At 51.2% G+C, this 57,671-nt stretch carries 39 protein-coding genes (2 of these 39 running past the window's edge); 20 read left to right on the top strand and 19 right to left on the bottom strand.

Going from position 1 to position 57,671, the window contains the following annotated elements:
- A protein-coding gene (locus F4Y64_02715; GenBank protein MXX96513.1) for an MMPL family transporter crosses the window boundary here: on the top strand, positions 1-905 show its end. The gene continues 1,594 nt to the left of window position 1, outside the view; the window shows 905 of its 2,499 coding nt (coding positions 1,595-2,499); its start codon lies off the left edge, out of view; its stop codon occupies positions 903-905.
- Between the two features lie 383 nt (positions 906-1,288).
- Here the strand turns inward: F4Y64_02715 and F4Y64_02710 are convergent, their stop codons facing one another.
- Positions 1,289-2,596 carry a 6-bladed beta-propeller gene (locus tag F4Y64_02710; GenBank protein ID MXX96512.1) on the bottom strand — a complete coding sequence of 436 codons (1,308 nt, stop codon included), beginning with the start codon at positions 2,594-2,596 and terminating at the stop codon, positions 1,289-1,291.
- Positions 2,597-2,815: 219 nt separating this feature from the next.
- On the opposite strand from F4Y64_02710, the gene F4Y64_02705 reads away from it, so the two are divergent.
- The 8 genes from F4Y64_02705 (at position 2,816) to F4Y64_02670 (ending at position 20,119) form a co-directional block, all read left to right on the top strand.
- A complete protein-coding gene (locus tag F4Y64_02705) occupies positions 2,816-5,671 on the top strand; it encodes a TonB-dependent receptor (GenBank protein ID MXX96511.1) in 2,856 nt (951 codons plus the stop codon).
- A 21-nt stretch (positions 5,672-5,692) separates the two neighbouring features.
- Positions 5,693-7,936: a T9SS type A sorting domain-containing protein gene (locus F4Y64_02700; GenBank protein ID MXX96510.1), complete on the top strand. Its 2,244-nt coding sequence runs from the start codon at positions 5,693-5,695 to the stop codon at positions 7,934-7,936.
- Entirely contained in the window at positions 7,933-8,931 is a 999-nt protein-coding gene (locus F4Y64_02695) for a PorV/PorQ family protein (GenBank protein ID MXX96509.1), read from the top strand. The genes F4Y64_02700 and F4Y64_02695 overlap by 4 nt, the downstream gene beginning before the upstream one ends.
- 10 nt (positions 8,932-8,941) lie before the next feature.
- The gene (locus tag F4Y64_02690; GenBank protein MXX96508.1) at positions 8,942-10,342 is read left to right on the top strand and encodes a hypothetical protein; all 1,401 of its coding nucleotides are present in this window, start codon (positions 8,942-8,944) and stop codon (positions 10,340-10,342) included.
- A 63-nt stretch (positions 10,343-10,405) separates the two neighbouring features.
- A complete protein-coding gene (locus tag F4Y64_02685) occupies positions 10,406-13,018 on the top strand; it encodes a T9SS type A sorting domain-containing protein (GenBank protein MXX96507.1) in 2,613 nt (870 codons plus the stop codon).
- Between the two features lie 273 nt (positions 13,019-13,291).
- Positions 13,292-15,649: a DUF5123 domain-containing protein gene (locus F4Y64_02680; GenBank protein MXX96506.1), complete on the top strand. Its 2,358-nt coding sequence runs from the start codon at positions 13,292-13,294 to the stop codon at positions 15,647-15,649.
- Positions 15,609-17,402 (top strand): T9SS type A sorting domain-containing protein, encoded by a 1,794-nt coding sequence (locus tag F4Y64_02675; protein MXX96505.1) that lies wholly within the window; start codon positions 15,609-15,611, stop codon positions 17,400-17,402. The genes F4Y64_02680 and F4Y64_02675 overlap by 41 nt, the downstream gene beginning before the upstream one ends.
- Positions 17,399-20,119, top strand: a complete 2,721-nt coding sequence (locus F4Y64_02670) for a hypothetical protein (GenBank protein MXX96504.1) — start codon at positions 17,399-17,401, stop codon at positions 20,117-20,119. The genes F4Y64_02675 and F4Y64_02670 overlap by 4 nt, the downstream gene beginning before the upstream one ends.
- A 76-nt stretch (positions 20,120-20,195) precedes the next feature.
- Here the strand turns inward: F4Y64_02670 and F4Y64_02665 are convergent, their stop codons facing one another.
- The 6 genes from F4Y64_02665 to F4Y64_02640 all read right to left on the bottom strand — a co-directional run bounded on the left by F4Y64_02665 (position 20,196) and on the right by F4Y64_02640 (position 27,079).
- Entirely contained in the window at positions 20,196-20,945 is a 750-nt protein-coding gene (locus F4Y64_02665; protein MXX96503.1) for a FadR family transcriptional regulator, read from the bottom strand.
- A gap of 165 nt (positions 20,946-21,110) precedes the next feature.
- Positions 21,111-22,403 carry a TRAP transporter large permease subunit gene (locus F4Y64_02660; protein MXX96502.1) on the bottom strand — a complete coding sequence of 431 codons (1,293 nt, stop codon included), beginning with the start codon at positions 22,401-22,403 and terminating at the stop codon, positions 21,111-21,113.
- Between the two features lie 14 nt (positions 22,404-22,417).
- Complete coding sequence (locus tag F4Y64_02655; GenBank protein MXX96501.1) at positions 22,418-22,876, bottom strand: TRAP transporter small permease; 459 nt, start codon at positions 22,874-22,876, stop codon at positions 22,418-22,420.
- A 54-nt stretch (positions 22,877-22,930) separates the two neighbouring features.
- Positions 22,931-23,932 carry a TRAP transporter substrate-binding protein gene (locus tag F4Y64_02650; GenBank protein MXX96500.1) on the bottom strand — a complete coding sequence of 334 codons (1,002 nt, stop codon included), beginning with the start codon at positions 23,930-23,932 and terminating at the stop codon, positions 22,931-22,933.
- Positions 23,933-24,034: 102 nt separating this feature from the next.
- A complete protein-coding gene (locus F4Y64_02645) occupies positions 24,035-24,793 on the bottom strand; it encodes a glucose 1-dehydrogenase (GenBank protein ID MXX96499.1) in 759 nt (252 codons plus the stop codon).
- Between the two features lie 87 nt (positions 24,794-24,880).
- On the bottom strand, positions 24,881-27,079 hold the full coding sequence (locus F4Y64_02640; GenBank protein ID MXX96498.1) for an alginate lyase family protein: 2,199 nt from the start codon (positions 27,077-27,079) through the stop codon (positions 24,881-24,883).
- Between the two features lie 440 nt (positions 27,080-27,519).
- Between F4Y64_02640 and F4Y64_02635 the strand changes: the two genes are divergently transcribed.
- Complete coding sequence (locus F4Y64_02635) at positions 27,520-28,779, top strand: tetratricopeptide repeat protein (GenBank protein MXX96497.1); 1,260 nt, start codon at positions 27,520-27,522, stop codon at positions 28,777-28,779.
- Here the strand turns inward: F4Y64_02635 and F4Y64_02630 are convergent.
- The 3 genes from F4Y64_02630 to uvrA form a co-directional block, all read right to left on the bottom strand.
- Positions 28,753-29,775 carry a glycosyltransferase family 4 protein gene (locus tag F4Y64_02630; protein ID MXX96496.1) on the bottom strand — a complete coding sequence of 341 codons (1,023 nt, stop codon included), beginning with the start codon at positions 29,773-29,775 and terminating at the stop codon, positions 28,753-28,755. The genes F4Y64_02635 and F4Y64_02630 overlap by 27 nt on opposite strands.
- Before the next feature lie 68 nt (positions 29,776-29,843).
- Positions 29,844-31,106 carry a glycosyltransferase family 1 protein gene (locus tag F4Y64_02625; GenBank protein MXX96495.1) on the bottom strand — a complete coding sequence of 421 codons (1,263 nt, stop codon included), beginning with the start codon at positions 31,104-31,106 and terminating at the stop codon, positions 29,844-29,846.
- 78 nt (positions 31,107-31,184) lie between these two features.
- On the bottom strand, positions 31,185-34,025 hold the full coding sequence (uvrA, locus tag F4Y64_02620; protein MXX96494.1) for an excinuclease ABC subunit A: 2,841 nt from the start codon (positions 34,023-34,025) through the stop codon (positions 31,185-31,187).
- 112 nt (positions 34,026-34,137) lie between these two features.
- Here uvrA and F4Y64_02615 point away from each other — a divergent pair, with 112 nt between their 5' ends.
- The 4 genes from F4Y64_02615 to F4Y64_02600 all read left to right on the top strand — a co-directional run bounded on the left by F4Y64_02615 (position 34,138) and on the right by F4Y64_02600 (position 40,740).
- Positions 34,138-36,168, top strand: coding sequence for a hypothetical protein (locus F4Y64_02615; protein MXX96493.1), 2,031 nt, complete (start codon positions 34,138-34,140; stop codon positions 36,166-36,168).
- A 3-nt stretch (positions 36,169-36,171) separates the two neighbouring features.
- Entirely contained in the window at positions 36,172-37,503 is a 1,332-nt protein-coding gene (hflX, locus tag F4Y64_02610) for a GTPase HflX (GenBank protein ID MXX96492.1), read from the top strand.
- 363 nt (positions 37,504-37,866) lie between these two features.
- Complete coding sequence (gene gyrB / locus F4Y64_02605) at positions 37,867-39,789, top strand: DNA topoisomerase (ATP-hydrolyzing) subunit B (protein ID MXX96491.1); 1,923 nt, start codon at positions 37,867-37,869, stop codon at positions 39,787-39,789.
- Between the two features lie 6 nt (positions 39,790-39,795).
- The gene (locus F4Y64_02600) at positions 39,796-40,740 is read left to right on the top strand and encodes a glycosyltransferase family 2 protein (protein MXX96490.1); all 945 of its coding nucleotides are present in this window, start codon (positions 39,796-39,798) and stop codon (positions 40,738-40,740) included.
- Between the two features lie 63 nt (positions 40,741-40,803).
- Here F4Y64_02600 and F4Y64_02595 read toward each other — a convergent pair whose 3' ends face one another.
- Complete coding sequence (locus F4Y64_02595) at positions 40,804-41,997, bottom strand: aspartate aminotransferase family protein (protein MXX96489.1); 1,194 nt, start codon at positions 41,995-41,997, stop codon at positions 40,804-40,806.
- 75 nt (positions 41,998-42,072) lie between these two features.
- On the opposite strand from F4Y64_02595, the gene F4Y64_02590 reads away from it, so the two are divergent.
- Positions 42,073-42,780 carry an SDR family NAD(P)-dependent oxidoreductase gene (locus F4Y64_02590; protein ID MXX96488.1) on the top strand — a complete coding sequence of 236 codons (708 nt, stop codon included), beginning with the start codon at positions 42,073-42,075 and terminating at the stop codon, positions 42,778-42,780.
- Between the two features lie 2 nt (positions 42,781-42,782).
- Positions 42,783-43,898, top strand: a complete 1,116-nt coding sequence (locus F4Y64_02585; protein MXX96487.1) for an ABC transporter substrate-binding protein — start codon at positions 42,783-42,785, stop codon at positions 43,896-43,898.
- A 5-nt stretch (positions 43,899-43,903) separates the two neighbouring features.
- Here F4Y64_02585 and F4Y64_02580 read toward each other — a convergent pair whose 3' ends face one another.
- Together F4Y64_02580 and F4Y64_02575 are read right to left on the bottom strand one after the other, a co-directional pair.
- Positions 43,904-45,250, bottom strand: a complete 1,347-nt coding sequence (locus F4Y64_02580; protein MXX96486.1) for a TRAP transporter large permease subunit — start codon at positions 45,248-45,250, stop codon at positions 43,904-43,906.
- Complete coding sequence (locus F4Y64_02575; GenBank protein MXX96485.1) at positions 45,240-45,863, bottom strand: TRAP transporter small permease subunit; 624 nt, start codon at positions 45,861-45,863, stop codon at positions 45,240-45,242. Before F4Y64_02575 ends, F4Y64_02580 begins: the two co-directional genes overlap by 11 nt.
- 156 nt (positions 45,864-46,019) lie before the next feature.
- On the opposite strand from F4Y64_02575, the gene F4Y64_02570 reads away from it, so the two are divergent.
- Positions 46,020-47,069 (top strand): hypothetical protein, encoded by a 1,050-nt coding sequence (locus F4Y64_02570; protein ID MXX96484.1) that lies wholly within the window; start codon positions 46,020-46,022, stop codon positions 47,067-47,069.
- A 140-nt stretch (positions 47,070-47,209) separates the two neighbouring features.
- On the opposite strand, the gene F4Y64_02565 is transcribed toward F4Y64_02570, so the two are convergent.
- A complete protein-coding gene (locus F4Y64_02565; protein MXX96483.1) occupies positions 47,210-47,557 on the bottom strand; it encodes a hypothetical protein in 348 nt (115 codons plus the stop codon).
- Positions 47,558-48,427: 870 nt separating this feature from the next.
- Between F4Y64_02565 and F4Y64_02560 the strand changes: the two genes are divergently transcribed.
- Positions 48,428-49,090, top strand: coding sequence for a hypothetical protein (locus F4Y64_02560; protein MXX96482.1), 663 nt, complete (start codon positions 48,428-48,430; stop codon positions 49,088-49,090).
- A gap of 162 nt (positions 49,091-49,252) precedes the next feature.
- Positions 49,253-50,311 carry a hypothetical protein gene (locus tag F4Y64_02555; protein ID MXX96481.1) on the top strand — a complete coding sequence of 353 codons (1,059 nt, stop codon included), beginning with the start codon at positions 49,253-49,255 and terminating at the stop codon, positions 50,309-50,311.
- A gap of 353 nt (positions 50,312-50,664) precedes the next feature.
- On the opposite strand, the gene F4Y64_02550 is transcribed toward F4Y64_02555, so the two are convergent.
- From F4Y64_02550 to F4Y64_02530, 5 genes are read right to left on the bottom strand one after another with little or no spacing between them, the layout of a single operon-like run.
- Positions 50,665-51,915 carry a hypothetical protein gene (locus F4Y64_02550; GenBank protein ID MXX96480.1) on the bottom strand — a complete coding sequence of 417 codons (1,251 nt, stop codon included), beginning with the start codon at positions 51,913-51,915 and terminating at the stop codon, positions 50,665-50,667.
- A 42-nt stretch (positions 51,916-51,957) separates the two neighbouring features.
- The gene (locus tag F4Y64_02545; GenBank protein MXX96479.1) at positions 51,958-52,698 is read right to left on the bottom strand and encodes a succinate dehydrogenase/fumarate reductase iron-sulfur subunit; all 741 of its coding nucleotides are present in this window, start codon (positions 52,696-52,698) and stop codon (positions 51,958-51,960) included.
- 4 nt (positions 52,699-52,702) lie between these two features.
- Positions 52,703-54,640 carry a fumarate reductase/succinate dehydrogenase flavoprotein subunit gene (locus tag F4Y64_02540; protein MXX96478.1) on the bottom strand — a complete coding sequence of 646 codons (1,938 nt, stop codon included), beginning with the start codon at positions 54,638-54,640 and terminating at the stop codon, positions 52,703-52,705.
- 15 nt (positions 54,641-54,655) lie between these two features.
- Positions 54,656-55,345: a succinate dehydrogenase cytochrome b subunit gene (locus F4Y64_02535; protein MXX96477.1), complete on the bottom strand. Its 690-nt coding sequence runs from the start codon at positions 55,343-55,345 to the stop codon at positions 54,656-54,658.
- A gap of 53 nt (positions 55,346-55,398) precedes the next feature.
- A complete protein-coding gene (locus F4Y64_02530) occupies positions 55,399-56,565 on the bottom strand; it encodes a citrate synthase (GenBank protein MXX96476.1) in 1,167 nt (388 codons plus the stop codon).
- A 273-nt stretch (positions 56,566-56,838) separates the two neighbouring features.
- On the opposite strand from F4Y64_02530, the gene F4Y64_02525 reads away from it, so the two are divergent.
- A protein-coding gene (locus F4Y64_02525) for an Rne/Rng family ribonuclease (protein ID MXX96475.1) crosses the window boundary here: on the top strand, positions 56,839-57,671 show its start. 901 nt of this gene lie beyond the right edge of the window; the window shows 833 of its 1,734 coding nt (coding positions 1-833); the start codon lies at positions 56,839-56,841; its stop codon lies off the right edge, out of view.

Here is a 57,671-nt window from a genome sequence, read left to right as displayed (position 1 = left end):
ATACCGTTCTGCATGTAATTGATACAGACAGTTTTCGAACCACTATCCGGGGCGTGGAAACGCTTCAGGACCGGTTTCCACTGGAGCCGGAGAAACAAACGGCAAGGATCGCACAGATTGCCTACATCCGGGATTCACTGCTAACGGATCCGGTTCTGGCAGGAGATGCCGACCTGGAACGCATTCGAAGGGCTGCGCAGACACGGACACCGCTTGCGGTGGAGGATGTACCGGAGCTGTTGAGTCAGCGCTTCATGTCCAAGACGGGGGAGCTAGGGGGTTATATCACGATCCTGCCGGGAGTGGGGCTCTCAGATGGACGCAAGTCCATGGCTTTTGCTGAAGATGTAGCAAACGTCACGACCGCGGACGGGAAAACGTACCACGCAGGATCTCCATCAATTGTTGCCGCCGATGTTCTGCGTCTGATGCGGCAGGAAAGCCCGTACATGATATTGGCGACGCTGATTATTGTGACGCTATTGATGTGGGTCAATTTTGGTCGGTTTCGGTGGGCGCTTTTGGCAATGTTGCCGCTGGTTGTTGGCGTGATCTGGATGATTTTGTTTATGCAGCTGTTTGGTATGCGCCTCAATTTCTACAATCTGTTCGTGATCCCGGCAATTATTGGGATTGGCAACGATGCGGGAGCTCATTTAGTCCATCGTTATCGAGAGGAAGGGGCGGGGACGCTTTGGCGCATCCTGCGCTCAACGGGGGAGCATGTTACGATGGGAGCAGTGACGACGATGGTGGGATTTGGGGGGCTACTCTTGAGTTTTCATCCGGGTCTGAACACGATCGGATCCCTTGCGATCACGGGGATTGGGTCGACACTGTTAGCTGCACTACTGTTTTTACCGGCGCTGATCCAGGTGCAGGAAGATCATAGACCATCCAGCTAACCTCTGAACCTGCAAGGGTCCTAGATCCGTGCGGTAAACCGCATCGTCAGAGTTATTTTGCCTACCTGAGTACTGACATCTAAATCGCCCACTCAGTGAGATCCAAATACAACCACCGGGAGCTTGAACGCAATCTCTTCTGTAGCTATGTCCATCGCCTCCACACAAGAGCTGAACATCTCAAGCCTCAATCCTCAGATATCGATTAGGACTGACTTAATTTGACGAGAAGTGGGGCATAAGAACCGCTAAAATCCTAAGCAATACGTAGGACAGTCTATCTAACGCAAGAGAACGAAATTTCATGCTGGATTCAATACGGTTAAATTTATAGGCTCAAATTCGGAACACGCGTTATTGCTTTTGTCGGGAGGCAATACATTTCACAGTATATCGTAGGTGTAGACTACCAGAGAAGGATTTTCATCTCCACTCGGAAGATTCACGTAGTAGATGTGGGATTCGTCTATGAAAGAGACGTTGCCGGGGCTTGAAATGACAGTTCCAATTTTAAACCCCGAGCTATGCCAGACTTCAAGATCTACTCGAAGCTCTCTCTCCCCGTTGTCATAATCAGGGGTCATGATTTCTTGGAATATTAGATCCCTTTCCTTGACGGCGTGTATTCCTGCAATTCGTGAGATAGAATAAAAATGACGCAGGCGCTCGGTGAGGACTTCAGGGTTAGGGGGAGAATCACGTTTCTCTAATTGATTCAATAATCCTTCATCTGGAGCAATGTAATATGAGGGTTCGGAATCAAAAACATCAATTAGATCTCCCTTTGAGTCTGTTTTCCATATCCTGTGATCGGATATGTACGAGTAGTAGATATTATCTTCTGTGTCAACAGCAATACCACCGCCTGGAGAAAGGCTGTTTTGGACCTTCGCCGAAATGGGCATTTCGCCTGAACTGGAGATCATTTTGCCATTTTGATCATAGATCACCAGCGCTGGCTTTAAACCATTATACCACGCCTCGCGAAGCATCACAAAGTGGTCTTGGTTATTCAGGATTGCTCTACTAGAACGATCAGCAGCAATACTATAACTGCGGACGAAAGAAAAGTCTGATGAGAATCGGCTAATTCGGCTGATACTGGCGTCAAAAACATGGAAATTCCCCCCACTATCGATGTTGAACGTCTCTATGTCTCTCAACTCGCCTGGACCAGCCCCGTATGCACCAATTGATCCAATAAATACGCCGTCACTATTGAATACGTAAATGGGGGGTCTGGATTCAGCCCAAAAAATATTCCCCCTACTATCAATATGTACGGTATGCGGTAGACTCAGGATAGCCTCATCTGTCATAAAGAGCTCAATCTCACCGACTTCGTTCAGTGTGATCGTGGCTGAATAGGGGGGCACTGAAGCGGAATCGTCGTCATTCGTTGATGTTTCTGTTTGATTATCAGTTCTATCTTTCGCCAGCGTATCTGCTGTATAGGGAGTCACCGAAGCGGAATTGTCATTTGTTGATGTCTCCGTTTGGTAATCGTCGTTATCTCGTATTGATGTGTCTGTTTGATTGCAGCCAGAAATAATCAAAATCACAAGACATCCTATTATCGATGAGTGGATGGAATCTATCAACCATCTGCACGACAACACGATGGGACGTTGCCTCGTGAGTGATAGGGTACCGGAGGCAGCACTTCGACAGGTATTCATGTTTGGACGCATGGTATAGGATTAAGCTGCGAGTAACGAGATGTAGGTGAAATGCGTTTTTGATGAGCGATGTCGTCAAAAAACGTGCCAGATTGTTCTTTTCAGATCGCGAAAGCCGGATTCGGCCGACACAAAGATTGCCGAATCCCGCAGAATTATTGGCAAAAAAGCAGAGGATGTGATAGGATCGGAACTGGTTTGCATATCTGAATATTTTTTCGTAAAATATGTATGACATCTTACATATTCTATGCACTGGCTATGACTCAGTACCTTCAAGGTCTCGCATGCGCGGCCGTTCTCGTTCTCGTGCATCTAATGGCATCCGTTCCCGCGAATGCCCAATCCGGCAAAATTACGGGTGTCGTTACGGATGTGACCGGAGAAGGGATGGTTGGCGTGAATGTGGTGATTACCGGTACAACCAGAGGATCATCCACGGACATAGATGGCCGGTTTTTTATTCTGAATGTAGAGCCGGGCACCTACAACCTGCGTGCATCTTTTATCGGATTCCGAGCCGTGACGCAGTCCGAGGTCATCGTCAACATCAATAAGACGACAACAATTGATTTTATCCTGGAGGAAGCAACAGCCGAAGGAGAGGAACTACTCGTCATTGCTGAGCGTCCGGATGTTGAAGTTGATCAGACAGCCACCTTGGAAATCATCCGTCCAGAAGAGGTGGAGCAGATTGCCGGCATTACTGACCTGTCTGATGTGCTGGGACTTCAGGCAGAGGTGAATGACGGGCATTTCAGAGGGGGACGATCTAACGAAGAACTCTACGTGCTGGCTGGGATGGGGATTGTTAATCCCCTGAATTCATCGCGTTCATTTACACCCATGCTGAGTGCGGTGGAAGAGGTAGAGGTCATTACGAGTGGGTTTGCGGCCGAGTATGGCAATGCGATGAGTGGGGTCATCAACATCTCAACCAAGGAAGGTGGAGACTCTTGGAGTAGTCGTGCTGAGGTTCGTACACGTGCACCTAGCTACAAGCACTTCGGGGGAAGTGTGTTTGACCCGGCAAACAATCCCTATATCCGCCTTATGAATAACCTGGAGTGGTGGGAAGCTCCTGATCCTGAAAATGATGATAAACCGAGGTGGCAGGGCGCGATAGGTCGTGGATTTGGGTCGAGGGTTGATCCTGAGGAAGGAGCGCAGCTTGCATACGATCTGTGGAGGAGGACCCACCGCGATGTTGGATATGAGTACAATAACCGCTGGGATGCACTCATTGATTTTACTCTTGGTGGGCCAATTTCCGAGACCAGCCGCCTGTTCGTAGCAACCCAGATCAACAGGGTATGGCCGATGCTGCCAACGCCGGAAGCTGACAGGCAGATGCAGGTGATGGGGAACCTGGTGATGAAGCCCGGGCCAGGCATGAAATTGAAGCTGAATGCAATGTACGGTAACACCTACCAGCAGGAATTCAGCTATTCTTCGGGCGGTTTCTACAGATGGGTCTATGATCGTGTGATTGGCGCGAACAAAATCCTGGACCGGAGTGCGGGGGTAGGACTTGTCTACTCCCATGTCCTGAGTGATCGCACCTACTATGAGCTTACTGTGAATGGTATGCGAACAAAGCTCACCGAAGGGGTGGATGTTATTGATCCAGAGCGTTTTCGGGATGACATCTCGGACGGTTCCGTCTGGGAACGACTTTACTGGGAGGATGGGTTCCGAACCGGGGTGATGGATGATGACTTTTTCGATGAGGAATCCTGGACCTATTCAGCGGTCGGGTTTCTGACCAGCCAGGTCTCCAATAATCACGAAATCAAAGTGGGGATTCAGGGCAACCTGTACGATATTGATGTCGAGAATCGACTGAATCATTCCTCCCGGTCCAGTGCCGTACAGGAATTCTATCAAGCGAGACCCTACGAAGGGGCCGTGTACATTCAGGACAAGATGGAATTCAAGGGGATGATCACAAATGTAGGATTGCGTCTGGATTTCTATGATCAGAATGTGCAGTACTACACCGATACGTTTTCCCCATTCAGGGATCCGTCAAATCCAGCACTGATCAATGAGAGAGATGCTGCAACCGAGGATACTCCCATCGTAGCACGGTTACAACCCAGACTTGGGTTTTCATTCCCAATTAATGAACGCGCGGTATTCCACCTCAACTACGGCAGCTATCTCAAGCGCCCCGGTCTGGAAAGCCTGATTGGCAGCAGAACGACGCTCTTCAACGAAAACTTGGGGACTGTGGAGCCAAGGCGCCTTGGGAATCCCCTCTTGAAGCCGGAAGAAACCAAAAGCTACGATGTAGGCTTGGTGCTGGGCATCGCAAGCGGGTTCACGCTTGATGTGAGCGGATACTATAAAGACGTGAAAAACTTGATCCAGCGCGTGGTCTACATTGATTCAAACGATAATCTGTATGAGTCGCTCGGGAATCGGGATTACGCAAATATTCGCGGCTTCAGTCTGCGTCTGAATAAGCGTAGAGGGTTTATTTCCGGATCAGCCAGGTATCATTTCTCGGTGGCTACTGGGAAAAATTCAACGCCCACCGGACGCAGCCCCATCATTGATGAGACCAACGAGCAAACCCAAGCCCCGAGCCCGCGAGACATCCTGCTCAATTTTGACCGGCGGCATGCGCTTGTATTGATTGCCGGAGTCAATCTGCCACAGAACTGGGGCCCCAGAATTGCCGGTGGCTATCCACTGGGTCGTCTCAGAATCAACTTTTTGCATGATTCCAGGAGTGGCAGGCCCTATACGCCCAGTGAATTACTGGGGGACAATTTTGCAAAGCTGAACACAGAGCGTACACCCTGGGAGCATAATACAGACCTCAAGGTGACGAAAACCGTCGGTGCAGGCTTTACCGAGCTAGATGTTTTCGTTGAGTTCTTCAACCTCTTCAATGCGCGTGTATTCGACTACAACAGAGTTTTCTTGGATGCCGAAACGTTACGTCGCTACGAGAATGGAGAGGATATTGAGTTCGCCCTGCCGGATAGCAACAACCCCGATCTTGCTGCCACGCAGACGTTCCGTATCTACGACAACGCACCTCGCTCAATTCGATTGGGTGTGGTCTTCAACATGTAACCTTAACACTGCTGCAATCCTATGGACCGCATTCTGATATTTATTCTCGTGGCAACGGCAGCGACACTGTCGGTTGCAGAGGCGCAAGTCTTGCGGGATAAGCGTGTGCATCGTCGAGGTATGCTGCACGAGACCGTCTATAATACTGGCGAGATCGGTCGCAAGTGGTTTTATAGAGACCATGATATTACGCTGGATCCACTCATGGAATGGCCTGGGAATTCTGCCACAACCATTGATGGACTTCAGTACAGTGGCCAGCACAATATTATCGGAGGCGGGATTTCAATTGCAGCTTCGTACAGCGGAACGAACATATTCAACCTTGACGAACGCATGTTTTCGTTTGGTGGATCGTCCGGGCAGCATGTGCCAATCACCGTGGCAGGGGTGTATTCGTTCCCGATCTCCATTGAGCGTATGGAGAATTATCCTTTGTTGGAAGACGGAAGCTTGAATCCGGCTTACGATCCCAATGAAGCAGAGGAAATTATTGTCGCTCAATGGGGGACCAATACCGGAATCACGGTCACACGAACCTCGCGAGCCTGGAGCTACCCAGACTACGATGACCTGATCATATTCGAGTACACGTTCGAAAACACTGGGGATAAGGATGGGGATGGCAGCCCTGATACTGATGAGACGCTCCATGAGGTGCTCATCGGGTTTCATTACGGAGTTGCTCCCTCGATGCTGGGATTTCAACGGTGGTACGGTACGTGGGAGTATGATTTCATGTACAAGAATGATTTACGCGGCTATTTTGATCGACATCGCTGGTTGAGGTACGTGGTGAACATTGGCAATGGCGTGAACGCCGACTTTGCAGAATCCGGTAAACCGGACCCAAAGTACTTTGCAAGTTTTGCCAGCAGTGGTGAGCAGGGGGGAGGACTGATGTCTCCGCAGGCACCTGGGATCCAGATGTTGTACTATGATCGCAGCCACTTGGCGACAAAGGGAAACACGTTTGCGCTTGACCCGAGGGTTGCCAATGAGCGCATGATCGACAGTGACAGCACGCTCAAACAACCGTTCATGAACAAGGTTGAGAGCGGAAATTCCAGGGAGGACAAGATGATCCCCAAGCTTGTCCCGTACACGCGTTGGAGTGGTACTTATACGCCTTATCGTGAAACGGTCTTCCCGCCCCCGCCAAATACCGAAGACCCGGATTCGTTGAGGTGGATTGGACGGGGCGCCTTCAACTTCAGGCAATCTTACAAGGCAGTCGGCCACCACATTGTGTTTGGGCCATACATTCTTCCTGTAGGAGCTAAGATTGAATTTTCGTCGGCGGAAGTAGTTGGATACGGTGCCGCCAGTGGACCAGGGGAATGGGATGAAGGGGGAGGACTCGGAGAGGTGATTGACGAGCAGCTTCCGTGGCATGAGGTTCCTCACTTTGCGGATCAGGTCATGGACCCGTCATCTGGGCGGGTACTTGTAGAGAATTACATTGCGGAATATGGCTACCCGGACTACGTAAACTCAGACGTTCGAACCGTGAAGGATGTGGCGGATATGGCCTACAATGCATATACAGGCAGGCCACCAGTGCTGCCGCTCTGGCCGGAGGATAATCCACGAGACGGGGTCTACCAAGTGCCCGCGCCACCACCGGCCCCGATCGTGATGGTTACCAATAACGACCGGGCTCACTCGGTTCTCCGCTGGGGTCGTGCACAGGAATCCTTTGCGCATCCAAGGTTGACCGGCCCAGTCGTGACCTATCGGGTCCAAAAATCACAGGCAGCGATCGGTCCCTGGCAAACCTTGGCAGAGATCCCGGTCGGCAGTTCGAGTCATCTGACGGAAGCAGACTTGTATGAATTCATTGACGCAGAAACGACCGTTGGCGAGTCGCAGTGGTATGCCGTTACCTCCATAGATGCCCAGGGCAATGAAAGCGGCAAGACCAACCTTATGGAGGTCGTCTCTAGGCTTGGAGCGGCCGAAACGCTGGGCGAAGTACATGCTGTGCCCAATCCCTTCCACCTCAATAGTGGTTTTGCAACGGGAGGAGGCGAGAATTCAGCACAGCAAATTGGTTTCTATGGATTGCCAAGTCAAGCCACTATCGAGATTTATTCTTACAGTGGGCAACTGATTGACACGATTGAGCACGATGCGGCACAGTACTCCACACCTTGGTTTCAGGTAACCCGCAACGATCAGGAGATCGCTTCCGGGGTCTACTTCTTTGTGGTACGCACACCGGAGGGGGAAACATATCGCGGCAAATTTGTGGTGATCAAATGAGAAAAGTATCCAGCATAATTCTAATCGCCTTTTTGCTTGCCGGCGGAGTCCGTGTGTCGCCTGTTTGGGCCCAGAAGGTGGGGACATCCTCCATGCAATTTTTGAGTGTGGCTCCCGATGCCCGTTCTGTCGGGATTGGCACGGCCTATATCGCGATGGCTGAGGGCGCGCGCGCATTGTATTGGAATCCGGCTGGGCTGACACGCACTGTGGGGCACAGCCTGGTGATTGACCGGGTTGACTGGTTTTTGGATGCGGCGCACTACGGAGCCGCCTATGGTATATCGCTTGGATCCTGGGGATATGCAGGGGCACATTTCTACATGGCAGACATGGGGGATTTTCAGGAGACGAGAGTAGATCATCTCGGATTTGTCGATCAAGGAGGGACGCAGGTCTACAACCCGGGTCTGACTGGCACGACCTTTTCGCTGCGAAGCTGGGTGCTTGGTCTCTCCTATGCCAGAGCATTCACGGACAGGTTTTCTGCCGGTTTGACGGTCAAGATGGCACGCGAAAGCCTCTGGCTTTCCGAAGCAGATGCCTTCCTGTTTGACTTTGGAATGACATATGCGACGGGGTTTCGGTCTCTTCGACTGGGAGCATCGGTTATGAATTTTGGCGCACCGGTATCCTTTGGTGAGGATTCCTATCCAGTTCCGTTGCGGTTTCGGATTGGTGGCGCAGTAGATGTAATTGGCAGCACCGGTCTCATTTCATTCCGGGAGGACAGTCGCCTGACTGCCTCTTTTGACCTCATTCAGCCCAATGATTATGACCAGCAGTGGGCGACAGGACTGGAATACGCGTTTTTGCAGCGGATCTTTGTGCGGGGTGGATATCAGCACAACTACGATATTGCATCTTACAGTTTCGGACTCGGCATCCGCCAGCCACTGGGCTCTCTTGGAGTTGGATTCGATTACAGCTACAGCAGCATGAGTGATGCCTTCGGAGCCGTGCACCGGCTTGGATTCTCCCTTTCGATAGACTAACCCTCAATAGATGTTTCGACGACTTCCGCTACTGCTGCTGCTTGTGGCACCAATGTCCTACGGGCAGGGGGTGATGCAACCACTTTCCATTCAGGGGTTGGAGCGCCAGGAGTTGATGACGGCCCGTGCCCGGGGAATGGGCAGTGCGGTCACTGCCCTTTCGGGATCCATAGAATCTGCGATTCTGAATCCGGCGGGGCTCGCGAGTCTTTCACGCCCGGCATTTTCTACAAGTGGTGCCTGGTTTCGGCAGGACTGGGCGGAAACGCAGCACTGGAACCCGAACCGGTACTATGCGGGGATGTCATTGTATTTTGCGGATCCAGAAGACTATCGAAGTGAACCGCTTTCAGAACCGGACTGGACCTACAATCAGAGTTCCTTTCGACTGGCGACCATGGCGGGGGCGGTTCCACTGGAAGTGGGAGATCAAACATTGACGCTAGGGATTGTATTTCATCAGATTGCGCGGTTGAGCGACTATGACCGAAATGACAACGTACTGGACCCCTACATCGGTCAGTTCCGTCCAGATCCTGTTGAGCGGCCTAAGCCGGGGGAGGAGATCCCTGTCCAATGGTCTGCTTTCGAAAGGGAACGCACTGGGCACCTGCAGGCGGTCTCCTCATCAGTTGGGTTCGAGTTGCATGAGAGCTTTCATGTTGGTTTGCGTGTTTCCCGGATCTGGGGGAGCTCAACGGACCGTCAAAATACCCGCAATGTAGGGCTGTTTCTGTTGAGGGAAGATGCGCATGACTACAGTTATGAGACTGCTACAGGATCTCTCGCGTGGGATGGAACCTCTGAGTATAGTGGCTGGAGAGGAGTGTTTGGAATGCAGTGGCAGTACGATATGATTACCGTAGGGGTCACGTACCAGTTTGCGAGCAACTTGCGTCAAAAGTTCACCAACATGGGGCGAGAACAGACGCAGGAAAGCGGAGCACGCAATCACACGCAGGTGGGAGAGCATCAGGTTGAGATCCCGGCCCGCATTGGGACAGGCGTTGTTCTGCGTCCCATCCCTTCGATTGTATTGGCTGCAGACTACTTCTGGCAGAACTTCTCGGATTTGAAAGTTCTCGGCAGTGCAATGGGTTCCGGCCCGGATTGGGGGATGGTTCAGGGCATCGGACTGGGTGCAGAATGGAACCTGCACGGTGCTACATTCCTGCGTGCCGGGTTTCGGCGCGATCCCCAGCCGTTCCGGATCGAAGGGTTTGGCTTGGTTGGGCAGACTGCTACCGGAGATGCATTCAGTATTGGGCTCGGAACGGGCATTTCGATTCTTACACTGGACCTCGCGTATGAATTCCAGAACCTGCACTATCAGGATAGATGGGAATCCAATGTTGATTACAACCGGGTACGTAAACACAGCGTGCTCGTGGGTGTAACCTATGCCTTATAGGGAAGAGAAATCGGCATCTATAGATATGATGCCGAGTGCAGCCAACAGACACGAGGATTGTTCATGATATCGCTTCCCGGCCGGTTTGGTGCTGCTGCCTGGTATCGGTTGCTGTTGCTTGGTCTATTGATCCCGGCGGCGCAAGTCGCCGCTCAACATCCCAAGTACGACACGTATACGGGTTTTGAAACAGATACCACGCCAGTATTGCCCGCTGTGGAGCAGCACCCGTCTCTGTACTTTACTGCCGACTTCATCCCGGAGCTTCGTTCGCGCAAGAATGACGAGAGTTCAAGCTACTATGCCCTTTGGCAGCGTTTCGGGGCGGATGCTCGCAGGTACAGGGAAAGGGATCCATCTACTCTGGATGAAAATGACAGGCCCCTGGCTGCAAAGACCTTGGCCTTTTGGTGGTTGATTGAAGAGGATTCCACCGCGCTTCAAACCGCGATTGAGGCGTTGCTGGTAGCCTATGACGGCGTACCGCAGACCGGAGAAAAGCCATATGATGAGATTTATCGTGCAACCTGGCTGCAGAATTATGCGGCTGCTTACGACTGGGTTTTCGATCAACTGACTTCGGATCAGAACGACGAGATTCGCCGTCGCATCGCAGAAGAGACGCAGTACTTGCGCGACAATATTATGGTTGGTGATCGGCTTGCCCCTCGCCCGCACAACCATCGATCCAAGCCGGCTTGGGCAATCGGTACGGCTGCACTAGTGCTTTCAGACCATGATCAGGCCTCGGACTGGCTCTCGCATGCTCTGGAGGCAGCAAATACCGTGACAAGATATCAGTTTAGCGCAGATGGAATCTACCGCGAAGGCGGACACTACTGGATGTACAATGCCGTGAATTTTATCCCCTTTCTGTGGCACTATCTGAACGTGTCAGGGGTGGATCTATTTGATGCATATCAGCCGGCATTCGAGTGGCCGGTCAGAGTGCGCACGGGGCGTGGACAGATCCCGAATATAGAAGACTCTTATCTCAAACCGGCCCCTACGCATATGGTGGCGGCTGCATACAGAGGCAAACCAACGGAATTGAATCCCAGTGTAGACTTTGCCGCGATCTGTCAGTGGAATTTTGCGAACACCCGCTTGATTGAGCATAATTACACGGGCGCCACCGTAGATGTAACGTGGGAAATTGACGAGTATATATTGTTCGACGACTCTATTGAAGCCGCTGCTCCATCCGTATCCCCAAATCAATTCCTCGAAGGGGGACAGGTCGTTTTTCGCAGGAGCTGGGAACCCGCATCGGATGACCGATACCTGCTTTTCCACGGTGTTGCCGAGGCGGACAACCATAATCATCCAGACCAATTATCTTTTTTCCTGGGAGGGAACGATGCCATTTTGGCCCCGGATGCGGGCTATGGCCCTGCCGGATTCTCTGATGATCGGCGTGGATCCTGGTATCTCACTGCTAAGGCGCATAATATTGTGACGGCTGATGGATATCAGCCTGTGACGGATAACCTGCTTAGGACACCGTATACATATAACGTCACTCCTCTAGCCCGCCACGAGATCGATTCCAAATTCTTTGGGTTTGCAGAAAAGGAAACAGGCTATCTCCGTCCAGATGATGTGCGTTTACGCCGGGCGATTGCTTTTATTGATCAAGACTTTTTTGTTGTCTCGGATCTGCTCTACGGCTCGCAGGAACATACCTACAGGACTTATTTGCATGGGCGTGGGGCGTTCAATCAGGAGGGAAACTTTATATCATGGTCTCCTTTCGCAAACCGCTATGGAGCTGCCGCGAGGCTGGATGCATTTATTCTACCTGAATCGGCTGATCTAAGCGCGGAAATTGGGTACGTTAGCCTTTTCAAAGATGAGCGGCGTGAACGCTACATTGAAGCAGCGCAGGTCGGCCAGGAAGCGGCATTCATTCAGCTACTTCTGCCGGCCTCTCCAGAGGCCCCGGTTCCAGAAGTTGAAGACTTAAGCACAGAGGACTATGTAGCCGCTATGCTCAGTCGATCGGATACGTTGGACTATGTTTTTCTGCAGCAACGATCAGAGCCTCGCGAACTGGATATGTTCACGACAGACGCGACGTTCGCATGGCTGCGAAGCACTGATTCAGGGTGGCAGAATGTAGCTGTTCGAGAAGCGAATTCATTCAAGGGTACTGAGGTAGAGATATATTCGGATTCAAAGGTAACGCTTGCACTGGATGCCAGCGTAAGCGGGATCCTTGATATTGCTATGCCTTCGGTGCATCCATCAGCGCAGATTGAAGTCGTCATGATGGATGCGGCATCGGTCCAGGAGGTACGTGTGAATGAGCAGACAAGCCCATTCACACTTCAGGGAGATCGTCTATTGATTGGTTTAAAAAGAACGAGCGTTGAACCGATCCCCGATCCCATCTTTCCATATCTATTGCAAGCCTATCCAAATCCATTCAGTCACGATATAACTCTGGAGGTACCAGTACGACACCACGGTCCTTTTAGTGTGGAGGTGTACAACCTCTTGGGTCAGCGGATACGAGAGCTTGAAGGAGAAAGCTTAGTTGGCGAGAAAACGGTCCGCATCGTGTGGGATGGGTATACGATGTTTGGTTCGCCCGCTCCCGCTGCCGTATATCTTGTCCGTCTGACGGATGCGAGCGGTGTACTTCAGTTTGGTCGGGTTGTGCGCATCAGGTAACCAGGGTTTGGTAGAGTCCAGATTATAGATCAGGAGCATACGGGGTGCAGTGCGCTTAAGGACGCTATGAGTTACAGATTGAATCCATCGGTCAGAGAATGATCCACTTTGGGCCCGGAGTCCCCTTTGTTATTGAAGGGCGAATGCGTGGTCGTCTCTTTAGTGAGGGAGAATGACACAAAAGTTTGCAATTGCTGAAACTATTTATTAACTTGTATTACATCATACGTGTAATGCATATTGCACACACCTTTAATTAGAACGGATTTACACATGCGTACAATTACTACCTGTTTTGGGCTCATGATTGCCTTGGTATTTTTGGTAGCCAAGCCTGCTTTTTCCCAGACGAAAATTGAAGTAGAAGCTGGCCAGAACACATTACTTGATGCGGTGGCGGCCGCTGCGCCGGGAGACACGCTCGTCTTAACAACGGACGGAGGCCAGTATCTAAACGACGATGAACTTAAACCAGACAGTTCGCTCTCGCTCACGATCATGGCGGCCCCGGGGCTTACGAACCGCCCGGTGCTGATAAATAACGGAGAAGACAGCACGAAGGATATCATTCGTCTCTATGGCGATATGACCCTGATCGGTCTTGAATTTGACGGGCTGGCACACCAGGGACTGACGACCAAGTACGCGATCCGTACCGGTAGCGGCTCCGGCGATGCGGGAGAGAATGTAAAGAAGAACTACGTGCTGAAAATTTTCGACTGCTACTTTCATGATATTGTTCATGGAAGTGACGGGAATGCATTCCGAGCCTATGGTCAGACCATGGCGGATTCAATCATAATCCGAAACACGCTGGTCTTTAATACCGGCAAGGAAGGAATCCGGGCGCGTGATGAAGACAGTGATCGTCCAGGCTTCGGGTTTTTTAATGTGAAGTATTTCGAGGTCTCCAATTCTACTTTCTGGAATATTAAGAACGATGCAATCAGCGTGTACGGTGGAGATCAAGATCCAAATACACCCGGCCCGGAAGTTGTCATTGATCGAGTGACCATGCACAATGTGGGTCATTATTTTCTAAATCTCAAATATGCGGAGAACTCAACGGTGACCAACACCATTATGGTGGATAACTATGACATTGTAAATGGGACTGGAAAGACGCTGGGTGCACCCTGGTTGGAGACCGGGGCTACTTTGGCATATAGTGACACGCTCAATGTCAGTGATGATGGAGCCTGGACAGGAGGAGGGGCACCGACCATTATGAACCTGTATGCTGTGGATCCAATGTTTGCCGATGCAGCAAATGGTGACTTTACGCTCATGGAAGGGAGCCCGTTGATCGGAAAGGGCACGGACGGTTCATCTCCAGGTGATTCCAGATGGGCCCCGAAGACGGCTGCCGTTCACAAGATTTCGGCGGGACAAAACACGCTCGCAGATGCTGTTGATGCAGCAGAAGCAGGTGATATTATCGAACTGGTCGATTCAGGAGGTGAGTATCTCAACGACGACCGTATAGATATTACAATTCCACTTACAATCCGGGCAGCTGCTGGATTGGATGAGAGGCCGGTCATCAAGAACAATGAAGTGGATGAGAGCACGCGGGTTGTCTTTGAAGTCCTCAATTCCCTTCACCTTGACGGTATTGAAATTGATGGACAGGCCGGGACGGATTTCAATGCCAAGTACTTGCTCCGCGTTCGTGGTGCGGTCGATTCTTCAACCGTAGTCAAAGTCACCAACAGTTTCCTCCACGATGTGGTCGCTGGCAGCGACGGGAATTTTTTACGGCAGTATCCTGGGACATTTGCTGATTCGATGATCTTCCGCAATTCGATTTTGAGTGGCAGCGGTAAAGAAGGGATTCGGACCAAGGATGAAGAAACGGACTCAGGGCTCTTTAATGTGAAATATTTCGAGGTATCCAATACAACGATGGCCAATACCAGGGCATCGGCGATCTATATCTACAGCGGCGATACCGATCCAGCTACGCCTGAGCCTGAAGTTATTATCGATCATCTTACCTGTCACAATTGCGGGCACAGCAACGGGCGTGCAATTTACCCAAGAGGTGTTCAAACGGCCCGGATCACCAACAGCATTATTGCAAACAGCTTAGTGGATGAAGAGAGATGGAGTGTCAACCTCACGGGCACATCAAGCATATCGCACAGCAACCTCTTCATGGTTTCGAAGATCCAGTTGGGTGGCAGTTCTACGCAAGAGGCGATTTCTGAAATTGATCCTCAATTTGCTAATCCAGATATGCTGGATTTCACACTCCCTGCGGATTCTCCACTTCTTACAATGGGGACTGATGGAATGGGAATAGGGGACATGCGGTGGATAACGTCAGGCGTGGCCGTAGAAGAAGACACTCCGATCCCAAGCGAAACCGATATCGTACTGGATCAGAATTATCCCAATCCGTTCAATATTGAAACCACGATCCCGTACCACCTAGGTCGTGATGGCCATGTTACGCTGGAGGTATTTGATCTGTTAGGCAGAAGCGTTGCCCGCCTCAAGGACGGATATGATTCTGCAGGTTCCTACTCCGTTTCCCTTTCGATGCAACAACAGGGAGCGGGCACCTATTTCTACAGACTTACTGTAGATGGTGAGAGCACATGGCGTAAACTGGTGGTGGTCAAGTGATCTAGTGTTCCAGATTCTATATCGGAAATACATCGTTAAGTGTGTGTTGTACTTGCTTCTCGCTCCATCTGTGGCTCAAGCGCAGATGGAGCGTTTGGCTAGTACCCCACAGGAACTTTCTGACGCGATTGCGTCTTCGGGGCCGGGAGACACCGTCATCATGGCAAATGGTACCTGGACCGATGTCGTCATTGAATTTCATAATGAAGGTGCGGAGAGAGACACCATCACACTCCGGGCCGAAACCCCCGGGCAGGTAATCCTGACTGGCTCTTCCCGCCTGGAGATTGGCGGATCCTACCTCAAGGTCGATGGCTTGTGGTTTGATCAAGGATCATTGCGCAGTGGGCATATTATTGAATTTAGACGTTCGTCTTCGCGCCTGAGTAGCCACAGTCGGCTTACGAATTGTACTATTACCAACTACAATCCCCCAAGCTATCTGACGGAGTACAAGTGGGTTTCGATCTACGGCTCCCATAATCGTGTTGACCATTGTCATTTTGCTGGCAAAACCCATGATGGTGCGACGGTTGTCGTCTGGTTGCGCGATCCGCCCAATGATGATCCGGTGTGGCACCGGATTGATCAGAACTACTTCGGACACCGCCCGGCGCTGCCCAAGAATGGTGGGGAATCTCTTCGAATTGGTACCAGTAGCCGATCCATGCAGGACGCGAATGTGACCGTGGAGCACAACCTATTTGAGGAATGTGACGGAGAGATCGAGATTATCTCGAACAAGAGTGGTAACAATATTTTTCGCCACAATACGTTTCGCAGATCCTCAGGTACACTTACCCTGCGGCACGGGAATGAAGCCAGTGTCTACGGCAACTACTTCTTAGGGGAAGGAAAGTCGAGGTCGGGTGGAGTTCGAATCATTGGAGAGCGGCACAGGGTGTACAACAACTATTTTCAGGATTTGGAAGGCACGGGTTATCGTGCCGCCGTGTCTATCGTCAACGGTGTCCCGAATTCTCCGTTGAACCGATATTTCCAGGTCAAGGATGCAGTGGTAGCCTTCAATACCTTTGTTAATGTGGAAGAGACGTTCGTCCTGGGAGCAGGCAGGAGTTCAGAGCAGTCCCTTTCCCCGGATGGCCTCCAGATTGTAAATAATCTGGTCGTGACCCCGAATGGACCGATCATAGAATATGAGGACACACCGACCAATGTCTCCTACATGTCCAATGTATTTTACGGAGCCGATCTTGGCATTGAGGAGGTTGACGGCATCCTCGTTGCAGACCCTGAACTGCAGGCTGAACAAGATCTATGGGTTCTTTCCAATACAAGTGTCGCGGTAGGGACAGCGACTTCCGTGGATTTTGTGTCCGATGATATTGATGGGCAACAGCGAGACGGGAAACCTGATATTGGAGCAGACGAAGTTAGCTTGGCTCCAATCCTCTACAGGCCCCTTACCTCAAAGGACGTGGGCCCGTCGTATCTCGGTACCGTCTTGAACACCGAACTTCCAGTGCCAGAAGCACGGCATGCAATGATTCAGGGATACCCGAATCCGTTTCGGTCTATGGTTTCAGTCGATTTTACACTCGAGCAACCTAGCCACGTACAGCTGAGTATCTATGATTTGTTAGGGCGTGAGATTGTTACACTGATGGATGGTCCCCGGAGTCTGGGAGACCATTCTGCCCTGTTTGACGGGTCCGGACTTGCACCCGGGGTTTATTTTGTTGTCATTGAGGTAGACGGAAATCCTATGAAGCAAACCTTGGTAAAGCATTGATCGGGCTAGTCACTCTAATATTGGCAGTCGCCGTGTCCGTGGTACCGGATACTACGCAGGTACGCACAGTGGAGGAGTTCCAGGAAGCGGTGCGCCAGGCCCATCCGGGCGATGTGATCGTAATGGCCAACGGTACGTGGCACGACGCAGATCTGATATTTGATGCAGACGGCGCAGAAGGGGATTCCATAACGGTTCGCGCAGAATCACCAGGAGAGGTAATTCTGACGGGACGCTCTCGGCTTCGGATTGGGGGGAAGTATCTGAAAGTAGAGGGATTATGGTTTCATCGAGGAGCGCTGGAGCGGGGGCATGTAATTGCTTTTCGCACGGACAGGATGGCACATCACAGCAGGGTGACGAATTGTGCGGTGACAGAGTATAACCCTGCAAACTGGTTGTTGCAATACAAATGGGTTTCCCTGTACGGTACACACAACCGGGTGGACCACTGCTATTTTGCCGGGAAGACGCACGATGGTGCTACATTTGTCGTATGGCTCGAAGATCCACCGAACGATATCCCCAATTACCACCGGGTAGATCATAACCATTTTGGTCCGCGACCTGAGTTGGGTAAGAATGGCGGCGAAACTATTCGCATTGGCACGAGCAGCCGTTCCATGCAGGACTCGTACACGGTTGTAGAGCACAATCTGTTCGAGCACACCAATGGGGAGCACGAAATTATTTCAAACAAGACGGGGCATAATACCTATCGTCACAACACATTTCTGGAGGCGCAAGGCGCCCTGACGCTTCGTCATGGCAATCATGCGGTAGTCAGAGAAAACTGGTTCCTGGGCAGAGGAGAACCAGGAACCGGCGGGGTGCGGGTTATAGGAGAGGATCATACGGTTGTCCACAACTATTTTTCTGAGTTAAAAGGCGATTCATCACGCGCAACCCTTTCGGTGATGAATGGCATTCCTAACTCACCCTTGAACCGGTACTTTCAGGTGAAGCGGCCCACGATTGCCCGAAACACCTTTGTTGGAACAGAGGTGAGCATTTTTTTCGGGTTGGGAGCCGACGGAGAAAAAACACTTTTGCCGGAAAATGTGTTATTCAGGGACAATGTCCTCCTCACAGACAGCGAAAAGCCGGTCGTGACCGCACATGTGTCTGTGGAGGACGTTATTTGGGAAGGAAATGTGTTTTACGGCACGCAATTGGGGATCCCAGAACCGGAGGGTATTCAGTGGGAGGATCCAGATCTGGTGAGCGGGGCCCATGGTATGCAGCAGCCCTCCCCTACAGGTTCAGCATCAGGGAAAGGTGCCACGCCGACCTACCCCCCTCTTTCCCCATCTGATGTCGGTCCTTCATGGTGGGGACAGCCCTGGTCGCCCAAGATTCTGGAAGATACGGTCCGCACACCGGCGGATTTTTCCTATGCGGGTTATCAGTGGGGAGAAGATTCGCCGCCAGATCTTGAATCAACCCTGAAGGTGACCGATTACGGTGCAACGGGTGATGATATGAACGATGACACCGAAGCCTTCAAAAGGGCGATCCAGGCAGCGGAAACTCAGCAAGGATGGGTGGTCATTGGAATCCCGGAGGGCCGATTTCACTTGTCACAAGTGCTCTTTCTGGAGCGGGACAGTCTGATTTTGCGGGGCAGTGGGGCAGGCAAGACTGTGATCAGTGTGGAGAGGCCCCTTGGGGCGATGGATGTGTCTACTGACTTTGAGGGATCGTACGATTCGCTCACGGTGCAAGGGAGGATACGGTCACCGTACTCGGGTCGGGGTGGGGTAATTTGGGTTCGGCCAAAACCGAAACAGGAAGCAGGATCGGTTTCCTCGATTCTTCAGGGGCACCGGGGGACACATGTGTTGGAGGTATCAGAGCCGGAGAGTCTGACTTTCCCGGGGGATATGAGAATTTGGTGGATCACAGGCAAGCAACAGCGCTTTCAGGACGTCACGATCACGGCACTGGAAGGGAGTATCGTGCACACCAAAGAACCTCTGCTGGTTAATCTTACGCCAAGACTTGAACCACAGGTGAGCATGGTAGAACACGCGATTGAAGTTGGTATAGAGCATCTCAGCTTCGAGTTTGCTGAAGTGCCGTATGGAGGACATCATCTGGAAGACGGATACAACGCGTTGTATTTCGAGGATGTGCGGCACGGGTGGGTACGAAATATAGAGGTCAGCAATGCGGATGCGGCCATCATTCTGGATTCAGCGTCTCAGGTAACTCTTGACGAGGTTTTGGTTCAAGGGCGGGGAGGTCATTATGGGATTCATGCACGGGATTCCAGATACATTTTGATGAAGAATATTCGTGTACACTCAAATGCAGTGCACACGGTTGGCTGCGAGGGCCGTGGTGGGTTCAATGTTGTGACCTCTGGCCTGATCGGCCGTATCTATGATACGGGTTGTATTTATCCCAGTTTGTTTGAGTCTGTCACAATTCAAGCTGATTCAGCCGGCGGACCCCTTTTGGATCTGGATGTACGGTCATCACCAATACTGTGGAACACCAAAGTAGTCTATCCGCAAGCAGAGGCAATACGCCTACCTGTTTATCTGGGGGAGCTGGAGGGTGGAGTGATCGTAGGGCTGTCAAGCAATGTACCAGTGCGAATGCAGATTGGGGCAGGCGGCTATCAGGAAGGCATAAATTGGTTGGGCGAGGTATCGGTCTCTTCCTTGTATCTGCATCAACTCAGACGACGGCTTTCGAAAAAGGCCCCCTGATACGGGCTCGACATAAGAGAACAATCAGCGGGGGCGGTTGACGAAATTAGGACAACAGCTTGCAGCGAGGCCCGAATCAGGCAGCATTCTCCAGGATTTCGGATGAGGTCTGGGCGGCTAACATCCGGGAGATATGTTTTCCTGATTCGACTAGGTGATATTCCATGTTAACACGTGCAGCTTCCGGGTCTCGCTCCAGAATGGCATCTAAGATACGCCGATGCCATTCAATAGCCGAGTATTTTGCATCTTCCACCGCTTTATGGACCGATGATTTGACTTGTGGCATGAGTGCGTGGATGGGTGCGATCAAAAGTGGTACGACACTATTGCCGGATGCGATTGCGATATGTTGGTGGAATGCAAGATCCAAATTGGCGAGTTCTTCATTTCCTCCGGTCCATGAACTCATTGCGTCAAAGTCCTCCTTGAGTTGCCTCGCATCATCGGGGGTATGATAAAGTGCCGCTTCGGCAGCGATTGGCGGTTCAATCAGTTGCCGGGCCTTAATGAGATCAATATACTTCAGGTCTCCACTGTGCTGCTGGAGATACATTTGCAGTGGAGTACTCACCGTCTCAGCAGAGAGCTCGGAGACGAAGATACCGCGCCCTTTTTCGATACGAATCAGGCCGCGTCCAGAAAGCATGCGCAGTGCCTCCCGTAGCACGGTTCGGCTTACTCCAAATTGAGAACACAGGTCTAATTCGGATGCAAGTCGCATTCCAGGCCGCAGATCGTTTTTGCGGATGGAGTTCTCGATGGCTTCAACCACCGAATGACTGAGTAACTGTGGTTTCCCTACGGGTGTGAATTTTTGGGTCATAACAAATCAGGGTCAAAAAGCACTATTCTACGCTGTTTGAGGAGAAAGAGTGCACGACAAAGCAATTGTGAGGGTGCATTCTCTGGCGAAAAGGGAATGATATCACGAGTCGTCAAGTGACAAGGTGCAAGGACAGGATAGAACTGTTTCATTACCGAGTTCAGATTAAAAGCCAAATAATCGGGGAACAAGCAGCGTTATCTGCGGAACGAAGGTGATCAGGATTAGCGCGACCAGCATCGCAATATACAGTGGAGCGAGAGGCCGAATGATTGCCTGGACACTCACCTTGGAAATACCCGCACCGGCAAAGAGAACCGTCCCCACAGGTGGAGTGCAGAGGCCGATGCAAAGATTCGCCACCATCAGGATCCCGAAGTGGAGTGGGTCAATTCCGAAGCCTACGACCACCGGCAGGAAAATGGGAGTAAAGATCAGAATCGCCGGGGTCATATCCATGAAGGTACCCACCATCAACAACAACACATTGATGAGCAATAGCACGACAATCTTGTTATCACTAATTGCTAAAAGGGATTCGGCGATTCCCTGCGGAATCCCCTCAAAAGAAAGGACCCAGGAGAGTGCTAGAGAAGTGCCAATAAGGAGCATCACTACGGCAGTCGTGGTCACACTGTTGAGCAACACATCATAGAGGTCGCGTAGTTGCACCTCACGATAGAGCAGTACGAGTGCAAGGGCATAGAGGACGGCAATCGCAGCAGCTTCCGTCGCGGTAAAGATTCCTGCGATGATTCCCCCAATTACGACCACGACTAGGGTGAGGCTGGGCAGGGCGTGCACGAAGTGCATGAACACTTCCCGAAGTGCCACGCGTTCGCCCCTGCCATACCCTTTCTTGTGTGCGACGAACGCGGTTACGGCCATTAGGAACCCGCCAATGAGAATTCCAGGCAGGTACCCAGCGATGAAGAGTGCGGCGACCGATACGGTGCCACTGGCAAGCGAATACACGATCAGGACATTGCTTGGAGGGATGAGCAATCCAGTTGTAGCAGAGGACACATTAACAGCAGTGCTGAAACCAGGTGCGTAGCCGCCGTCAACCATCTTGGGATGCATGACAGATCCAATTGCAGCTGCCGCGGCGATCCCGGAACCTGAAATTGAACCAAACAGCATACACGCAATGATATTTACAAGTGCGAGGCCTCCGGGGAAAGCCCCGATCAAAGCACGAGCAAGTGCAATGAGACGGCGTGCAATTCCACCCCGCCCCATCAGATTGCCTGCCAGAATGAAAAAGGGGATGGCCAGTAGCGTAAAACTGTCCAGGCCTGTGGCAATGCGCTGTGCTGTTGTGCTGACCGCAGGCACCAAATCCACTGCTACCACCATGGTCAGCAGGGTCGCCATGCCAAGGCAATAAGCCACTGGCACATCCAGCAGCAGCAGAATCAAGAAGCTCACGACAAGTACAAATACGGCAACACCCATCTATCAGATCCAGTTCAGGAGGTATTTGGAATGCGGTCAGCCGTGAGGGTGGAGTCCTCCTGTTGACCAGGATTTTCTCGAAGAGCAATGACACTGTAGTAGGTCATCAAAAGTCCACTGAGCGGAAGTACCAGGTACACGTATCCAATCGGGACTTGGAAGGCTGCAGAAAGCTGATTCAGGTCCAAAGTCACATATACGAGCCAGCTTCCCCCGAAAACCAGTGCGACCATGGAAAAGAGGATAATGACAAGGTGGGCAAAGACATGAACCGATTGTTGCCGGGAAGCTTTCAGTCTTCGTACAAGCACGTCAATACCCAAATGTGCGCGCACACGCAGGGCATACGCAGCACCGAGCAAGCTAATCCAGATGAGCAGGTAAGTGGCGAGTTCTTCTGTATAGGAACTGGGGTTGTTGAGCAAAAAACGCGTAATGACCTGCCAGGACACGGTGACGACCATAATCGACATCAAGGTGACCAATAGTCCTGCAAGAGCTTTGTCCAGAATACGCGTCGTCAACGGTCACGGAAGGTTGGGATTAGGTGACCGGATTCGACTGGCCCACAGCCCAAGCTCAGTACCCTCAAGAGATTCATAGAGCGGTGATACTGCCTCTTGGAAGGGACGCTTTTCCGGCCGAATGACCGTAACCCCGTCTTCTGCTACGGCCCGCAGAGCCTCCTGACTGGCTTCTTCCCATAAATCACGCTGGAAGGTTACGGATTCTTCCACGGCTTGTGTTAACCATTGCCTCTGCAAAGGAGACAGTTTATTCCAAGTATGCGTGCCAATCAGCAGGACATCTGGAGGAGCCGAATGTTCATCCAGAGTGTAATAACGGGCCTGCTCAAAGTGTTTAGAGCCGTAGAAATTTGGAGGATTGTTTTCTGCACCGTCCACGACACCCTGTTGCAATGCAGTGTAGAGCTCTCCATAAGCCATTGGCGTGGCGTTTGCGCCGAGCAGGTTGATCGTTTGGATAGAAAGATTGCTTCGCATCACACGAATTTTCAATCCTTCAAGGTCATCCGGTGTCTCCACTCTTTTATCGTGGATGTAAAAGCTTCGGAATCCGGCGTCGTAATAGCACAGCCCGCGGATTCGGTACGGTTCACCCTGCAGAAGGATGTCCTGTCCTACATCCCCCAGGAGGGTTTCCCAGAGGTGGTCCTGATCTTCAAAGAGATAGGGCAGACTGTAGACTCCCATGGCAGGCACAAAATTCTCAATCACACTGGAAGAGGTCTTCGCCATATCCAGGGTACCGAGTTGGAGGAGTTCGACGGACTCTCGCTCATTCCCCAACTGGCTACTGGGATAGATCTTTACGCTTATCGTACCGCCGGAGAGTTCCTCCAGACGATCTCCCATAAACGCCATTCCAAGGTGTACAGGGTGCGTGGAATCCAGTACATGGGCCAGCCGGAGTTCAATGCTGTCCTCAGAAGAGTTACAGCCCCCGCTACTTAGAAGTAGTGGGACAAGTAGCAAGGAAAACAGCAGGTACTTACCAGTCAGTCTCATTCCGCAGTTATTGAATCCAGCGGTCCATGTCAATCCGGTTGGTTCTCAAGACGACAAACAGGACAAGTTCATTCATTACAGCAATCGATTCCGTGTCAAGGTTCAAATGAAGTACAGGCCGCCGTTTATCTCGATGGATTCACCATTCACATACTCCGAAGCGTCCGATGCCAGAAAGGTGACCACATTCGCTACATCCTGTGACTCCCCCTCACGACCTGACGCTGTCTTGCCGGCAACCATTTTCCGAACCTCATCAGATGTGAAGGTGTCGTGAAAAGTTGTATTAATCAGGCCTGGTGAGACGCAGTTTACACGGATTTTACGCGCGGACAATTCTTTCGCCATTCCGCGGGTCATCGTTAGAACACCTCCCTTTGCTGTCGCATAGGCAATGGATCCACCTCCGCCACCATCACGCGCCGCGAGGGAGGACAGGTTTATGATTGTGCCTCCGGGCTTCATGTAGGCCAATGCCGCCTGAGAAACCAGAAAAACAGATTTGAGATTTACGGCCATAACGGCATCCCAGAAGGATTCGTCCATCTCGTCAAGCTTCTTGCGAGCCAGGAGGCCTCCGGCATTGTTGACCAGGATGTCCAGGGTTCCACCAAAAGCTTCAGTGCCTTCAGCAAGCAGCCGGTTCACTTCCGCACCTTGCGTAATGTCGGCTTGAATCGCAATGGCCTGGCCACCGAACCCGGTCACTTCTGCAACCGTTTCCTCCGCCGCTTCTTTACTGGAGTGATAATTAACAATGACAGAAGCACCCGCTTTGGCCAAATTGTAGACGATCCATCTTCCGATGTCTCTGCCGCCACCGGTGACCAGTGCTACTTTTTTGTTCAGATCAAGAGTCATGCTGTATTTGATTTATGATAGTACGTTGTAGTGAAAAATGGTTAGAGAGTAATTGGGGTGTGGCTCTGAGAAACGGGTGGCTGCATGTTAATTCGCTTCTTGGTTGTTCTGGAAGTCGACATGGTATCTCCCGGTCCACTGGAAAGATTGATCACCGAATACAACCTCCTGCTGTTCGGTGATTTCCTCGGAAAGGTTTGAAACGATTATTTGCCAATGCAGGCCGTCCTGACCATTGATACGGATCACACTGGCTACGTCTGAATGGCCCACCACCTCCACACCCGTGATCCGGGGCCTGGCTTGTACAGAGCGCTCTCGAGCTTCATTAAAGTAGCCATGGGGTTCAATGACGGAGGCAAACAAATGCGTGTCAGCCTGTCGGCGCAGGATTAAAAGAGGATGCGACTGTAGATTAAAATTCGGATCGTTTGCTCCCGTGCGTCCAAGATAAACTTCGGTTCCGGGCCATGCCGAAGAGATCAATGAGTAGTACCGGTTACCGTCGAGCCAGGTATACTGAATGGTTGAATCTCGTTGGGCATGTGCGGTTTGCCAGATATGCTGGTATCCGTGATCATCTCCCAGGGGTTCCAACGCATCCGTATTGGTTTCCAATTGCAGGTTTGAGGTGATGTATTGGCCAGAATAATGCAGCGGGTAATCGTATTGGTGCACTACATCACTACGCAAGCGAAACAGGTCTACAACAACCGGATATGGAAGTGTTTCATCATTGACAAGAAGCATGGTGCGCTGCATGTCTACGCCGTCGTAGTAGGTGTCAGCATGTGCGCTCATCGCAATTGCGGGCGGATTCTCTGATTCAAAAAAATGTCGTTTGGCGGACATTGATTCAGCAGCGTCTTCATCACCCATATTTTGCGACACGCCATCAACGACCACCGTATTGTGTGCAACGGTCTGCATGGCATAGGAGTTGTTTTCCGGCAGGTAACGTCCGCCAAACTTCGGTTCTACATTGATCCATCTTCCGAAGCCGTAGTCTCGAATAACCTGTCGATCCTGATCGAAAAAGATGAAGTGCAATTTATCAAAGTGTCCATGTCCTCCCCCATGCACACCGTATTTCATGAGGAGCATAGACTGATCTGTATCCTGGCCCATTCGGAGAATTCCAAGTCCACCGGAGAGGCCATCACTTCCATCGCTGAATTCGACCGAAGGCCAGGCAATCAGTGGATCCGATTCACTGGATTCAAAATCGCGGGCAAGCGCTAATCCGGACCCATTCAAGGAAACCCGTCCCTGAACTTTGGCTACTCCCAGAAGATCTTCATCCATTCCATAGCGGTCATAGGCCAGAGAGTTAGCCAGAATGACCTCTGGTGCTGCTACATCCATGGTTAACGAAGCGTCATTAATCGGTGGGAAAACCCCATCGGGGAAAGACGTCTGAACCGCTGAATAGTATGCTTTTTTGAGGATCTGATCACGGTATTCGTAGATGCCCACTTCGGGTTGCATGCGCTCCACCGCTTCCGCAAAGTAGAAGAAGGGCATGAGCGCATATCGGATATAGTAAGGTCCTTCCATGTAGTACCCATCCGGTGAGAACAAGAGGTCAAGTTGCGCGAGAAAGCCTCCCTTCCCATCCAGATCTGAGCCGTGCAGAGATTTCTCAACCAATGACAGATCTCCCAATACATATGCAATCATACCGACCGCAGCCACGGCCCAGGTGCCATGATTATGAATTCGGTCAAACTCCGCTTTGTTACGGACAAGAAACCAATCCGCCATGGGTCGAAAGATGTTGCTTTCGAACCGGGTCCGCTCTTCTTCCGAGAGCCAGTCGTACACGCAATCGTAAGCAATGCTGGTGTGTACAAGCCACACTTCCTCGTTGAGAGTTTGATGGAAAAGTTTCCCGGGCTTCTGGTGATGTGCCAGCGGATGTGGGCCAAGTGTTGGATATAAAATGGCATACATTTCCAGCATGTCGCGGACAAAAGCTGCGTATTTGTCCTCACCCGTAATACTGTAGAGCAGACCGGCGTAGCGCATTTCACGGTAGTTTTGCTTGTGCCGTTCATGCTCGTATCCTCCAGCTTCTCCGGGGTTGGGGACTTCCATAGGAATTGCGAATGCAGTTTCCATTGTCTCTTTTGCCAGAGTGATTGCCTCATCAAGCAGGGGGTAGTGTCCTTGTGCTTCTCGAATTGCGAGCGCTTCCTCTTGCGAAATGAAGATACCTGCATGCTGTCCCCAAGCGGTAACGGGTGCAGTGCATACAAGAAAAACAAATAACAGGAAACGTTGCATTAAGAAATCATTTTTGGTTTGCAATCCGCAGGAAATATACTTGAAATATATCACATATCATACAACTTAATAGATTTGATTTGCCGTTCGGCCCATGAGGGGCGCAAGTGCAGTTTCAGCGAAGACCCTATTCCCAGAATTTACTCGGAGCGTGCACCTTTTCACACGGGGAGCTTAGTGTGTGCGACAGGTTTTGTGTCAGATTATAGAGATTTCGAGAGAACCTCAGATTCAGGCCCTTGACAATGCTCGCGAGTTCATATTGAACCATGGAGATCCCGTCATTTTCAATTGGGAGTAGACGACGGAGCTCCGCTGGCATTCGTAATGTTTAATCACACAGGCGGGATCCCCAATGGGTGGGGTTCCCGCGGAACGCTGAGGGGAAACTTCTGTATATTTACGTATTGAGGTGTGTGGCCACTATTCAAAGGGCTTCTATGTTTTACATCTCCCTGAATCTGGACAGCAACGAACAACAAAAGTGTGGTACCATGAAACGATTTTCTTTCATCTTCGCATTGATTTTTGCCGCTCTGGCGGTAGTTCCTCAAAGTCAGGCACAACTTCGCAGAGCAAATCGGGCTCTTGAGCGGGGAGAAATCGAGGAGGCTATGAGTTTGGCGCAAGAGCTATTGGCGGACAAGCCGGATGATCATAGAACTTGGGATTTACTGGCTCGAGTTCACGATGCACAAGCCTCGCAAAGCTCTATGGATGAGTACCTGGGGCATATAGAAGCAATGACCGAGGCGTATCGAAAAGTTCTTGAGCTTGATTCCGGTGAAGCTGACGGTGTGATCGGCCGATTGCAGATCTTTTATATGCAAACATTCAACGCGGGGATCACGGAATTCAACAATGCTCAGTCTGTGGCAGGTGATGATGCCCTGCAGGCGGAACACTTTCAGAATTCTGCAAGGCATTTTCAGGCGACCGCGATCGTCTTTCCAGATTCGTCAGGATCCTATGTAAACTGGGCCTACGCTCTACTTGGAGCTGGTGATAGTGATGCAGCGATTGAACCACTGAAGCTGGCACTTGAAAAAGGTGGTGCGGATCCCGAATTATACAGTTTCTTGGCGCGGATCTACCTCACAAGTGACCGTGCTGCGGAGGCCGTACCTCTTCTGGAAGAGGCCAGTGGTCACTTTCCCAACAACGCTGAGTTGCAAAATTATCTGTTGAATGCATACTCAGAAACAGGACAGGATGATCGTGCACTGGAAACCTATGGCAACGCCGTTGCCAATAATCCAGAAAATTCGATCTATCGATACAACTATGGATCCCTCTTACTTCAGGCAGAACGTTTTGATGAAGCTATTGAGGAGCTTCGTGAGGCGACCTTGCTGGATGAAGGATATGTAGACGCGTACTATAACCTGGGGGCTGCTTATATCAACAAGGCAAACGCGATTCAGCAGCAAATTAATGCCATGGACGATGATATGCGTGAACGACGGGACGAACTTTCAGACGAAGACGAAGCGGGCATCATGGCGGAGATAGATGTCCTTGCGGCGGAGCGCAGAGGATTATATGAGGAATCAATCATACCATTGGAAGCGGCGAAGGAGTACGCAGAAATGGAAGAGGGACGTTCCTTAGTGGCAATATGTGCGGCCTTGTTCCAGGCGTATGCCCAGACAGGTCAGGAGGATAAGGCGGAGTTAGTTGGTGAGTGTGCCGGTATGTAGTTCACGGAGGTGGCGAACATAGAGTTCCGCTACACTGGGCCAACTGAATTTTGCGGTGGTATGGTTGTGCGCCTTCTTCCGGGCTGTCGGGGAGGTGGGGTAGTTCAGGATGGCATTCTTGAAGGCTGAGGCATCGCCACTTGGCACAAGCCGCCCATTGACATCATTAGTAATGACATCCCGGATCCCTTCGAGGTTCGCAGCGATGGCCGGTGTGCCGGATGAACCAGCTTCCAGCATGACGACGCCGAAGCCCTCCATATCTCCCTCAACAGGTAGATTCGGCATAATCAGAAGATCGGACTCGCCGTAGAGTTTTTCGAGATGTTCATCGGAGCAGCGGCCGAGTAGATGCACGCGCGCTTCAAGCCCACGTGCTGCGGCGGCGTGCCGGATGGCTTCTGACTCGGGCCCCGTGCCGGCGATCCAGTATTCGATGTGTGACGGCAGCATTGGCAAGACTTGGTCGACAAACCAGGCAAAGCCTTTCCGTTTTACCAGACGGCCGACGCTAAGCAGTTTTTGCACGCCGCCCTCGCTCCCAGGTCCAACCGTGTATCTTGATACGGTGACTCCATTCGGAATGACTTGAATCCGTGACGGGGGCATGCCCCGCTTTTCACATTCAAGCCCGGTCGCCCGACTCACGGGCAAAACACAGTCGAGGGTCTTCAAGGTACGGCGAACCTGTAAGGTCTGATAGATTCCCGGAAGAGTTACATCCCGGCCGTGAGCAATGGCAGCTAACTGAATGTTTGCAGCCGAGCACCGTTTGCGTATGAGTGTCGCGAGAGCTCCCGTTACCATGGACGAAAACAGCACGACGTCTATCTGTCCTTGTGAGGCGATCTGGTGCAGGCGAGCCGCTGTTACTGCAAGCCAGGGAGCACACTGAATATGGTGCCACTTCCATGCACTGCGCAGCACCAACTGCCGATACTGTAGATCATCTCGTTCTGCCAGTACATCTGCAAGTTCTACGGCAACGCGCTGCATCCCCCCGATACTCTCAAGGGGGCTATCCTCAGGGGGGAACGAGTGAGAAACAAATAGCAGACGCAAAACTAAGCAACCGCTTTCCGAATGCGTCGTCCAGATCCGGATGTGGCAAGAGCATTACCATGCTTTCCGGGGAATTCCCGCCAGATCTCTTGATAGTAGCTGGCTAGGTGGCCCATAATATTGGTCCACTCGAAAGCCATCGCCCGCTCGCGGGCCGCTCTGCCCAACGTTTCCCGGAGCTGATGATCAGAGATAAGCCGGGTTACGCATTCAAGAAACGCCGAAGTATCCCGTGGGGGAGCCAGATAGCCAGTTTTGCCATCAAGGACGAGAAGGTCACTACCACTTGCGTTGGCGCATACCGTCGGAAGACCCGAAGCCATGGCTTCCAGGGTTACGTTGCCAAAGGTTTCCGTGTCGCTGGGGAACAGGAAGACATCACCGGACGCATATGCAGTGGCAAGTTCTTTTCCCTCCAGAGGGCCAGTAAACACCGTATCTTTGAGACGCCCCTTGAGTGTATCCTGTGCCGGGCCGTCACCGACGATCAGGCCCTTATGTGCAATTCCTGCCGCACTCAGATTTTCAAGCACGTCGGCAAAAACAGCTAGATTTTTCTCCCACACAAGCCGCCCGACGTAGGAAACCACTACGTCGTCATTCTCAAAGCCTTGAGCGAAGCGCCATTTTTGACTTCGGTGATCAGGAGAAAACCGCTTTGGATCTACGCCTCGTGCCCATACCCGGATTCCATTTGTGATTCCATTGGAACGCAACATGTCGCCAATGCTGGGGGAAGGAACGTAGATATGCTCAACCTGAGAGTAGAACCAGCGTCCATACCGCCATGCTGTATCCTCCAGGAAATCCATACGGTAGAGTGGATTATACTCTGCAAAGTATTTCAGGTAGGCGGTGAAGTGTGTGTGAAACGAGGATACGACGGGGACCTGACGGGACCTTGCCCATTTTAGCGCCTGTGCACCAGCGTAGTCCGGAGTAGCAATGTGAACCAAGTCCGGCTCAAATGCTTCCAGGCGGGACCATCCCTTTCTGGAAATGCCAACACTCAGGCGATAGTCACTTCGGCCAGGAACCGGAATGGACGGTACCGAAATCAGCGTACCGTTGTGAGAAAGAGCGGGCGGCTTGTTGGTGGTTGGAGCAAAAATAAGCACTTTGGCACCGCGACCCTCCAGATAACGAACTAGGCGGTTGAGCGTCAGCGCAACACCATCCGAAATATGGTTATAGGCACCCGCGAATAATGCAATTCGCCTTCCGGCTACCGGTGCATGAACAGACACATCCGTAAATGGTGACATGAATCAAGCTCAAAGTAGAAAATTGCACACGTACCCAAGGGGGAGTCGCAACCAATTGCAAGAAAGTAACAGCAGGACTCAGGCGGGCACCTTTTTTAGTTCCAGCAAAGGAGCCAGAAAACGCCCAGTATGACTTTCAGGAACACGGATGACCTCTTCTGGAGTCCCGGAGGCAACAATGCGCCCACCATTTGAGCCGCCCTCGGGTCCTAGGTCAATGATATGGTCGGCACATTTGAGCGTATCCAGGTTGTGTTCTATGATGACAACCGTGTGTTTTGCTTCAACGAGTTGCTCAAACGCATGGATCAACTTCTGCACGTCTACAAAATGTAATCCGGTTGTCGGCTCGTCAAATATGTAAAAGACATGGTGATTCGGTTGCTGAACCAGGCAACTCGCCAACTTAATTCGCTGTGCCTCCCCGCCAGACAATGTGGGCGCAGGTTGTCCTAACTTCAGATAGCCGAGTCCAACGGTCTGCAGCGGCGAAAGCAGCCGACATAGGCGGGCATTGTCACCAAAAAACTCTAGCGCCTGATCGATAGACAGGTTGAGCACCTCGTGGATATTCTTTCCCTTGTAGAGCACATGCAGTGCTTCGTCGCTGTAACGGGTACCGTTACATTCTTCGCAGGGAAGATGGAGATCGGCCAGGAACTGCATTTCCACAGTGACCGCTCCTTCACCATCGCATTCGGAACAGCGACCTCCTGGGATATTGAACGAAAAAAAACCGGGTTGATAGTTGTGTAGTTTTGATTGGGAGGTTTGCGAAAAAAGGTGCCGGATGATGTCAAATGCCTTCACGTAAGTCACCGGGTTCGAGCGTGAAGATCGCCCGATCGGTGATTGGTCAACAATCTGGACTGACTTGATACTTTTGTGAACTCTCAGTGACGTACAAGGAAGAGAGTCCGGGTTAGCAAATTCGGGGCTAAGCGTGTCTTTTAACCCCCTGTATAAAATTTCCTGGACCAGCGTGGATTTACCTGAGCCGCTGACTCCAGTCACACAGGTAATCAGTTCCAGGGGGAATTTTACATCAAGGTTTTTCAGATTGTGGAGGTTTGCCCCCTTAACTTCAGCGACACGAGTCCAATCAGGTTTGCGGCGTTTTTCGGGAACGGGAATCGATTCATTCCCGCTGAGGTAAGCACCGGTCCTTGAATTTTCGTGCTCAAGCATTTCGCTGATTGGGCCCTGGAAGATCAATTCGCCTCCCCGGTTTCCCGATTCAGGTCCCAGGTCAACGATATGATCTGCGCTGCGGATCACATCCGGGTCGTGCTCAACGACGATCACGGTGTTGCCCAAATCACGCATGCGCTTGAGAATCGCCACCAGCCGCAACGTATCTCTTGGATGGAGCCCAATCGTGGGCTCATCAAGGACATAAAGGGCTCCAACGAGAGCGCTTCCGAGCGCTGTGGCTAAGCGGATTCGTTGACTCTCTCCCCCGCTGAGCGTCTCGGATAGTCGCCCCAGGGTGATGTACTCAAGACCAACATCAATCAGGAAGCGGAGACGTTTGCGGATTTCGTGGAGCAGGATCTCGGCGGCCTCCTGATCATAGCGGGAAAGTTCGAGATGATCAAAAAACTCTTTGGCCTCCTGTATCGTCATCTCAACCACCTGACCAAGATGTTTGCCACCAACCTGCACATACAAGGCATCCTGACAAAGACGTGCTCCGTTGCACTGAATACAATCACCGAAGCCCATAAACCGGGCATTGTGAAAGCGATGTGTTTTGCTGTAGGTATTCCGTTGCAGATACCGGAAGAAACCAAAAACCCCCTTGTAGGAGAATCCATCCCCATGCCATAAAACATGCTTATGTTCTTCGGGAAGGCTCTCGTACGGCACCTGAGTATCGATCCTCATCTTCTTTGCACACCGAAGCATGCCGTCTCTGAATTCACCCCAGCGAGATCCTTCAAATGGCTTTAGGGCTCCTTCAACGAGAGACAGCTTTGGATCGGGGACAACCAGGTCCCGGTCCACTCCCTTCGATCGGCCATACCCGTTACAAGAGGGGCAAGCACCCAAGGGGCTGGTAAAGGAGAACATCTTCGGATGTGGCTTCGAAAAAGTTATCCCGTCCAATTCGAGCCACTTGCAGAAATCCAGTCTGGATTCGAGAAGATCCCGTGAGGTCTTCGAAGGGACAAAGACAGAGCAGTCCCCATGCCCCTCGCGAAACGCCAACTCAACCGAGTCGGCAATGCGGCTTGTCACCTTCTCGTCATCTTTCCGGGTCATTAGGCGGTCAAGTAGCACCCAAGTCAAATTTAACGGGACCGGAAGATCATCAGCCCCCGACTTCGTCAGATCAAACAGGTTAATCTTTTCTCCCTCGGAGACATAAAGCAGTCGATGGAAGCCTCTCTCTAGGAGGACATTCAAAGGGGGAGAACTGGAGTCACTATTTCGAGTGGGAAAGGTCAAATAGAATCGCGTGCCGTCAGGTAAGCTGGTCCGAAGGGTATTGGCAACGGAACGAGGGGTATCCCGGGTGACCACATTCCCACTGATCGGAGAAACGATCTTGCCGATTTGGGCATAGAGCATACGGAGATGGTCATAGATTTCCGTTTGTGTGGCTACCGTTGAACGCGGGTTTTTCGAGAGCATGCGTTGCTCGATGGCGATGGCTGGCGCGAGCCCCGTAATAAAATCCACATCGGGCTTATCCATTCGCTCCAGAAATTGGCGCGCATAGGAGCTCAAGCTCTCCATGTAACGTCTCTGGCCCTCTGCAAAAATAGTGTCAAAGGCCAAGCTTGACTTACCAGAACCGGAGGGACCGGTTACGACCACGAGGCGGCGCTTCGGCAAGGTCAAATCAAAGCCCTTTAAGTTATGCTGACGGGCCCCCCGGACCGTGATGTAATCGCGGGGACTCAAATGAGGCATACGAATTTGAGATCAAACCCTTTTTTACGCACATTCAGGCAACTTGCTCTCGGAACCGTGTGGCGGTGCATCTGTAGCAAGTGAGTGCCGGTACGAGTGCACACTTTACTATATGATTTTTGTTAATCCGCTGGTCTTAATAGGATTGATTGCAGCGGTTCTTCCCCTACTCGTACATCTGTTCAATTTCCGACGGCCAAGGCGTCTGGAGTACAGTTCACTTGCTCTGCTGCGGTCCATCCAGCAAATGGCTGTGCAGCGAGTGCGTATCCGCAACTGGCTGCTCCTTGTTTTGAGGACATTAGCACTATGTGCTCTGGTTTTTGTGTTTGCGCGTCCAACGCTGGTTGGATCCTCCAGCACGCAGTTTTTTGGGCGTTCCAGTGTCTCGATGGTACTGGCAATTGATGCATCCTTGTCCATGATGCAGCGGGACTCTGACGGAACACGTCTGGACCAGGCAAAAGCAATGGCGCAGTCCATCGTGCAGTCAGCTGCCCCAGGGGATGAGATCTTTATCATGCGGTCAGATGCGCAGCAGCTTGAACCCATCAACGATTTAATGGGGTTGCAGCCAACTTACGTGACCATAGCAGCGGTCTCAGCGATACGGCAGGCAGCCGAGTTGCTGGGTCAGGAGGCAACGCACCTAAACAGGATCGTCTATTACCTGGGAGATCTCCAGGAGTCCACGTTGATGGATTCTCTGCAGACATCCCTGCAGGGGGACGTTCGTGTGATGTTGATTCCTGTTGGTGGAACGGAAGTGAGGCCCAACGTGGGGATTGCCGGTGTACAGGTAGTCAGCCGAATTGTGGATCCGGGCACACCGGTTGCGGTTGAGGCGACCGTGATCAATCACGGAGTCTCGCCAATCGATGATTACGCCGTGAGTTTGTATCTGGAAGATAATCGGGTTGCGCAAACCAGCGTTGCGCTTGCACCTGAGGTGCCGGTCCGTGTATCGCTTCGAGGAGCAGCAGAGACGCGAGGATGGATTGCGGGTTACGTGGTGACAGAGGATGATGGGTTAGCAGAGGATAATCAGCGGTATTTCACTCTCGATGTGCCGGAGCGAAGGGATATCCTGGTGGTACATGGGCGTCAGGCGCAGACAAGTCATGTGGAACTGGCTCTTTCTCTGCAGAATGAATCCGGTGGACTGCAGACAACGAAAATCCCACAGCGTGGATTGGCGGCTGCACCCCTGAGCCAGTATTCAGCAATCTTTCTGATCGGACCGGGTGAGCTGAGTAGTGGGGAAGTTAGTAGGCTTGATCAGTATGTTCAAGATGGAGGAGGATTGCTGATTTTCCCAGGTGCAGATCCGGCTCCGGTGAATATTCTTATGGAGACGTTCGATGCAGGGCATGTAGCGATTGAGGAGCAGGAGACTTCCATTGAATCGGCAGATTTTGAGCATCCACTGTTCGAGGGGGTCTTTACGGCTTCAGAGCGTACCCAGAGATTAGAAGCGGTGCGTGTTCACCGCGCTGCACGATACGTGCCAGGAGCCGCCGTAGAGCAGACCTTGATCACGCTTCTGGGTCAGACCCCGTTTTTACAGGAAATCCAGTACAAGAATGGTCATATACTCTTCCTGGCAGTCGCGCCGGAGTTGTCATGGAGTGATTTGCCGGTCCGCGGTTTATTTGTTCCACTGATGTACCGGGCAGCACATTATCTCTCCGCCGGGGGATCCGTCCAGGGTGAAGAAGTCCTGGTTGGTGAACAGGCTACGATCAGGGTCGCTGCGGTACAGGGACAAATCACACTGGAAATGCCCGATGGAACCGAACAAATGCCGACAGAGCGCCAAGTCTTTGGTGCAAGCCTGATTGAATTCGAAGCGGATTCACCGGGAATCACGCAGGTACGGATGGAAAATCGTCCTGTACGGCTTGTCAGTGTTGGACTTGATCCTAGGGAATCCCGTTTATCTTATGCAGTTCCGGAGGAAGCTGGCGGCCTGCTTGAAGAAGCGCTGGATGCTCCAGTTGATATCCTGGAGGCGGATTCCCAGGACGACGGTGCGATGAGGCAGGCACGCGTAGGCGTAGAGCTCTGGCGTCACTTTTTGGTGCTGGCGCTTCTTCTTCTGGCAGCAGAAATGATCCTTGCTTCACGTTGGAGGAGCCGTTAAAGTATGGGACGAAAACTACACATTACGGGTGAGCCGCATAAGGAGACGGTCCTACTGGTAGGCGCGGTGTACGCAAAAGGCAGTGGGGACGACTCTCTTGATGAGTTGGCACAATTGGCGGAAACGGCTGGCGCATCCGTAGCTGGTCGCGTGAAGCAGGTCCTGCAAAGACCGAATCCAGCGACCTATATCGGCTCGGGAAAAGTCGAAGAGATTGCAGAGATCGTGCAAAACGAAAAAATCAATACCGTATTGTTTGATGATGAGTTGAGCCCAAACCAGGTCCGAAACCTCGAGCGGTTAATTGGTTGTAAGCTCATTGACCGACCCCAACTCATTTTGGATATTTTTGCAAAGCGTGCAAAAACGGCAATAGCTAAAACCCAAGTCGAACTGGCACAACTGGATTATCTGCGTACACGGTTGACAAGGCAGTGGACACACCTCTCAAGGCAACAGGGAGGGATCGGGACACGAGGCCCTGGAGAGACCCAGATTGAAACGGACCGCAGACTGATCGGGCAGCGTATGGCGACGCTCCGCGAACGCCTGAAGCGAATAGATCAGCAGCGCAGAACGCAAAGAAGACGAAGAGCAAAATATTGCAGAATCGCTCTTGTAGGCTACACGAATGCAGGAAAATCCACCCTGATGAACGCCCTTTCTCAGAGTGGAGTCTTCGCAGAGGATCGGCTTTTTGCAACCCTGGATGCAACCACGCGTCAGTGGCCACTCTCCAGTTCAACAACAGTATTGCTCTCGGATACCGTTGGATTCATCCGTAAACTGCCACACAAACTGATTGAGAGCTTCAAGAGCACACTTGACGAAGTGCGCCAAAGTGATGTGTTGCTTCATGTGGTCAGTACTGCACATCCAGGTTTTGAAAATCAGATGACAGTTGTGCGCCAGACGCTGCAGGAAATCGGTGCTCTGGAGATCCCTACCCTGCTGGTTTTTAACAAGATTGATGCGCTGGAAGCGCCCTCGGAAATCTTGCCTGCTTTGAAACGTGATTACCCGGAAGCAATCCCGATCGCTGCTTTACGCGGAATCGGCCTGAATACCCTGACCAGTCGTGTTGAAGACATGGTTCGGGGAACACAGGTTGAGGACTCCGCCTTGATCCCGGTCACCGATGGTCGCACTTTGGCAGAGATTCGGCGACTAGGCGAGGTGCTCGGTCAGGAACTGGTCCAGGTGAGCAGCAATGGGGAGCTCGCTAGCGAAGAGGCGCTTCATGTGCGTTTCCGTATTACAAATGACAAGTCGGACGAGCTTATGCGCCTGCTTGCACCCCACAGAGGATTGAAGCGGCTCCCCGGGGAGGCCTGATAACAGTGCAGTTTCTAGAAAAGATATATCAGGGTTGCGGGGCTTCAAACAATGACTTTACGGGGGATTTTTGAGAAGTCGAAGAGAGCACCTCTGAGGAACAAATGCAGCGCGGAATAGTTACTTCCGTGTTGCCGGTACGGTGGATTGCATCCATCCCTTTATTTAGATGTGCTGGCCCATTACGCAGTAGAAATCCGATGTTACCGTTCGGTGGATTTGATTCCAAAAATTAATGCTTGTGCAATCGGATTAGACTTGTCTCTCGCGTCCTCCAATTTTGTTCAATGATCGCGAGTTGCTGCCTGTATCCAACAGACAACGGTAGGGGCTGACAGTAAAGGAAGCCCCATTAGGGTATCCATGAAGAAATCAGAATATAGTGCTGGAAATATCCAGGTCCTTGACGGCTTGGAGGCGGTGCGTAAGCGCCCCGCCATGTATATCGGGGATGTCAATCTCCGCGGACTTCATCACCTGGTTTATGAAGTCGTTGACAATGCGATCGATGAAGCACTGGTGGGGCACTGCGATCATATAGAGGTTCGTATCTGCAAGGATGGATCAATTGAAGTCAGGGATAATGGCCGGGGAATCCCGGTCGGGATGCACCCGGAGCAGCAAAGGCCAGCACTGGAAGTCGTGATGACGGTGCTGCATGCCGGCGGCAAATTCGATGACAAGACCTACAAAGTGTCCGGGGGACTTCATGGTGTTGGACTTTCCTGTGTGAATGCACTCTCGCATCGTTTACAGGCAAGTGTATACAGAGATGGATACCTGTGGGAGCAGTCCTATGAGTGCGGTCAGCCAGTCGCTGACATGAAAAAGGTTCGCCCCATGAAGTCTGACGAGACCACGGGGACCAGAATACGGTTCTGGCCAGATAAGAGCATTTTTCTTGATTGTGATTTTCGGTTTGATACGATCAGTAAGCGTCTTCGTGAGCTTGCATACCTGAATGCCAAAGTAAAAATCAACCTAGAGGATCTTCGTCCAGGTCGACAGGATCGTGAAGAGTACTACTTTGAGGGAGGCCTGCGGGAGTTCGTAGAATACTTGGATGAGTCACGTACACCGATTCATAATGAGGTCATCTGCTTTCGGGATGATGCGGGGACCGTTGAAATTGCCATGCGCTATAACTCGGGATTTTCCTCGAATGTGCTGTCATTTGTAAACAACATCCATACGCATGAAGGGGGCACGCACATTTCGGGATTCAGGACGGCATTGACCCGAACACTGAAGAGCAGCGCTGAGCGGAACAATCTGTTCAAGAATTTTAAGGGCGACCTGACGGGAGATGATTTTCGTGAGGGGCTTACGGCAGTGCTTTCTGTAAAAGTGGCTGATCCGCAGTTCGAAGGACAAACGAAGACGAAACTGGGCAACTCTGAGGTAATGGGGCAGGTGCAGAGTGTTGTAGGCGAAAAGTTGGATCACTGGCTGGAAGATCACCCCAAGGAGTTGAAGTTGATCGTAGACAAAGTGGTGATCGCAGCCACGGCCCGGCAAGCGGCCCGGCAGGCCCGTGCATTGGTTCAGCGAAAAAACGCATTCGCTTCTGGCGGACTGCCAGGAAAGCTCGCTGACTGCTCTTCGCGGAAGCCGGAAGAAGGTGAGCTCTATTTGGTAGAGGGGGATTCAGCAGGTGGCTCCGCCAAACAGGCGCGTGATCGGCACTTCCAGGCAATCCTGCCACTGAGAGGCAAGATTCTCAATGTTGAAAAGGCCCGGTTGGATCGAGTGTTGGAGAACGAGGAGATCCGAAATATTATCACGGCCCTGGGAACGGGGATTGCAGTCTCCGAAGAGGATTTTGACCTTGAGAAGCTACGTTACCACAAGATCCTGCTCATGACAGATGCAGATATAGATGGTGCGCATATTCGGACGCTTCTTTTAACCTTCTTCTATCGCCATCTTTGTCCTCTGATTGAGAGTGGACGGGTTTTTATTGCACTGCCACCGCTCTACAAAGCGAAGCAGGGGAAAAAGGAGGAATACTGCTGGTCCGACGAGGCCCTCCGTAAAGCGGTAGAGCAGATGCAGGAAAATGGCAGCGGTAAAGTGGTCATCCAACGCTACAAGGGACTCGGGGAAATGAATCCAAGACAGCTCTGGGACACAACCATGGATCCCAAAATGCGCCAGTTGAAGCGTGTGACGATTGAGGATGCAGTACATGCTGATCGGATTTTCTCGACGCTGATGGGAGACCAGGTAGAGCCCCGCCGCCGGTTCATTGAGCGCAATGCACGCTACGCTACACTGGATGTATAGTCGCCCATGTTGGATGTCGGCATTGTTGTTCCTGTCTATGAAGAGACTGCCTCCATTGCATCTCTCGCCAATGAGATCCGGTTCAGTTGTGAAGAGGCCGGATTGACCTTTGAGGTCTGGTTAATAGACGACGGCTCCGGTGACGATTCCTGGACTGAAATCCTTCGTCAGTGCGATGCGGACAAACGCTTCAATGGGATTCAGCTCCGACGCAACTATGGAAAAAGTGCGGCACTTGCAGCCGGGTTTGAGTATGTGAGCGCACGCGTTGTGATCACAATGGATGCGGACCTGCAGGACGATCCGAGCGAAATCCCATCACTGGTAGCCGCGGTGGACGCAGGACAGGATCTGGTTAGTGGTTGGAAAAAAGTTCGAAAAGACCCTTGGACCAAAACCCTCCCCAGTCGCTTCTTCAACCTTGTCACCCGGATTGTGTCAGGGATTGCGCTGCATGACTTTAATTGTGGCCTGAAAGCATACCGGCTTGAAGTCGTCAAATCAATGAAGATCTACGGGGAGATGCACCGGTACATGCCACTGTTGGCCAAATGGGAGGGCTTCACCCAGATTAGTGAGCAGCGGGTAAATCATCGGAGCCGCCAGCATGGACGGTCAAAATTCGGGTTTGAGCGTTATGTCCGAGGCTGCTTGGATCTCATGACGGTGATGTTTCTGACCCGTTTTGGTGCCCGTCCCATGCATTTTTTCGGGTCGATGGGGTTGTTGGCCTTTCTGGGGGGCTTTGTAATCAGTTTATGGATCACGGTTGATAAGTTTGTTTACGATAACCCAGTGGGTGATCGCCCTTCCCTTTTGCTCGGTGTATTGCTCATTATGGTGGGGGTTCAGTTCATGTGCACAGGATTTTTGGGGGATCTCATTTTGCGCGGGCGCATGAAGGAAAACCAGCCGTACGAGATTACTGAGGTTGTAACAGGATCTGATTGACCACAGGAGGGTATTGGCCAGCGCGTTGAGTACTGCCTGGGTCACAACCTTGTTGTCAACCGTCTATGCGCTACGTTCGGCGTGTGCCTGGCCAAGTGCACTGGAGATCACGTCCAAGGCCTCGTCTAGGACTTCTTCGGGGATATTGAGAGGGGGAGCGAGTCGGATGACGGTCCCAGAGTGGAGTGTCCAGCCCAGAAGCACTCCATGATTCATACAGGTTTTCACGACCTGTTCAGCGATTGACGAACTTGGCAGATCCAAACCAAGCATGGCCCCTGTACCACGCAGATTTGCCATGGGCGCATCCCTGAGTTTAGACCGTATCCGCTTGCCCACCCATACTGCACGCTCCGCCAGTTTTTCATCCAGCATCACCTGTAGCGCGGCGCTGGCAGCTGCGCACGATACCGGATGACCACCAAAGGTCGTCACATGGCTGAGTGGTGGATCGCGTCTAAGCGAGTCCATTATTTCAGCACTGGAGACGAAAGCACCCAGTGGCATTCCCCCTCCCATTGCTTTGGCCAGGGTCAGAATATCTGGCACAATCTCTTCATGCTCAAACGCAAATAGATGACCAGTCCGGCCAAAACCGGTCTGGATTTCGTCCAGAATCAAGAGGGCTTCCACATCACTGCATCTGGAGCGCAAGGCTTTGAACCAGCCTGGTGGAGGGACTCGCATTCCACCTTCGCCCTGGATCGGTTCCGCAATTACGCACGCAACCTGATCATCAATTGCAGTCAGGGCTTCAAAGTCCCCAAAGGGCAGGAAGGTGATTCCTGGAAGCAAGGGTCGAAATGGGTCTTGGTAAATATTCCGTCCAGTAACGCTCAATGAGCCATGAGAGTCACCGTGATATGATTGTTCAAAGGCAACCATCCGACTGCGGCCAGTATACTTCTTGGCCAGTTTGAGGGCTCCTTCGTTCGCCTCGGTTCCCGACATGGTGAAGTAGACGCAGTCAAGCGAGGGTGGAAGTATATCAGCGAGTTGATTGGAAAACTGTACTTGTGGTGCTTGGATCAACTCGCCATAAACCATGACATGGAGATGTTTTTTAAGTTGGTCTCGAATGGCCTCCAAGACCTTCGGGTGTCGATGTCCCAGGGAAGAGACGGCAATCCCGCTGATGAAGTCAATCAGTCGGCGTCCGTTCGTCAGAAACAGGAACGGTCCCTCTGCCCGCTCCACTTCATAGCCGAGGGGGTGGTCACTGGTCCAAGCAAGGTGGGGAGCAATATCCGCTTTCATTGGAGAGTCATCCATTCCACACGAACAGGTGAATATAGCTGGGGTTCAAGGTAAACGCTACCACAGAAAGAACGCATGAATCTACGTAATAAAATCGCCGTTGTGACCGGTGCCAGCAGTGGACTCGGAAGCGAGTTCGCCCGGCATCTGGGGAGTCAAGGCAGTAGAGTGTATGGACTTGCACGCAGGTTGAACCGTCTGAAATCGCTGGAGGCAGAAATAGGTTCAGAATTCAGGCCTGTCGAATGTGATGTGACGGATGAAGCCTCGGTGAGAGATGCGTTTTCAGGGTTGGATCGTGTAGATATTCTAATCAATAATGCAGGACTTGGACGTTTTGCACCGATTGATGTCCAGTCGCAAGAGGATTGGACGATTCAAATGGATACGAACTTGACGGGCGTGTATCTTTGTACACGTGCGGCAGTTCCACTCATGAAGGCACAGAATCAGCAGACAGGATTTGGAGGGCATATTGTTAATATTGCATCGGTTGCCGGCTTGGTTGGAAACGCAAATTTGAGTGCATACAATGCGACAAAATTCGGCCTCCGTGGCTTTAGTGAGGCAACGATGAAAGAACTGCGCGGCGATGGCATCAAAGTCACCTCTATCTGCCCGGGCAGTGTAGCGACGGAATTTGGTCGTGTTGCAGGCTCTTCAGGTGCGCCGAACCCCATGCAACCGGAGGATATTGCGTCCACTGTGATTCACGTCCTTCAATCGCCGGACAATTATTTGATTTCCGAGGTCGTCATGCGACCTCTTCGACCACGCGGATAACCATGAAACGTAGACATTTTATCAGATCCACTGCTCTTGGTGCTGCAGCAGGGACGGTTCTCGCTGGATGCGGCACCCAGAGTGCCGACTCTCCCGCTGTTCAATCAAGTACCCCAACCCTTCGATGGCGACTTGCATCTAGTTTTGCCCGTTCTCTGGATACGATTTACGGTGCCGCTGAAGTAATGAGTAACCGTGTCAGTCAGTTGACCGATGGAAGATTTACCATTCGTGTTTATCCTGCCGGAGAGGTCGTCCCTGCGTTTGAAGTCCTTGATTCTGTGCAGAAGGGTACTGTACAAATGGGACACTCGGCTGGATATTACTATATCGGTAAGAATCCGGCATTTGCTTTTGAAACCACGATTCCTTTCGGTTTGACGGCTCGCCAATACAATAGCTGGGTTTATGAAGGTGGTGGGCAGGAGATTCTCAGAGAGTTGTTCGCAGATTATGGAGTTCTGAATTATCCAGGAGGGAACACCGGAGCACAGATGGGTGGGTGGTTTAATCGGGAGATCAACAGTCTACTGGACTTAAGCGGACTTTCCATGCGGATCCCCGGTCTGGGCGGGCGGGTGATGGATCAGTTGGGAGTAACTGTGCAGCAGATTCCCGGAGGGGAAATCTATCCTGCACTCGAGCGCGGTGCGATTGATGCTGCGGAATGGGTTGGTCCCTACGATGATGAAAAGCTCGGATTTAATCAGGTGGCAAGCTATTACTACTATCCAGGGTGGTGGGAGCCATCTGCAAACCTTTCTTTCTTTGTCAACCAACAGTCAATGCAGGAGCTTCCATCAGCATACCAGGCGGCTCTGGAGGTCGCGATGGCCGAAGCGAATCAGTATATGCTTGCAAGGTACGATGCCCTGAACCCACCTGCCTTTCGGCGGATTGTAAACTCTGATATAGAATTGCGCTCGTTTCCCAGAGATGTCATGGATGCGGCGTACACCGTTTCGCAGGATCTTCTGCAGGACGAGCGAGAAGACCCGGGGTTTGCACGTGTACACGATTCTTTCCTTGCTTGGCGCCATGATTCCGATGAGTGGATTCACACCGCGGAATACGAGATGCTTTCATACATGAATAGCCACGGAGAAGCTGGCGTATAAGCGGGTCAGAGTGCCCACAGAACCAAGTCGGGGAACAGGATCAGCAGAATCAGTCCCAGCACCTGGATTCCGATGAAGGGAACTGCTCCCCGGTAAATTGCTTCGGTCTTCATTTCGAGTGGTGCGACACCCCGAAGATAGAAGAGCGCGAACCCGAACGGTGGTGTTAGGAAAGAGGTCTGCAGGTTCATGCCGACCATGACACCAAACCAGACCAAGGCCGTGCTTTCGGGTACGCCAAGCATCGGGCTCAACAGATGAGCAGCAGGCAGTACCATCAGTGGAATGATGATGAACGCAATCTCAAAGAAATCAATAAAGAATCCCAGAATAAAGATGGCGAGATTGGCAAGAAGAAGGAATCCAATGACTCCTCCGGGAAGATTAATCAGAAGATCCTCAATCCAGATTCCGCCGTCAAGTCCTCTAAAGATGAGCGCGAATGCGGTTGAAGCAATCAAAAGCATCATCACCATTGCGGTGAGTTTTGCTGTCTCTTCCATAGTCTGCATCAAGGCCTTTTTGTTCAGACGGCCATTGAGTGCTGCCAGAATAATTGCACCAACAGCCCCTAAAGCACCGGACTCCGTGGGAGTTGCGATCCCGGCAAAAATACTCCCTAGCACAACAAAGATGAGTAGCAGGGGCGGGAGCATGACCAGGAAAATTTTTCGTAGCAGCTCTCCGTGCTCCAGTTCGCGTACCGTCTTCGGGATTGCGGGTGCTGCAGACGGTTTTATCAGAGCAACTCCTGTTGCGTACAACGCATAAAGCAATGCGAGGAGGACACCAGGAACCAGGGCTCCAATAAAGAGATCACCAACAGAGACTCCCAGTTGATCGGCAAGAACGACCAGGACGACGCTGGGAGGAATGATTTGCCCCAGCGTTCCCGTTGCTGTAATCACACCGACGGAGAGCTCTTTCGAATACCCGTTATTGAGCATGACGGGAAGAGCAATCATGCCCATGGCAACCACGCTCGCACCAACAATGCCCGTTGCAGCGGCAAGGAGTACCCCCACGAATATGACTGCGAATGCCAGCCCCCCACGCACAGGACCAAAGAGCAGACCAATTGTATGCAATAGATCTCGTGCAAGATGACTCTTTTCCAGCATCGTTCCCATGAAGATGAAAAAGGGGACAGCCAAAAGCGTGTAATTTGACATGATGCCAAATAATCGATCCGGCAATGCCAGCATCAAATGCCAGTCAAAGTAGCCGATGCTGACCCCGATTACGGCAAAAATGAGAGATACACCTCCAAGAGCAAAGGCGACTGGATAGCCCGAGAAAATCAGAATCAATGCTACCGCAAACATGAGCGGTGCCAGCCATTCAAATCCCATTTTCCTTGATTTGATGGTTCAGTTCAGGGGGGTGCAACAGGTGTAAAGCTTCGCGTGCAGCAAAGGCTAGCCCTTGTGCCATCAACAGTATAAACGCAAGGGGGATGATCGTCAGTAGCGGGTAACGAGGTAATCCACCAGGATCGGGAGATCCTTCCAGTCGGGTCCAGGAATCCGTCACGGCTGGCCACGAAGTTCCGATCATTAGTGCACAGAAGGGGAGGAGAAAGATCAACGTGCCCAATACATTGGTCCAGGCTTTAGCACGCCTGGAGAGGCGATTATAGAATATGTCAACCCGCACATGCGCACCGGCCTTCAGTGCATGGGCGGCCCCCATTAGGAAGATCAGGCTGAAGAAATACCACTGAATTTCAATAAAAGTATTCGAGCTTCCCTGCCTTGCGACTTCACCGACCCAGTGCAGGACTCTTTTAAACGTGCTAGCATCTGACGGATTGATGTGTGCCCAGCCGGCCAGCGAGCGCACGATCGCGTTGTAGGCACCCGAGATGACCATGAGGAGGGTGCAATACCAGGTCATCTTTCCGAAGAAGTCGGATACTTTCTCAATCCGAGAAGCAGAAGCCGAAATGACCTCGTTGAGAGTCATTGGTGTACCTGAGGTTACCGCGAGCAGTGAATGGCCGGGGGTTAAATTAGGGAATAGTTCCCAAAGACCAATCCCACCAATCCTCTATATCTGGTCGGAATCCAAATTGATCAATCCACATAAATCGCGGTAGAATCTCGTCCAAAAACACTACATATGCGCAAGTTATTCTTTGGAGTAGGGTTGGGGATAATCCTGTTGCTGGTTTCCTGTCAGACGGAAGAGGGAGACACCCCGGTTCGTTTCGGACAATTATATCTGGACAGACTATCAGAACAAAGCGTCTCAGAGAGGAAATTCCTTGAAGTTTCCTATGAGAAGTTGTTCACGGTACCGGATGCGACGGATATTTTTCTCTATCGCCCAGTTCCCGTGTCCGTCGACAGGCGGGGGAATCTCTACGCATTGGACGATTTCAATAAGGTTCTAAAATTCTCCCCATCTGGAGAACACCTTGTCTCTTACGGAAACGAAGGTGGTGGGGAAGGTCCGGGAGAACTACTTAATGTCACTGACTTTGGCATAACAGGTGATTCGATAGTTTATGTGGTGGATACTTATGGTCGAAAGACCGTTTCTTTTTCGATTGATGGTAATGTTTTGCAAGAGAAAAAAGAAAAAGATCAACCATTTGGGTATCAGATTACCGCCACGGGGCGAGAATACGTAAAGTTCGCGAACGGTTCTACGCTACTTGAGTCCAGACTTGATGGCGACGTATTTGAAATCATCTCTTCTTCGAGTCTTGTGGACGAAGGAAAAGAAGGATTCATGGGATTAGGGGGCACTATTCTAACATATAACGAGAACGTACTCTGTGTATTTCACCAGTATCCTTTAATCCTGCAGTACGAACCAAATGGCACACTCGTTTATGCCAGAACAACAATAGGATACGAGGATGAATTTGAAGAACCAGAGATGGAAACGGTCATGCGTGGAGGAATGCAAGGCCGTCGTAATGTTGGCCGATATTTTCATACTAGCAGTAATACTGTAGAAAACGACAAGCTTTTTGTATTAGGAGTTGGCCCATCCGAGGCTCCAGATAAAACTATAGTGATTGATGTTTATGATGTAAGGACTGGAGAATACCAACATTCCATGTTTCCACCTGAACAGGATCGCTACTACACCATTTACCAGAATGGAAGGATCTATCAGGCAACAGATTCCACCATTGTTGTGTGGGGAGTTGAGTGGTGAATCGCGGCGCGAAACTACAAAATTAAGAGTGCGGTTTAGCCGAGTTGGGATTCGGGAGACGACATAAGTTAAAATTGCTGTATCACGACTCCTCGGCCAGCCAACATATCTACTCAATACGGTTGCTTCGATCGGCCCGGTTACCAGTAGAGCCGCCAAACGAAAAAGAGAAAGCCGAGAAATAGTCCTAGCCCGCCCAACAGGGTAAGTTTTTTCGACCGCAACGTCCACAAGAGAGGAAAGGTGAGCAGAGTTGCGGCAATAATTGAGATATTTGACGAACCCGTTGCAACCTCTGGAAGTGGTACAATCAGACCACAAACTCCCATAATCAGAAATGCGTCGAAGATGTTTGATTGGAAGATATGACCGACTAGGAGTTTATGCCGGCCGCGACGGACAACATTGAGTGCGACCACAATATCAGGAAGAGAGGTGCCGATTGCCAGTGCACTCGCAGCCAACGCTCCCCGAGTTGATCTGTAGATCTTCGGAAATCATGACGGATGAGACCACAGCAATTATACCACTGAAGTACGAGACAACGATAATACGGTCCGACGGAAGAAATCCGATCTTGGCCGGAATGATTGGGAATGTCTATGCTTTCTTTGAACCGCGGGAGCGATCCTGAATTCCCAGCAGAAAATTCATCAAACCCCGCAGAACGTCCCTCTATGAGTCGGTTTCAATATCAGAGCATTTTGTATACTTGCGCTACATCAAGATCGCTTGCAGGTAGGTAGCGATGATCGGTGAATTGACTCGAGAGTCTCAGGCCAGTGAGCCTCTTGCAAAAATCCTAGATCTAGGACTTTTTACACATTTGGTCTTTTGAGGACTCTGGTTCTGATTGGTGAATCAGGGTACGTAGTTATCAGAAGGTCATGTGCATCTAATGTTCGGTGTGGCGGTACTTGCCGTGGATCAACTCCTACGGATGACCCAGTAAACCGGATCACCTAGCACCAGAACACAGAATTTCGAGTGAGGCTCATGGATCCATGTTCGACCTCAGCAGATCTTTAACTTCTTGATCAGCACAATAGAGTACCCGGTCGAGACATCTTGAATAAGATGAAGAGGGAGGTTCAATCGCCCGCCTTGCCGCAGTTCCCTTGGATTTATTCATTCGCCCATATCTCGATTTGTTTTAAATAAGGATCTGAATCTCACGTCGTGCGCTGGCTGATAAAGCGATTGTGATGGTTCAATGCTCTGGCCCTAAGAAATAAATTCATCGCAAATTAACAGAAATGCAACCAATATTATCCGTGATTTAACAGTGAAAGAATGTAATTGACGGAAAAGTATTCGAAATATTACTATATTTCACAAGACTTAAAAATCTGTCCATTATGACCTGCTGGCGGGAGAACGTTCACAAGGCGAGTGCCGTGCTGCTATCAACTCGTATGGAAGGTCAAATCAATCGACCTCATGGGGTCCCAATTCGTCGCACACAGGGCGGATCTATAATAATTGAAATGATTCAAATCAAGTTATGCCACCTTTTTATGCGCATAAATGGTAAAGAGCCTCCCCCTGATTTCAGATTTTGGAGTTTTGCAAGAGGCTCTAGTTACCAGCATTTGATTTTGGAAGCAGGAACTGAACAATATCAACCAACATCCATTTGTAGTACAATGACCAACCGAATCCTTCAGACCACAAAGCACACAGCAAAAATGCTATCTGTTGCAATGCTACTCTCCTTCCTGACGGTAGCATCCAAAGCAGAAATCCCCGATCCAAGCATAATCCCTATCGAGAATACCTTCCTGACAGTAGTGGCCAAAGCAGAAATCCCCGAAGCAAGCACAGTCCCGTCCAAAAATTCCGGCAATTGCGAATGCCTTAAAACGGACCAGTGTTTTGATCTTATGATGAATTGTATGGAGACTGCCATAGATGCTTATGAAAGTGGCCGTTCCTCCGCAGAAATGACTGTCTTGTTTCTTCTCAAGATATGTCCACAAGGATTCATAGACTGTGTGGAAGACTTGTATGGGTTAGAATAGTGGCTTCACTATGCTAGTTCTTCGAGTCTACCTTTACTGAAAGGTTTCGGTCAATGCTTTTCTGCTCGTGTTTCCACAGTTTGGATTAATCAGAAAAGGTGTGGTTAAACGGGCTTCAGCTTAGGCATGCGGACCTAGACAAGGAGAATGCCACTACGATTCATGCTGACTTCCTCACGGGTTGGTTTGCTTGAGCCATGCGATAATGCGTGTGCCCGTAACCGGTACCTGATAGTAATTCTATCATGGATTGCAATGTCATGTGGGCTAAGCTCAGTAAGTAGTGCTCAGCCTATTGAACTCCAGGAAGTTTTGTCCATAGGGGGATTTTTCGATATTGCGGATATCGCCGTGGGGCAAGACGGGAATATCTATGTTGCAGACCACCGAGATTTTTCGATCAGTAAATACGATTCACACGGGCAGTTGATCAGTCGAGTTGGACACCAGGGGGTGGCTCCTGGAGAATTTGTCAGTGGCCCGCACTCCATCGCGTTGTTAGATAGTACTCTAGTTGCCACAGACCAAGTAGGAACTGGAGCCGTACGATTCTTTGACCTTGACCTCAACTACACTGGATCGGCCCAAATCACTTTGGCAAGTAACATAGATCCTGCCCCAAACCAGCTACTATACTATGGAACTGTTGATTTAGCCGACGTAACAACGCTCAAAAGTTATATAGGTGCGTACGCACTTAATGGTGAGATATCAAGCATGTTTGAACTCAGAGACATGCATAAGTACAATACGGAGAACCAGTTCATTTTGCTTGTGGGGCCTCTGGGAAGGATTGTTGTTGTTTTTCAAGCGGTAAATCGAATTGATGTCTACGACCTGTCTGGGAATGTTTTGAACCGACTATCAGTTGCTGATCTACCTCTGCGATACGAGGGGGGCTTTATAGATCTAGAGGGACAAATTCCCTTGCCGGATCACATGATCGAGTCCATTAGCTACGTGCCCGGAGGAATGATATTTACAGGTGCAGTGTTGGATCACGCAGGGAATCTGCTTCTAGAACATGGAGGAGAGATAGAAGAGATGCCTGTTAGAAGATCAGTGTACGTGATGACCCTCGCGGGAGAAGAGAAGGGAGTGTTCAAAATGCCGCCTTATACACGCTTGGTCTACATGGATAGAAAGGGGTTTGCATATGCCGTAACGACGACAGATTCAACGGACTTTTTGAGAAAGTACAAACTTGAGTATTTGGAATGATGATGCCTGCGCGCTGTAGGGGGGAATGTATGGCAATGAACCTGCCGCCACCGTGGTTGCTTCCGGAAATACTCAGTCCACCATTATCTCAAGCGTATGTTACTGATGTACAACGGGGAAGAAATGATTTGTAGTGTGTCAGTGGATATTTTTTGCCAGTGCTTAGAGTCGCCGCTAGTTCGATATTTCATGGATGTTCTGGATAAATCTCTGCCCTGTAGGATTTAGACAGCTGAATCGAAGAGATTTCCTGGGGATATTCTATGCTCCACTGGACATGTCTAGTCTTGTGGATCGGCATCAATAAGAAGCGGAGCCCTGATTCTTACGTAAAATCACCGATACCAGTTTGGTTACCAGTAGAGTCGCCAAACGAAAAATAGAAAGCCAAGAAATAGTCCTAGCCCGCCCAACAGGGTAAGTTTTTTCGACCGCAACGTCCACAAGAGAGGAAAGGTGAGCAGAGTTGCGGCAATAATTGAGATATTTGACGAACCCGTTGCAACCTCTGGAAGTGGTACAATCAGACCACAAACTCCCATAATCAGAAATGCGTCGAAGATGTTTGATTGGAAGATATGACCGACTAGGAGTTTATGCCGGCTGCGGCGGACAACATTGAGCGCGACTACAATGTCAGGAAGAGAAGTGCCAATAGCCAATGCACTCGCAGCCAACGCACCCGAGTTGATCTGTAAGTCATCGGCAATTTTGACGAGAGAACCCACAACAATTACGCCGCTGAAGTATAGCAAAAGTATGACTGAGCCCAAGAGAAGAATCCCAGCCCAAGCCGGCAAGTTTTCCACATTCGTTTTTTCAGGCCCTCCCGTACGCGTTAATTCTGGACGATAATTCCAGAATTGAAACCCCAGAATCAAAAATAGCCCCACGACAAAAAAGTAGAAGACAAAGTTTCCTGATGCGATCGTGCCCAATTCTTGCCAGACCCCAGGAACTGCGAAGACAACAACGATTGCGGCTAGAGACGGGGAAATCCGCCAAATAGCAGCTCTTTGGTGCCGATCCTTCTCAACTCGGGATAGAATTATTTCCGTTCGAGTGGGATGGGGATCGGCAGCAGGTTTCTGAAAGCGGCTTCGATAGAACTCAGTAAAGATGAAGCCAGCATAAAGAAGGAGAAAGAGGCCCGCATCAAAACGGTCAAAAACACCGTCCAGGCACAGTAGGAAGGTCAGCACTACAGACCCGGTTGCAAAAATGACGGGGCTGGCATTGATGCTATCGAAATTCAGATACCCGTCAGATAGTGCATGAGATTTAGTGAACAGGCGGAATCGACCATCACCTCGTACGAAAAAGAAGAGTGCCAAAACACCCAGACCAAACCCCGCACCTATGTTGGCGATGACCGTACCGAAGACGGTCGGAGCCACCAGTTGTGGAGAACCCGAATTAGTTGCTGCGATGGACGTAAAAAGCTCTGGCAGGGAGGTTCCAATTCCAACGAGAAAACTACCGATGAAGTAATCATTCAGACGGGCCTTGCCTCCGAGCCCGCTGGCAATGTCCACGAGGGAATCACTCGATTTTACGATGGCATAAATCGAGAGCAGAAGTATGCAAAGGTGTGCGACTAACAACCTGGCTCCAGAGCTAAAGAATGAATGTTAAGGGGAGAATTATTACGAAAGGACCCCTTTCATATAAGCCCGCCTCATACTAGCGATCCCGTCTATGGAAATGCCCTTTGGACATACTGCCTCGCATTCAGCATAATTCGAGCAGTCCCCGAATCCCTCCGCATCCATTTGATCAACCATTGCTATCACGCGCTGGGACGCCTCTACCTGGCCCTGGGGAAGCTGAGCTAAATGTGCGATCTTGGCTGCGGTAAACAGAGAAGCACTCCCATTCGGGCATGCAGCAACGCATGCACCACAGCCAATACATGCTGCATAATCCATTGCCTCTTCCGCCGCATCCTTGGGAACAGGGATTGCATTTGCATCGGGAGCGGAACCCGTCGTGACAGAAACATACCCGTGTGCTGCAATAATTCGATCAAAGGCACTCCGATCAACAACGAGATCCCGAATTACCGGGAACGCATGTGCACGGAAGGGCTCTACGGTGATGGTGTCTCCGTCCTTGAAGCTACGCATGTGCAATTGACATATGGCAGTTCGCTTTTGTGGTCCATGTGCAATTCCAGCGACCATCAGGCCACATGATCCACAGATCCCTTCCCGACAGTCACTGTCAAACTCCACAGGATCGTCTCCGCTTGCAAGAAGCTGTTCGTTGAGGACATCCAGGAGCTCCAGAAATGACATATGCTCACTGGCCTCTTGAACCGTGTAGTCTACAAGCTTTCCTGGAGATTCGGGGCCTTCCTGTCTCCAGACACGCAGGTGGATAATCATGGTACTATTTATAGCTGCGTTTAGATAGATGCACGTTCTCGAAGGAAAGTTGCTCGAGATGCAATACAGGATCACCGTCAGTGTGCTCCCAAGCTGCTACGTCAGCAAAATCTTCATCGTTACGTTCAGCTTCTCCTTCAGGAGTCTGGAACTCTTCACGAAAATGCCCTCCACAAGATTCCTCGCGGCGAAGGGCATCTCGTGCCATGAGCGATCCCAGTTCAATAAAATCAGCCACACGCCCAGCAAACTCCAGATTCTTATTGTACCGATCAGCAGTACCCGGAACCTGGATACGTTCCCAAAATTCCTCCCCCAAGTTTTCGATCGCATTGACGGATGATTCCAGTCCGCTACGGTCCCGTGCCATTCCCACATGATCCCAAAGCAGACGACCAAGCTCCCGGTGGAACTGGGTCGGAGATTTATCTCCATTGTTCTTGAGGATCCGGTCAATGCGCACACCAGCCTCCTGCTCAACAGTAGCAAAGGCATCGTTCGTTACAGGAAGCTGATCCGACTGTTGGGTTCCTGCCAAGTAGGCTCCAAGGGTGTAAGGGACCACAAAATATCCATCTGCCAAGCCTTGCATCAATGCACTAGCCCCGAGGCGATTGGCACCGTGATCACTGAAATTTGCCTCCCCAAGAACAAAGAGCCCTGGAACGGTGCTCTGAAGCTCATAGTCAACCCAAAGCCCCCCCATCGTGTAATGGACCGCGGGATAGATCCGCATTGGAGTTTCGTACGGATCATCTCCTGTGATGCGCTCATACATCTCAAACAGATTCCCGTAACGTTCACGGATGGTCTCTTCTCCACGGCGACGAATGGAATCAGCAAAATCAAGGTAGACTGCGAGCCGGGTGTCACCGACTCCCCGTCCGGCATCACATTCCTTCTTTGCTGCACGGGAGGCAACATCGCGGGGGACTAAATTACCGAAACTGGGATAACGGCGTTCCAGATAATAATCTCTGGCATCCTCGGGAATCATTTCCGGAGCACGCGTGTCTTTCGGGTCCTTCGGGACCCATACACGACCATCATTGCGAAGGCTCTCGCTCATCAGAGTGAGCTTGGACTGATAATCTCCTGACACCGGAATACAAGTAGGGTGAATCTGGGTATAGCACGGATTCGCAAAAAACGCCCCCCGCTTATAGCAGCGCCAGGCGGCAGTGACGTTGGAGTTCTTGGCATTCGTGGACAGATAGTAGGCATTCCCATATCCACCCGTACAAAGTAGAACTGCATCGCCTGCGTACCGCTCCAGTTCACCTGTAATCAGGTTGCGCGCGATAATTCCATGGGCACGGTCATTGGCCACAACCAGATCTACCATCTCCCTGCGTGGCAGCATTGTGACACGTCCTGCCGCAATCTGATGACTCAGCGCCTGGTAAGCGCCGAGCAGGAGTTGTTGTCCGGTCTGACCTCTTGCATAAAAAGTGCGCGAAACCTGGGCACCACCGAACGAGCGGTTTGAGAGTACACCACCGTATTCGCGTGCAAATGGGACTCCCTGTGCGACCGCTTGATCAATGATATTGTTCGAAACCTGGGCAAGCCGGTATACATTTGCTTCGCGTGCGCGGTAATCCCCACCCTTGATAGTATCATAAAACAGTCGCCAGACGGTATCCCCGTCATTCGGATAGTTCTTTGCAGCGTTGATTCCACCCTGTGCTGCGATAGAGTGGGCTCTACGTGCAGAGTCCTGAATACAGAAGCAGGTCACATGATAACCCAGTCCAGCGAGCGTGGCTGCTGCGGAAGCCCCAGCCAAGCCAGAACCCACAACGAGAATGTGATGCGAACGCTTGTTGGCAGGGCTGACCAGAGAGACTGAATTTTTGTAGGCATCCCACTTTTCCTGAAGGCGCCCCGATGGCACCTTTGCGTTTAGACGCGGACTGTGTGATAGCTCTGACTCAGGCATGACCATTTCGTTGATCTACTCCAGGAAATAGATGTAAAGCGGAACAAACAAGAATCCAACGGCCACGAGGACTCCCAACACAGCAGCGAACGTATACAGATATGGGGACAGTCGGCGACTCATCATCCCCAGAGATTGAAGCGCACTCCATACACCATGTCGCATATGCATTCCGAGAAGAATCATCACAAGCGGATACCCAAAGGCATAGAGTGGCTCCTGAAACTTCTCCGTCATCAAACGGCGCAGATCACGTACCACCTCACCCCCTTCCAGCGTTGCAATATAGCCTTGAGCCTCGCCCGGCCCGTACTTGAATGAGTTCAGGTGCAGGATCAGGAATCCGAGCAGGATGATTCCCGTGAAGATCATGGAGCGCGCACTGTATCCTGAGCGGCTAGGGGAGCCGGCACTTTTATAGAGCTTGTATCCGACTGGACGGGCTTTGCGGCGGCGCACCTGAATGGCAATCCCAACCACAGCATGCAGAAGAAAACAGAGTGCCAATAAAATCTCAATTGTGTAGAAGATCCACCCGAGGCTCAATAACTTGTAAGCATAGGCGTTATATGCGTTGGGATCGGGAGATAGATAGGTAAGATTCCCGATCATGTGTGCAATCACAAACGCAACCAGACCAATCCCCGTCGCTCCGGTCAGGACCTTGCGGCCAATCGGGGACATGAGGGCAGTCATCAATTTCATGGCGAACAAGTTATCGCTTTGGAAGGACTGATCGGAACAAGCGCCCTGTACTCTTACGGTGTAGCATTGGTTGCCGCCGCGTCACCGAGGCGGAGTCCCATGGGACCCGTATACGCTGCTCGCGGCCGAATCAATCGATTATCCTCCCATTGCTCCATGAGGTGTGCTGTCCAACCAGTAATGCGCCCCATCACAAAGAGGGTCGTGTAAAACTCTGGCTCAATCCCCAAGAGGTGGTAAACGAGGCCACTGTAGAAATCTACGTTTGCGTTGATCCCTTTTTCTTCTTCCATTACCCGGGTGAGGACAGAACAAAGATCCACCCAGTACATGGAGTCTCGTTCACGCCCCAGTTCAGTGACCATTTGGCGCAAAACATTTGCACGCGGATCGAGTGTCTTGTAAACACGATGTCCAAATCCCATGATGCGCTCTTTGGCAGCAAGTTTTCTGCGAACGAACTCAGCAGGATCTTCGCCACTCTCATGGAGATCGAGCAGCATGAGCATGACCCGTGTGTTTGCACCCCCATGTAGCGCCCCCTTGAGTGCTGCAACGCCGCCGGTGACGGCAGAATACATGTCACTGAGCGTAGCTCCGATGACGCGCGCAGCGAAGGTTGAGGCATTCAGTCCATGTTCTGCGTGCAGAACCAGAGCGGCGTCCAAGGCTTCGATGGCACGAACCCCTGGCTGCTCGCCAGTAAGCATGTACAAGAAGTTTTCAGCGGTACTGCCGGTTGTTCGTGGGGGGATCGGAGGCTGCCCATGACGATGGCGCACCAGAGCAGCAATCAAAACCGGGATTTGTGCTGTCAAACGGAGTGCTTTACGATAGTTGGCTTCTTTCGAGCCATCATTTGCCTCAGGATCGTAATGTGAGAGCAGGGAAATGCCGGTCCGCAGTGCAGCCATTGCATCAAAGTCCGCGGGCAACCGGCCAAGCAGGTCCAGCACCGCTTCCGGTACATGACGAAGGCTAACCAACTGTTCATTCAGCGTGTTTCGTTCCGTCTCTCCAGGAAGTTGGCCGTGCCAGAGGAGGTAGGCCACGTCTTCAAAGGTACTGTTCTCAGCGAGGTCTTCAATTGCATACCCTCGATAAACCAAAGTCCCTTTGCGTCCATCAATGTGACAGATGGACGAGTTGAGTGCGATGACACCCTCAAGCCCTTTTACATGATGATCCTGGCCAGATGGAGGAATTATCGGTGGATTCATTTGAGGTAAATTATAGAAAGCAGAGCAGGCCAGTAAATTTCACAGTTTAACGTTCCAACTCTGATGATGTGCCTAAATTGGATCAATTAGCGGGCATTTTCGTAACGTAGCAAATTAATTATACCGAAACTTGATCACGGGCCGTTATGGCACGCGATCAATGCCAGCGCGCTACGATACCTTCCGCAGTCCGACCGTGGTCTCCCTCGCTGGCAGGAACGACAAGATTCGTACCTCCGAGGGTCATGCTAAGCGCGTCCAAAATTAGCCTATATGTCAAAAGAAATCATTATTGACACCACGCCCAGGGAAACGAGAGTTGCGATCGTGGACAAAGGGAAGTTGGTGGAGTTTTACATAGAAAATCCAGATAACGAGCGAACCGTAGGAGACATTTTCCTGGGTCGCATTGATGCATTCCGCTCGGGACTTCGAGCGGCATTTGTGGATATCGGAGAGGATCAGCATGGGTTTTTGCACTTCTCCGGTCTCACGGATAACCTTGAGCAGCAACTCGCTCTGGTGGAAGATCCGAAACCCCAAGTCTCCAAAATCATGGAGGTCTGGGCATCAAAAAAGGCAAAAACGCCGCCTCAGAGTGGTCCACCCCGACGCCGTTGGGGGGACTCTAACTTGCTGAAGTCCAAACAGAAGATTCTCGTCACGATTACCAAGGAGCCCTACCACAGTAAGAGCCCCCGGCTTTCCACGGACATCTCACTGGCTGGACGTTTTCTTGTGCTGATTCCACTTGCAGATTACAGTGCTGTCTCGCGGCGGATTGACAACCGAAAAGAGCGTCAGCGTTTGCGCTCTATCATGAAAAAAATCCGTCCATCCGGGTTTGGTCTGATTGCCCGGACCGTTGCCGAAGGAAAGGATGAAGAAGCACTGGAATTGGATCTTCAGTTGCTCATGGATCGGTGGGGAAAGGTCGAAAAAAAATTACAGGGATCCCCGAATCCGCCCATAAAACTGTACGAAGATGTGAATCTAGCCTCTTCCATTATCCGGGATTTATTCTCTGATGACTTTTCTCGCATTCTGGTGGATAATCATCGAATGTATCGGGCCATTCGCGGGTATATTCTGGCGGTTGCCCCCCA

It is taken from the genome of Rhodothermaceae bacterium, from assembly GCA_009838195.1.
Taxonomy (GTDB): Bacteria; Bacteroidota; Rhodothermia; order Rhodothermales; family Bin80; genus Bin80.
This window is presented reverse-complemented; position numbering and strand designations above follow the sequence as displayed.

Excerpts from the sequence above, each read along its gene's own strand:
- F4Y64_02710 (MXX96512.1), bottom strand. The coding sequence starts at position 2,596 with ATGCGTCCAAACATGAATACCTGTCGAAGTGCTGCCTCCGGTACCCTA.
- F4Y64_02705 (MXX96511.1), top strand. The coding sequence starts at position 2,816 with ATGACATCTTACATATTCTATGCACTGGCTATGACTCAGTACCTTCAA.
- F4Y64_02700 (MXX96510.1), top strand. The coding sequence starts at position 5,693 with ATGGACCGCATTCTGATATTTATTCTCGTGGCAACGGCAGCGACACTG.
- F4Y64_02695 (MXX96509.1), top strand. The coding sequence starts at position 7,933 with ATGAGAAAAGTATCCAGCATAATTCTAATCGCCTTTTTGCTTGCCGGC.
- F4Y64_02690 (MXX96508.1), top strand. The coding sequence starts at position 8,942 with ATGTTTCGACGACTTCCGCTACTGCTGCTGCTTGTGGCACCAATGTCC.
- F4Y64_02685 (MXX96507.1), top strand. The coding sequence starts at position 10,406 with ATGATATCGCTTCCCGGCCGGTTTGGTGCTGCTGCCTGGTATCGGTTG.
- F4Y64_02680 (MXX96506.1), top strand. The coding sequence starts at position 13,292 with ATGCGTACAATTACTACCTGTTTTGGGCTCATGATTGCCTTGGTATTT.
- F4Y64_02675 (MXX96505.1), top strand. The coding sequence starts at position 15,609 with ATGGTGAGAGCACATGGCGTAAACTGGTGGTGGTCAAGTGATCTAGTG.
- F4Y64_02665 (MXX96503.1), bottom strand. The coding sequence starts at position 20,945 with ATGACCCAAAAATTCACACCCGTAGGGAAACCACAGTTACTCAGTCAT.
- F4Y64_02660 (MXX96502.1), bottom strand. The coding sequence starts at position 22,403 with ATGGGTGTTGCCGTATTTGTACTTGTCGTGAGCTTCTTGATTCTGCTG.
- F4Y64_02655 (MXX96501.1), bottom strand. The coding sequence starts at position 22,876 with ATGTCGATTATGGTCGTCACCGTGTCCTGGCAGGTCATTACGCGTTTT.
- F4Y64_02650 (MXX96500.1), bottom strand. The coding sequence starts at position 23,932 with ATGAGACTGACTGGTAAGTACCTGCTGTTTTCCTTGCTACTTGTCCCA.
- F4Y64_02645 (MXX96499.1), bottom strand. The coding sequence starts at position 24,793 with ATGACTCTTGATCTGAACAAAAAAGTAGCACTGGTCACCGGTGGCGGC.
- F4Y64_02640 (MXX96498.1), bottom strand. The coding sequence starts at position 27,079 with ATGCAACGTTTCCTGTTATTTGTTTTTCTTGTATGCACTGCACCCGTT.
- F4Y64_02635 (MXX96497.1), top strand. The coding sequence starts at position 27,520 with ATGTTTTACATCTCCCTGAATCTGGACAGCAACGAACAACAAAAGTGT.
- F4Y64_02630 (MXX96496.1), bottom strand. The coding sequence starts at position 29,775 with ATGCAGCGCGTTGCCGTAGAACTTGCAGATGTACTGGCAGAACGAGAT.
- F4Y64_02625 (MXX96495.1), bottom strand. The coding sequence starts at position 31,106 with ATGTCACCATTTACGGATGTGTCTGTTCATGCACCGGTAGCCGGAAGG.
- uvrA (MXX96494.1), bottom strand. The coding sequence starts at position 34,025 with ATGCCTCATTTGAGTCCCCGCGATTACATCACGGTCCGGGGGGCCCGT.
- F4Y64_02615 (MXX96493.1), top strand. The coding sequence starts at position 34,138 with ATGATTTTTGTTAATCCGCTGGTCTTAATAGGATTGATTGCAGCGGTT.
- hflX (MXX96492.1), top strand. The coding sequence starts at position 36,172 with ATGGGACGAAAACTACACATTACGGGTGAGCCGCATAAGGAGACGGTC.
- gyrB (MXX96491.1), top strand. The coding sequence starts at position 37,867 with ATGAAGAAATCAGAATATAGTGCTGGAAATATCCAGGTCCTTGACGGC.
- F4Y64_02600 (MXX96490.1), top strand. The coding sequence starts at position 39,796 with ATGTTGGATGTCGGCATTGTTGTTCCTGTCTATGAAGAGACTGCCTCC.
- F4Y64_02595 (MXX96489.1), bottom strand. The coding sequence starts at position 41,997 with ATGAAAGCGGATATTGCTCCCCACCTTGCTTGGACCAGTGACCACCCC.
- F4Y64_02590 (MXX96488.1), top strand. The coding sequence starts at position 42,073 with ATGAATCTACGTAATAAAATCGCCGTTGTGACCGGTGCCAGCAGTGGA.
- F4Y64_02585 (MXX96487.1), top strand. The coding sequence starts at position 42,783 with ATGAAACGTAGACATTTTATCAGATCCACTGCTCTTGGTGCTGCAGCA.
- F4Y64_02580 (MXX96486.1), bottom strand. The coding sequence starts at position 45,250 with ATGGGATTTGAATGGCTGGCACCGCTCATGTTTGCGGTAGCATTGATT.
- F4Y64_02575 (MXX96485.1), bottom strand. The coding sequence starts at position 45,863 with ATGACTCTCAACGAGGTCATTTCGGCTTCTGCTTCTCGGATTGAGAAA.
- F4Y64_02570 (MXX96484.1), top strand. The coding sequence starts at position 46,020 with ATGCGCAAGTTATTCTTTGGAGTAGGGTTGGGGATAATCCTGTTGCTG.
- F4Y64_02560 (MXX96482.1), top strand. The coding sequence starts at position 48,428 with ATGACCTGCTGGCGGGAGAACGTTCACAAGGCGAGTGCCGTGCTGCTA.
- F4Y64_02555 (MXX96481.1), top strand. The coding sequence starts at position 49,253 with ATGCTGACTTCCTCACGGGTTGGTTTGCTTGAGCCATGCGATAATGCG.
- F4Y64_02545 (MXX96479.1), bottom strand. The coding sequence starts at position 52,698 with ATGATTATCCACCTGCGTGTCTGGAGACAGGAAGGCCCCGAATCTCCA.
- F4Y64_02540 (MXX96478.1), bottom strand. The coding sequence starts at position 54,640 with ATGCCTGAGTCAGAGCTATCACACAGTCCGCGTCTAAACGCAAAGGTG.
- F4Y64_02535 (MXX96477.1), bottom strand. The coding sequence starts at position 55,345 with ATGAAATTGATGACTGCCCTCATGTCCCCGATTGGCCGCAAGGTCCTG.
- F4Y64_02530 (MXX96476.1), bottom strand. The coding sequence starts at position 56,565 with ATGAATCCACCGATAATTCCTCCATCTGGCCAGGATCATCATGTAAAA.